Origin of the sequence: Saccharopolyspora sp. NPDC049357, from assembly GCF_040677225.1 — a bacterium.
GTDB lineage: Bacteria > Actinomycetota > Actinomycetes > Mycobacteriales > Pseudonocardiaceae > Saccharopolyspora.
This window is the reverse complement of the sequence record NZ_JBFAQJ010000042.1, coordinates 1-55844: the sequence shown is the minus strand read 5'-3', so window position 1 is coordinate 55844 and position 55844 is coordinate 1. Positions and strand designations below refer to the sequence as shown.

54 protein-coding genes and 2 pseudogenes (1 of these 56 running past the window's edge) are annotated in these 55844 nt (G+C 68.5%); 36 read left to right on the top strand and 20 right to left on the bottom strand.

Features of this window, described 5'->3' with window-relative positions:
* From AB0J91_RS27215 to AB0J91_RS27205, 3 genes are all read right to left on the bottom strand, one after another.
* Nucleotides 1-506, bottom strand: partial view of a GAF domain-containing protein gene (locus AB0J91_RS27215; protein ID WP_363874320.1) — the beginning only. It extends 1387 nt beyond the left edge of the window; only the first 506 of its 1893 coding nucleotides appear in the window; its start codon is at nt 504-506; its stop codon lies beyond the left edge, outside the window.
* A 79-nt stretch (nt 507-585) separates the two neighbouring features.
* A complete protein-coding gene (locus AB0J91_RS27210) occupies nt 586-1917 on the bottom strand; it encodes an MFS transporter (RefSeq protein WP_363874317.1) in 1332 nt (443 codons plus the stop codon).
* 46 nt (nt 1918-1963) lie between these two features.
* Nucleotides 1964-2740, bottom strand: coding sequence for a 3-hydroxybutyrate dehydrogenase (locus AB0J91_RS27205; protein WP_363874314.1), 777 nt, complete (start codon nt 2738-2740; stop codon nt 1964-1966).
* A gap of 231 nt (nt 2741-2971) precedes the next feature.
* On the opposite strand from AB0J91_RS27205, the gene AB0J91_RS27200 reads away from it, so the two are divergent.
* Entirely contained in the window at nt 2972-3427 is a 456-nt protein-coding gene (locus AB0J91_RS27200; RefSeq protein WP_363874311.1) for a VOC family protein, read from the top strand.
* On the opposite strand, the pseudogene AB0J91_RS27195 reads toward AB0J91_RS27200, so the two are convergent.
* Nucleotides 3424-3552 (bottom strand): annotated as a pseudogene (locus tag AB0J91_RS27195) (IS481 family transposase); the annotation flags it as partial. The gene AB0J91_RS27200 and the pseudogene AB0J91_RS27195 sit on opposite strands and share 4 nt — an antisense overlap.
* Before the next feature lie 142 nt (nt 3553-3694).
* Nucleotides 3695-4198 carry an SRPBCC family protein gene (locus AB0J91_RS27190; protein WP_363874308.1) on the bottom strand — a complete coding sequence of 168 codons (504 nt, stop codon included), beginning with the start codon at nt 4196-4198 and terminating at the stop codon, nt 3695-3697.
* Nucleotides 4199-4709: 511 nt separating this feature from the next.
* On the opposite strand from AB0J91_RS27190, the gene AB0J91_RS27185 reads away from it, so the two are divergent.
* From AB0J91_RS27185 to AB0J91_RS27175, 3 genes are all read left to right on the top strand, one after another.
* The gene (locus AB0J91_RS27185) at nt 4710-4952 is read left to right on the top strand and encodes a LapA family protein (RefSeq protein WP_363874305.1); all 243 of its coding nucleotides are present in this window, start codon (nt 4710-4712) and stop codon (nt 4950-4952) included.
* Between the two features lie 38 nt (nt 4953-4990).
* A complete protein-coding gene (locus AB0J91_RS27180) occupies nt 4991-5437 on the top strand; it encodes a hypothetical protein (RefSeq protein ID WP_363874302.1) in 447 nt (148 codons plus the stop codon).
* 432 nt (nt 5438-5869) lie between these two features.
* Nucleotides 5870-6406 carry a MarR family transcriptional regulator gene (locus AB0J91_RS27175; RefSeq protein WP_363787997.1) on the top strand — a complete coding sequence of 179 codons (537 nt, stop codon included), beginning with the start codon at nt 5870-5872 and terminating at the stop codon, nt 6404-6406.
* A gap of 13 nt (nt 6407-6419) precedes the next feature.
* On the opposite strand, the gene AB0J91_RS27170 is transcribed toward AB0J91_RS27175, so the two are convergent.
* Complete coding sequence (locus tag AB0J91_RS27170) at nt 6420-7898, bottom strand: aldehyde dehydrogenase (protein WP_363874299.1); 1479 nt, start codon at nt 7896-7898, stop codon at nt 6420-6422.
* A gap of 222 nt (nt 7899-8120) precedes the next feature.
* Between AB0J91_RS27170 and AB0J91_RS27165 the strand changes: the two genes are divergently transcribed.
* The 13 genes from AB0J91_RS27165 (at nt 8121) to AB0J91_RS27105 (ending at nt 18975) form a co-directional block, all read left to right on the top strand.
* Nucleotides 8121-8642, top strand: a complete 522-nt coding sequence (locus tag AB0J91_RS27165) for a cupin domain-containing protein (protein WP_363874296.1) — start codon at nt 8121-8123, stop codon at nt 8640-8642.
* Between the two features lie 30 nt (nt 8643-8672).
* On the top strand, nt 8673-9611 hold the full coding sequence (locus AB0J91_RS27160) for a PDR/VanB family oxidoreductase (RefSeq protein ID WP_363874293.1): 939 nt from the start codon (nt 8673-8675) through the stop codon (nt 9609-9611).
* A 13-nt stretch (nt 9612-9624) separates the two neighbouring features.
* A complete protein-coding gene (locus tag AB0J91_RS27155) occupies nt 9625-9867 on the top strand; it encodes a hypothetical protein (RefSeq protein WP_363874291.1) in 243 nt (80 codons plus the stop codon).
* Between the two features lie 42 nt (nt 9868-9909).
* The gene (locus tag AB0J91_RS27150; protein WP_363874288.1) at nt 9910-10134 is read left to right on the top strand and encodes a recombinase-like helix-turn-helix domain-containing protein; all 225 of its coding nucleotides are present in this window, start codon (nt 9910-9912) and stop codon (nt 10132-10134) included.
* Nucleotides 10134-11189 (top strand): Rieske 2Fe-2S domain-containing protein, encoded by a 1056-nt coding sequence (locus AB0J91_RS27145; protein WP_363874285.1) that lies wholly within the window; start codon nt 10134-10136, stop codon nt 11187-11189. Before AB0J91_RS27150 ends, AB0J91_RS27145 begins: the two co-directional genes overlap by 1 nt.
* A 15-nt stretch (nt 11190-11204) precedes the next feature.
* Nucleotides 11205-12140 carry a VOC family protein gene (locus AB0J91_RS27140; protein ID WP_363874282.1) on the top strand — a complete coding sequence of 312 codons (936 nt, stop codon included), beginning with the start codon at nt 11205-11207 and terminating at the stop codon, nt 12138-12140.
* Nucleotides 12137-12919, top strand: coding sequence for an aspartate dehydrogenase domain-containing protein (locus AB0J91_RS27135; RefSeq protein WP_363874279.1), 783 nt, complete (start codon nt 12137-12139; stop codon nt 12917-12919). The genes AB0J91_RS27140 and AB0J91_RS27135 overlap by 4 nt, the downstream gene beginning before the upstream one ends.
* Nucleotides 12916-13716, top strand: coding sequence for an alpha/beta fold hydrolase (locus tag AB0J91_RS27130; protein WP_363874276.1), 801 nt, complete (start codon nt 12916-12918; stop codon nt 13714-13716). Before AB0J91_RS27135 ends, AB0J91_RS27130 begins: the two co-directional genes overlap by 4 nt.
* Nucleotides 13710-14456 carry a 3-oxoacyl-ACP reductase family protein gene (locus AB0J91_RS27125; RefSeq protein WP_363874273.1) on the top strand — a complete coding sequence of 249 codons (747 nt, stop codon included), beginning with the start codon at nt 13710-13712 and terminating at the stop codon, nt 14454-14456. The genes AB0J91_RS27130 and AB0J91_RS27125 overlap by 7 nt, the downstream gene beginning before the upstream one ends.
* Before the next feature lie 10 nt (nt 14457-14466).
* Entirely contained in the window at nt 14467-15243 is a 777-nt protein-coding gene (locus AB0J91_RS27120; protein WP_363874270.1) for an SDR family oxidoreductase, read from the top strand.
* Between the two features lie 18 nt (nt 15244-15261).
* Complete coding sequence (locus AB0J91_RS27115; RefSeq protein WP_363874267.1) at nt 15262-16896, top strand: thiamine pyrophosphate-binding protein; 1635 nt, start codon at nt 15262-15264, stop codon at nt 16894-16896.
* A gap of 13 nt (nt 16897-16909) precedes the next feature.
* The gene (locus AB0J91_RS27110; RefSeq protein WP_363874264.1) at nt 16910-17446 is read left to right on the top strand and encodes a dienelactone hydrolase family protein; all 537 of its coding nucleotides are present in this window, start codon (nt 16910-16912) and stop codon (nt 17444-17446) included.
* Between the two features lie 146 nt (nt 17447-17592).
* Complete coding sequence (locus tag AB0J91_RS27105) at nt 17593-18975, top strand: MFS transporter (RefSeq protein ID WP_363874261.1); 1383 nt, start codon at nt 17593-17595, stop codon at nt 18973-18975.
* A gap of 74 nt (nt 18976-19049) precedes the next feature.
* Here AB0J91_RS27105 and AB0J91_RS27100 read toward each other — a convergent pair whose 3' ends face one another.
* On the bottom strand, nt 19050-20030 hold the full coding sequence (locus AB0J91_RS27100) for a hypothetical protein (protein ID WP_363874258.1): 981 nt from the start codon (nt 20028-20030) through the stop codon (nt 19050-19052).
* Nucleotides 20031-20258: 228 nt separating this feature from the next.
* Between AB0J91_RS27100 and AB0J91_RS27095 the strand changes: the two genes are divergently transcribed.
* Nucleotides 20259-20867: a hypothetical protein gene (locus AB0J91_RS27095; protein WP_363874255.1), complete on the top strand. Its 609-nt coding sequence runs from the start codon at nt 20259-20261 to the stop codon at nt 20865-20867.
* Nucleotides 20868-20879: 12 nt separating this feature from the next.
* Here the strand turns inward: AB0J91_RS27095 and AB0J91_RS27090 are convergent, their stop codons facing one another.
* The gene (locus AB0J91_RS27090; protein ID WP_363874252.1) at nt 20880-21722 is read right to left on the bottom strand and encodes a helix-turn-helix transcriptional regulator; all 843 of its coding nucleotides are present in this window, start codon (nt 21720-21722) and stop codon (nt 20880-20882) included.
* A gap of 134 nt (nt 21723-21856) precedes the next feature.
* On the opposite strand from AB0J91_RS27090, the gene AB0J91_RS27085 reads away from it, so the two are divergent.
* Nucleotides 21857-22612 (top strand): glucose 1-dehydrogenase, encoded by a 756-nt coding sequence (locus AB0J91_RS27085; protein ID WP_363874249.1) that lies wholly within the window; start codon nt 21857-21859, stop codon nt 22610-22612.
* Nucleotides 22613-22833: 221 nt separating this feature from the next.
* Here the strand turns inward: AB0J91_RS27085 and AB0J91_RS27080 are convergent, their stop codons facing one another.
* From AB0J91_RS27080 to AB0J91_RS27055, 6 genes are all read right to left on the bottom strand, one after another.
* Nucleotides 22834-24756 (bottom strand): acyl-CoA dehydrogenase family protein, encoded by a 1923-nt coding sequence (locus tag AB0J91_RS27080; protein WP_363874246.1) that lies wholly within the window; start codon nt 24754-24756, stop codon nt 22834-22836.
* A gap of 345 nt (nt 24757-25101) precedes the next feature.
* Entirely contained in the window at nt 25102-25971 is an 870-nt protein-coding gene (locus AB0J91_RS27075; RefSeq protein WP_363874243.1) for a sugar phosphate isomerase/epimerase, read from the bottom strand.
* A gap of 189 nt (nt 25972-26160) precedes the next feature.
* A complete protein-coding gene (locus tag AB0J91_RS27070; RefSeq protein WP_363874240.1) occupies nt 26161-26511 on the bottom strand; it encodes a universal stress protein in 351 nt (116 codons plus the stop codon).
* A gap of 42 nt (nt 26512-26553) precedes the next feature.
* Nucleotides 26554-28017, bottom strand: a complete 1464-nt coding sequence (locus tag AB0J91_RS27065) for a sugar porter family MFS transporter (protein ID WP_363874236.1) — start codon at nt 28015-28017, stop codon at nt 26554-26556.
* Between the two features lie 162 nt (nt 28018-28179).
* A complete protein-coding gene (locus AB0J91_RS27060; protein WP_363874233.1) occupies nt 28180-29202 on the bottom strand; it encodes a Gfo/Idh/MocA family oxidoreductase in 1023 nt (340 codons plus the stop codon).
* Nucleotides 29199-30026, bottom strand: a complete 828-nt coding sequence (locus AB0J91_RS27055) for a TIM barrel protein (RefSeq protein WP_363874231.1) — start codon at nt 30024-30026, stop codon at nt 29199-29201. The genes AB0J91_RS27060 and AB0J91_RS27055 overlap by 4 nt, the downstream gene beginning before the upstream one ends.
* 172 nt (nt 30027-30198) lie before the next feature.
* Between AB0J91_RS27055 and AB0J91_RS27050 the strand changes: the two genes are divergently transcribed.
* Nucleotides 30199-31308 carry a LacI family DNA-binding transcriptional regulator gene (locus AB0J91_RS27050; RefSeq protein WP_363874228.1) on the top strand — a complete coding sequence of 370 codons (1110 nt, stop codon included), beginning with the start codon at nt 30199-30201 and terminating at the stop codon, nt 31306-31308.
* 111 nt (nt 31309-31419) lie between these two features.
* On the opposite strand, the gene AB0J91_RS27045 is transcribed toward AB0J91_RS27050, so the two are convergent.
* Nucleotides 31420-32706, bottom strand: coding sequence for an MFS transporter (locus tag AB0J91_RS27045; protein ID WP_363874225.1), 1287 nt, complete (start codon nt 32704-32706; stop codon nt 31420-31422).
* A gap of 340 nt (nt 32707-33046) precedes the next feature.
* Here AB0J91_RS27045 and AB0J91_RS27040 point away from each other — a divergent pair, with 340 nt between their 5' ends.
* On the top strand, nt 33047-35623 hold the full coding sequence (locus AB0J91_RS27040; protein WP_363874222.1) for a glycoside hydrolase family 78 protein: 2577 nt from the start codon (nt 33047-33049) through the stop codon (nt 35621-35623).
* Between the two features lie 80 nt (nt 35624-35703).
* On the opposite strand, the gene AB0J91_RS27035 is transcribed toward AB0J91_RS27040, so the two are convergent.
* A complete protein-coding gene (locus AB0J91_RS27035; protein ID WP_363874219.1) occupies nt 35704-37023 on the bottom strand; it encodes a replication-associated recombination protein A in 1320 nt (439 codons plus the stop codon).
* A 145-nt stretch (nt 37024-37168) separates the two neighbouring features.
* Nucleotides 37169-37537: an MmcQ/YjbR family DNA-binding protein gene (locus AB0J91_RS27030; RefSeq protein ID WP_363874216.1), complete on the bottom strand. Its 369-nt coding sequence runs from the start codon at nt 37535-37537 to the stop codon at nt 37169-37171.
* Between the two features lie 581 nt (nt 37538-38118).
* On the opposite strand from AB0J91_RS27030, the gene AB0J91_RS27025 reads away from it, so the two are divergent.
* From AB0J91_RS27025 to AB0J91_RS26970, 12 genes are all read left to right on the top strand, one after another.
* A complete protein-coding gene (locus AB0J91_RS27025) occupies nt 38119-38646 on the top strand; it encodes a hypothetical protein (protein WP_363874213.1) in 528 nt (175 codons plus the stop codon).
* Between the two features lie 290 nt (nt 38647-38936).
* On the top strand, nt 38937-39362 hold the full coding sequence (locus tag AB0J91_RS27020) for a cupin domain-containing protein (RefSeq protein WP_363874210.1): 426 nt from the start codon (nt 38937-38939) through the stop codon (nt 39360-39362).
* Nucleotides 39363-39436: 74 nt separating this feature from the next.
* Nucleotides 39437-40651, top strand: coding sequence for an acyl-CoA dehydrogenase family protein (locus tag AB0J91_RS27015; protein ID WP_363874207.1), 1215 nt, complete (start codon nt 39437-39439; stop codon nt 40649-40651).
* Nucleotides 40652-40669: 18 nt separating this feature from the next.
* Nucleotides 40670-41530 carry a fumarylacetoacetate hydrolase family protein gene (locus AB0J91_RS27010; protein ID WP_363874205.1) on the top strand — a complete coding sequence of 287 codons (861 nt, stop codon included), beginning with the start codon at nt 40670-40672 and terminating at the stop codon, nt 41528-41530.
* Nucleotides 41531-41907: 377 nt separating this feature from the next.
* Entirely contained in the window at nt 41908-43215 is a 1308-nt protein-coding gene (locus tag AB0J91_RS27005) for an MFS transporter (protein WP_363874202.1), read from the top strand.
* A gap of 176 nt (nt 43216-43391) precedes the next feature.
* The gene (locus AB0J91_RS27000; protein ID WP_363874199.1) at nt 43392-45203 is read left to right on the top strand and encodes an acetyl-CoA carboxylase biotin carboxylase subunit; all 1812 of its coding nucleotides are present in this window, start codon (nt 43392-43394) and stop codon (nt 45201-45203) included.
* Complete coding sequence (locus AB0J91_RS26995) at nt 45200-45952, top strand: SDR family NAD(P)-dependent oxidoreductase (protein WP_363874196.1); 753 nt, start codon at nt 45200-45202, stop codon at nt 45950-45952. Before AB0J91_RS27000 ends, AB0J91_RS26995 begins: the two co-directional genes overlap by 4 nt.
* The gene (locus tag AB0J91_RS26990; RefSeq protein WP_363874193.1) at nt 45949-46830 is read left to right on the top strand and encodes a CoA ester lyase; all 882 of its coding nucleotides are present in this window, start codon (nt 45949-45951) and stop codon (nt 46828-46830) included. The genes AB0J91_RS26995 and AB0J91_RS26990 overlap by 4 nt, the downstream gene beginning before the upstream one ends.
* Nucleotides 46831-46832: 2 nt before the next feature.
* Nucleotides 46833-47297 (top strand): MaoC family dehydratase, encoded by a 465-nt coding sequence (locus AB0J91_RS26985; RefSeq protein WP_363874190.1) that lies wholly within the window; start codon nt 46833-46835, stop codon nt 47295-47297.
* The gene (locus AB0J91_RS26980) at nt 47294-47770 is read left to right on the top strand and encodes a MaoC/PaaZ C-terminal domain-containing protein (RefSeq protein WP_363874187.1); all 477 of its coding nucleotides are present in this window, start codon (nt 47294-47296) and stop codon (nt 47768-47770) included. Before AB0J91_RS26985 ends, AB0J91_RS26980 begins: the two co-directional genes overlap by 4 nt.
* Entirely contained in the window at nt 47767-48501 is a 735-nt protein-coding gene (locus AB0J91_RS26975) for an SDR family oxidoreductase (RefSeq protein ID WP_363874184.1), read from the top strand. The genes AB0J91_RS26980 and AB0J91_RS26975 overlap by 4 nt, the downstream gene beginning before the upstream one ends.
* Before the next feature lie 112 nt (nt 48502-48613).
* Nucleotides 48614-49243, top strand: a complete 630-nt coding sequence (locus AB0J91_RS26970) for a TetR/AcrR family transcriptional regulator (protein ID WP_363874181.1) — start codon at nt 48614-48616, stop codon at nt 49241-49243.
* A 70-nt stretch (nt 49244-49313) separates the two neighbouring features.
* Here AB0J91_RS26970 and AB0J91_RS26965 read toward each other — a convergent pair whose 3' ends face one another.
* Together AB0J91_RS26965 and AB0J91_RS26960 are read right to left on the bottom strand one after the other, a co-directional pair.
* The gene (locus AB0J91_RS26965; RefSeq protein WP_363874178.1) at nt 49314-50432 is read right to left on the bottom strand and encodes an alkene reductase; all 1119 of its coding nucleotides are present in this window, start codon (nt 50430-50432) and stop codon (nt 49314-49316) included.
* 30 nt (nt 50433-50462) lie between these two features.
* Nucleotides 50463-52025, bottom strand: a complete 1563-nt coding sequence (locus AB0J91_RS26960; protein WP_363874175.1) for an acyl-CoA carboxylase subunit beta — start codon at nt 52023-52025, stop codon at nt 50463-50465.
* A gap of 144 nt (nt 52026-52169) precedes the next feature.
* Between AB0J91_RS26960 and AB0J91_RS26955 the strand changes: the two genes are divergently transcribed.
* The 3 genes from AB0J91_RS26955 (at nt 52170) to AB0J91_RS26945 (ending at nt 54733) form a co-directional block, all read left to right on the top strand.
* The gene (locus AB0J91_RS26955) at nt 52170-53699 is read left to right on the top strand and encodes a class I adenylate-forming enzyme family protein (RefSeq protein WP_363874172.1); all 1530 of its coding nucleotides are present in this window, start codon (nt 52170-52172) and stop codon (nt 53697-53699) included.
* A gap of 16 nt (nt 53700-53715) precedes the next feature.
* A complete protein-coding gene (locus AB0J91_RS26950) occupies nt 53716-54045 on the top strand; it encodes an EthD family reductase (RefSeq protein WP_363874169.1) in 330 nt (109 codons plus the stop codon).
* A gap of 106 nt (nt 54046-54151) precedes the next feature.
* Nucleotides 54152-54733 carry a nuclear transport factor 2 family protein gene (locus AB0J91_RS26945; RefSeq protein WP_363874166.1) on the top strand — a complete coding sequence of 194 codons (582 nt, stop codon included), beginning with the start codon at nt 54152-54154 and terminating at the stop codon, nt 54731-54733.
* 175 nt (nt 54734-54908) lie between these two features.
* Here AB0J91_RS26945 and AB0J91_RS26940 read toward each other — a convergent pair.
* Nucleotides 54909-55728 (bottom strand): annotated as a pseudogene (locus AB0J91_RS26940) (acyl-CoA dehydrogenase family protein); the annotation flags it as partial.
* Nucleotides 55729-55844 lie beyond the last annotated feature (116 nt).

Sequence of the window (55844 nt, the reverse complement as noted above, 5' to 3'; positions counted from 1 at the left end):
TCAATGGGAGTGGTGTGGGCGAACCGGGAGTCCGCGGCGTAATCGGCCGTCGCGTACGGGCGGGCTGTTTGCGCGACGAGGCCGCCGAGGCCCTCGCCCATGCCGAGACGGACCTGCTGGAAGCGCGCCGAGATCGATCCGTCGGTCACCCGCATGTAGGTCTCGTCACGCGTTTCGTCGTTGAGCGACAGGTAGGCGATGTCAGCGGCCAGCAGCATGCGTGCGCGGTGAACGATCGAGCGGAGGACCGCGTTGAGGTCGCGCACCCCGGCCAGGTCGCTGGCGCTGTCGAAGAGCGCGGCCAACTCCGTTTGCCTGCGTTCGTGTTCGGCGACCTTGTGGTGCACCCGGAGCGCGAGCTCGCTGGCCTTCTCGATCTCCTCGAGATCGGCCTCGGACGCTCCGGACGTGCGGGCGGTGACGGCGACCTGCGCGACCTGCTCGCTCGGCGCGTTGTTCGCGAGCAAGGTCAGCAGGCGCCGCAGCGCCGCTGCTGCCTGATCCATGCGCCCATTCTCCTCGGTGGAACCGGGGGCACCAGCCGGGACGGGGGGAGCCGGCTGGTGCCCCCGAGGCAGGACGGAGCTAGACCGTCTGGCTCGGCTGCTCCGCAACCGAGCCCAGCCCGGTCGCTCGGGTCTCGCGGGACATCGCGGTGGCGATCACCGTGAGTGCGGCTCCCGCCGCGACGTAGAGGGCGACCGGCACCGCCGTGCCGTAGCCCTTGAGCAGCGCCGTGGCGATCAGCGGTGCGAGCCCACCGGCGACGACGGACGCGAGCTGGTACCCGATGGAGGCGCCGGAGTAGCGCACCTGGGTGCCGAAGAGCTCGGTGAAGAACGCGGCCTGCGGACCGTACATCGCGCCGTGCAGGACCAAGCCGACCGTCGTGGCCAGCGTGATCACCACGGGAGACGCGGTGTCGAGCAGCCCGAAGAACGCGAAGGCCCACGCGCCGCTGCCGAGCGCGCCCATGATGATCACCGGACGTCGGCCCCATCGGTCGGAGAGCGCCCCCCACAGCGGGATCGTCGCGAAGTGCACGATCGACCCGATGAGCACGGCGTTGAGCCCCACGGACTTCGGCAGGTCCACCGGACCGGTGAGGTAGACGAGGATGAAGGCGGTGATCACGTAGTAGGCGGTGTTCTCGCCCATGCGCGCACCCATCGAGATCAGAACCTCGCGCCAGTTGTCCCGCAGCACCCGTGCGATCGGGGCGCGCACCACCGCTGAGTTGCGCCGGGCCTGCTCCGCGGCCTCCAGGAACACCGGGGACTCCGTCACCGAGAGCCGGATCCACAGCCCGATCATGACCAGCACGCCGGACAGCAGGAACGGGATGCGCCAACCCCAGTCCAGGAACGCCTGGTCGGACTGGACTGCGGCCAGGATCGCCAAAACTCCCGTGGCCAGGAGGTTTCCGCCTGGAGCGCCGGCCTGCGGCCACGACGCCCAGAACCCGCGGCGTTGCGGGGAACCGTGTTCGGAGACGATGAGAACCGCACCGCCCCATTCACCACCGAGCGCGAAGCCCTGCACGAGACGCAAGGTGGTCAACAAGATCGGGGCCGCGATGCCGACGGAGGCGTAGGTGGGCAGCAAGCCCATGGCGCAGGTCGCACCGCCCATCAGGAGCAGGCTGAGCACCAGCAGCCGCTTGCGGCCGACCTTGTCGCCGAAGTGCCCGAAGACCAGGCCGCCCAGCGGCCGGGCGCCGAACCCCGCCGCGTAGGTGCCGAAGGCCAACAACGTCCCGGTCAGCGGATCGGAGTTCGGGAAGAAGAGCTTGTTGAACACCAACGCCGCGGCTGAGCCGTACAAGAAGAAGTCGTACCACTCGATCGTGGTGCCAACCAGGCTGGCGCCGATGATTCTGGAAATCGATGTGCGTTCGGGTTTGGGTTCCTGTGTCATGATGCACCGCTTCGTCGTTGGAGCAGGATGTCTGGCAGCAGCACGGTCAGTGCGCGGTCCACCCGCCGTCGAGGGACAACGAGCTTCCCGTCATCGAGGGGCACTGGTCGCCGCTCAGCCACAGAACGGATTTGGCGACCTCGCTGGGTTCGATCAGCTTCTTGATGCCGGTTCGGGAGAGGAGGACGCGTTCGGTCACCTCGTCCTCGCTGATCTGGTGCGCCTGTGCTTGGGTGGCGATTTGGTCCTCCACCAGAGGCGTGCGCACGTATCCGGGGTTGACGCAGTTGCTCGTCACCCCGAACTCGGCGCCTTCGAGCGCGGCGGTCTTGCTCAACCCCTCCAGCGCGTGCTTGGCCGCGACGTAGGCCGACTTGTACGGACTCGCGCGCAGGCCGTGCACGCTGGAGATGTGCACCAGGCGCCCCCACCGCTGGGCGTACATGTGCGGAAGGCACTGCTGCATGAGCAGGAACGGCGCCAGGACCATCACCTTGTGGATCAGGGAGAACCGCTCGACCGGGAACTCGTGGATCGGCGCCACGTGCTGCAACCCGGCGTTGTTGACGAGGATGTCCACCTCGCGAGGTAGTTCTGCGATCGCGTCGGCATCCGCCAGGTCGACGACGTGGGACTCGCCCCTGATCTCGGTCGCGAGGGACGCAGCGCTGTGCTGGTCGACGAGGTGCACGGCGGCGCCGGCCGCGGCCAGCGCCTCGGCGCAGGCCTTGCCGATTCCACCCGCGGCGCCGGTGACGAGGGCTACCTTGCCCTCCAGCGCCCCCGCGTTCGCCGCGGTGTTGTGCGGGTCACTTGTGGTCATGACGGACAAGGTAGGACGCTCGCCCGAGGGATGGCATGTGGCACCCGCACACAAACGTGACCAGGTCCATGTCGGTGTGCCACATGCATCGCCGGCCCGGGCGTGGGCGTCCGGGGATCTTGTTGTGGGTGCGTGCAGCAGGGGCCGGGCTCGTCTTCCCAGGACGCGACGGGGGCGGGCCGCACCTACAGTGGGCGGGGTCGTGCACCACCACGTGTTCCGGGGGGCGTCGTGGAACGAGACAGGTGGCCGGTTCCGGAGCAGGGGCTCGTCATGACGCACTTCCTGACGGTCCACGACGTCGTCCGCGCGCGGGAGTTCTACGCAGCGGTGCTGGGCGGCGACGTGGTGCTCGAGGAGAACCCGTGCATCGTCAAGGTGGCCAACAGCTGGATCATCATGAACCCCGGCGGTGGCCCCACCCCCGACAAGCCCGGCATCACGCTGCAGCCGCCGGAGCGCACCGGCACCGTCTCGGCGTTCATGAACGTACGCGTAGCCGACATCGCCGCCTTCTACGCGCAGGCGCGGGAGAAGGGTGCGGAGTTCCTCACCGAGCCGATCGACCGCAAGGCGGAGATCCGCTGCTACATGCGCGATCCCGACGGGTATCTCATCGAGGTCGGGCAGGCCACCGGCATGCTGGAAGGGATCTTCGCCGACCCGTCGGCAGGTTCAGGCGACTAGCTGTATGAGGGCACGACGTTGGTGACGCCGCCTCGTAAGCGTGAAGCCGGTGGCTGCCCGCCAGCGCCTGAGCGGGGTCGGTGATGGTTGTAGTGGATGTTCCAGACGGCGATGGCTGCTGATCGGGCTTGGAGACAGTTGGCTGAGAAACGTCCTCGAAGGAGTCAACAATTACGCCAGCGGGGAGATCCTCCTGGAGCAGTAGATCGAGAATCCTCCTGCGGCGTGGCTCGGCCAGCACGCCGAACAGTTCCTGTGGTGCGGCGCTCATGCGAAAGCCCGTTCGTACCGTTGCTGAAGCTCGCTCGCGGCGGTCTCGCTGACCTCGAGGTACACGCTCGACGGATCGTCGTCGTCAAGCACCGCTCGCAAGCGGTCGAGCCCGGTATGCCATCCAAGGGCGTTGAACGGCGCGAACGAGGGGTCGGCGAATGTGTTGGTGAAGGTGACACGACAACCGCTGGGGCCGTCGGGTTCGAGCTCCCAGCGAAGCGCCTCTTCTCCCCACGTGTACTCGAGCAGCGAAGGAGGTCGGCAACGTTCCACACGCCCCGTTTCCGCAGGGATCTGGCTTTCAGCAGGTTTCGGACGGAACTCCAGCTTAGAACCTTCCTCACCGAACTCCAAGCGTGACCGGTTGAAATCGAGGTACTGCGCGAACCACCCCGCGAGATGCTCAGGTTGGGTCAGGGCTCGCCATACCTTTTCGGGCGGATGCGGGAACATCCGAACGAAGGAGACTGTCGCGAGTCCGTTGGCTGTGCGGGTCAAGCTTCCCATCTCTCTATTCATTGAAGGCAATATAGCCAACGGGCGATATGCGAGCAACCACTGTCATCAACCTGCTGCCCCGCAACAACTGACTGGCTCTGGCGGAGTTCGCGCGCCGAAGCCGGGCGCCCAGCCGGGCGCGGCCACGGTGGTTTGCGCACTTCCCGTCGCTTCCACCTGCTGGTGTGAGCTCCACCGAATCACTCAGGCCTAGATCCGCAGCGGTACCGCGCGCACTGGCGGCGAGCTGATCGGTCCGGGGTGGCGGGAAGCTCCAGGCTCCGACGATGACCAGGGCCCGCTCGTCGGGCGCGGATTCGGGTCGTTGGACTCTGGTGGGCGCAGGCCGGGCCTCGCATCCTGGGATCGGGGTCGTCGTGACCTGCGAGGTGATCGTGTCGACAGGGCTGGGGCGGAGCCGTTGGCGCGCCTGGGGGTTCGGGATCCTGGCGGTCCTGCCGGACAGCCCGTCCCTGGTCCCGGGCCCTCCCGAGCGGGTAGGAGCTGAGCAATGAGCGATCGCACCAGTCGGAGATCGCCTGCCGAGTCGAGCCGCCGGCACTGGCTTTCACCGCACGTGGCAACGGGTTTGGTGCTCGCCGCGCTGGCGGTGGTGCTCATCGTCGAGAACCGGCACTCGGTGGACATCAGGCTGTTCATCCCGGTGGTGACGATGCCGGTGTGGACGGCGCTGGCGGTGATGCTGATCGTCGGCGTCGTCATCGGACTGCTGGTGAGCCGTTCCAGGAAATGATCAACCGGCCGTCTGGAAGCACGAAGGAGATGAGGGCCGTGGCACAGGCAGGACATGGCGCCGCCCGCTACCCGACCGCGAAGCAGCACTGGGCAGGCGGGCTGGAGCTGTTCGCCGCCATCATGCTGGTCATCATCGGTTTCTTCCACGTCATCGTCGGACTCGCGGCACTGCTGCAAAGCTCCTACTACTACGTGGTCACCGAGAACTACGCGTTCACCATCGACCCCACGGTCTGGGGCTGGGTGCACCTGGGGCTGGGAATCCTGCTCGCGCTCACCGGAGGCGCGCTGGGAGCCGGCCAGTCGTGGGCGCGCGTGGTCGGCATGATCATCGCTGGTCTCAGCGCCCTCGGGAGCTTCCTGTTCATCCCGTACGAACCGGTGTGGGCGCTGCTGATCATAGCGATCGACGTCGCCGTGATCTGGGCGCTGGCCGCGCACCTGCGGGAACCGACCTCCGGAAGGACGGCGTCCAGCGAGTAGCGGGCGAGAGAAGAGCGTGATCTCGTCAGCCGCGGTGCCACGCGGGTGGCCGTCATCGGCAACACGCCGGTGTCAGCGGGTGTCTCGTGCGCAGGTCGCTTAGTCAAGCACGGCCGAGAACCCTGATCCACCTGGCTCGGTCCGAAACGGGATGAGCGCACGCCGTTCACGGCGCTCTCGAGCGCGTCCAGGCGGAAACCGTTGCTGCCACGCGTGAAGCGGCTGGCGGCCGCCCCATTGCGATGTGAAGTGGACCGATCGGAGACCCCTCGAACTCCGTGCGATACCGAAACTCCACCCCAGTCGCTCCGGTGGTGGCGCAACGGGCTTCGAGGGTCACGGGCATCGCTGCTCCTGTGCCTCGCGCAGTGGTTATGTTAGCGCTGTTATTCTTAGGGGTGAAATAGTCTCTTGAGCGCGGAGGTGGCCGAGGTGGCGCGACGCAACCGGTCCCGGCCGGATGCAGTGGACTTCATGCTGGCGGAGTGGCAGCGGGAGTGCCCGGACGTCGATGCGTCGGGGATGGCGGTGTTCGGACGTCTGCACCGCGCCTTCCACCGGTACCAGGACCAGCTGAACCAGCTCTTCCAGTCGTTCGACCTGACGATGGCCGGTTTCAGCATCTTGGCGTCGCTGCGTCGAGCGGGCAGCCCGTACCGGCGCACGGCTGGTGAACTGGCCGATGTCGCGCTGGTGACCACCGGCGGGATCTCGCAGCGGGTGGACAAGCTTGCCGCGGCCGGGCTGGTGTCCCGCGAGCGCGACGAGCGGGATCGCCGCACGGTCCACGTGCAGCTGACCGATGAGGGGTTGGCGTTCGTCGACCGGGTCAGCGCCGCGCACTTCGCCAACGAAGCCCGGATGCTGTCCGGCCTGACGGCCTCGGAGCAAGAACGCCTGGCGGACCTGCTCAGCCGCCTGGAGGGCTCGCTCGATCACTCGGCGGCCCAGGCCGAGACCGCCGAGTGACCGGGCGCGAGGATCACCGCGCCCAGGGCAGCGGGTCTTCGTCGAGTCCCCAGTAGATGCTCTTCTGCCGCGTGTAGCGCAGGATCGCGTCGCGGCCCTTGTCGGTGCCCACGCCGCTGGCCTTCATCCCGCTGAACGGCGTGGCGATGCTGAACTGCTTGTAGGTGTTGATCCACACCGTGCCCGCATCGATGGACCGGGCCAAGCGCCAGGCCCGCCGGTAGTCGCGGGTCCAGATTCCGCAGGCCAACCCGAAGATCGTGGCATTGGCCTGGGCGATCAGGTCGTCCTCGTCGCGGTAGGGCAGCACGACACCGACCGGTCCGAAGATCTCCTCCTGGCAGGTCAGCGAGTCGTTGTCCAGTCCGCTCAGCAGCGTCGGCAGGTAGTAGGCGCCGTGCGCCAGGGCCGGGTCGTCGGGCGCTTCGCCGCCGCAGAGCACGGTGGCTCCTTCGGCGCGCGCCCGGTCGACCATCGCCGCGACGCGGTCGCGGTGCTCGAAGGTCACGAGCGGACCCACCTGGGTGGCCAGGTCGGTACCGGGGCCGACCCGCAGTCGTCGGGCACCGGCGACGAGCCGGTCGACGAACTCGTCGTGGAGGCCTTCGGGCACGAAGATCCGGGAACCGGCGATGCAGCTCTGCCCGCTGGAGGAGAAGATCCCGTAGAGGATCCCGGCCGCGGCCTGCTCCAGGTCGGCGTCGGCCAGCACGATCGTCGGCGACTTGCCGCCGAGTTCGCTGGTCAGCGGCATGAACTTGTCGGCGGCGAGGCGGCCGATGGCGCGACCGGTGTCGGTGCCGCCGGTGAAGGACACCTTGCCCACCAGCGGATGCCGGACGATCGCATCGCCGACCACCGATCCCTTGCCGGGCAGCACCGACAGCAGCGCCGGGGGCACTCCGGCTTCCACGACGAGGCGTGCCAGCGCGAGCGAGACGAGCGGCGTGGCTTCAGCGGGTTTGAGCAGCACGGCGTTGCCCGCGGCCAAGGCGGGGGCGATCTTCTGCGCGTCGCTGGCGATGGGGGAGTTCCACGGCGTGATCGCGCCGACCACGCCGATCGGCTCGGCGACGCTCATCGTCAGGTACGGCCCGCGCGCTGGTGTCAGCGGGGTCTCGGTGGTTTCCAGCGCGGCGGCGTAGAAGCGGAAGGTCCCGGCGGCGCTGCCCACCAGGGCCCGGGTCTCGGCCAGCGCCTTGCCGGTGTTGCGGGTTTGCAGGTGGGCGAGTTCGTCCGCGTGCGCCTCGATCAGGTCCCCGATGCGCGCCAGGTACCTGGCGCGCTCGTGCGGGAGCAGGTCGCGCCAGACGGGGTCGGCCGCTGCGGCGGCGCCGGCTTCGGCGGCTTCGGCGACGTCGCCCGGTGAGGCCGCGGTGAGCTTCGCGATGACCTCGCCCGTGGCCGGGTCGACGCATTCCAGCGGTCTGCCGCGGCCCGCGCGCCAGCGGCCCGCGACGTGGATCTCATCCGGCACCCCGGAACTCGTCATGCTGCACCTCCAGGTCTGAGTGGCGATGACCAGTTACCTTACTGATAAGGGAATGAGCGCAACAGGGCGCGCTTTTCCGGGAAGTGGTTCGGGGCTCTCACCAGCAGCGATGAGCTGATCTACAAGGAATCTTGCGGCAGGGGGTTGCGTGGGTCACGCCCGTCTGGCAATACTGCTCACCGCTAGCTCACTTACCGCTAAGGGATTATGGAGGTCGCCGCGATGACCGCTGCAGACGCCAAGGCGCACACCGACCTGGACGGGCTGATCGACTCCTGCATCGCCTCCCGGGCGAGCAGGCACGAGGACTGGGACACCCTGGCGTTCCAGACCAAGGCCGGCGACGAGTTCCGCCGCGCGCAGATCCGCTACATCGGCTCCGGCGCCACCGGCAACCACGACGGCGACAGCCGGTCGCTGCCGTCGGAGCACTTCACCTTCTCCAACATGCGGCTGCCGGTGGGCTCGGTCGGCCCGGAGCACACCCACCACGACGTCGAAGAGGTCTTCTTCGTCCTGGAGGGGCAGCTGGAGGTCAGCGTGCACGACGTCGAGGACGGCACCAAGACCGCCACCCGCGTGCTCGGCTACCGCGACCTGATCCGGGTGCCCGCCGGGGTGCCGCGCAGCCTCAAGGCCATCGGCGACACCGATGCGCTGTTCTGCGTGGTCATCGGCGCGCAGAAGCCGCAGCTGCCCACCTACCCGGCGACCTCGCCGGTGCACGGCGTCACGCGCGACTGAGAAGCCTCGAGGAAGGTCCGGGTGAGGAGCATGTCCCACGAAGTTCGCGTGCACAGCACGACGTGGCTGGCCTTGGGTGTGGTGCAGGTGGAGTTCCGCGACCCGGCGGGAGCCGACCTCCCGGCGTGGGAGCCGGGAGCGCACCTGGCGCTGCAGCTGGGCAACGGGATGACGCGGGAGTACTCGCTGTGCGGCGACCCGGCCGATCGGCGCAGCTGGACGGTCGCGGTGCTGCGGGAGCCGAACTCGCGCGGTGGCAGCAGCTGGGTGCACGAGCGGCTGACCGCCGGCACGCTGCTGCAGGTCGACGGGCCGCGGAACAACTTCCCGCTGGAACCCGCCGAGCGCCACCTCCTCATCGCGGGCGGCATCGGGGTGACGCCGATGCGGGCCATGGCCGCCGAGCTCGCTGACCGCGACGGTGACTGGCGGATGCTCTACTGCGGACGGTCGCGGGAGAGCATGGCATTCGTCCCGCAGCTGCGGGAGATCGGCGGCGACCGGGTCCGCGTCCACGCCGACGACGAGCACGGCGGTCCGCCGGACCTCCGCGCCGAGCTCTCCGACCTCGCGCCGGGCGCGCTGGTGTACTGCTGCGGCCCGGAGCCGCTGATCAACGCGGTGGAATCGGCGTTGCCCGACCCGTCGGTGCTGCGCGTCGAGCGGTTCCGGGCGCCCGAGCAACCCCAGTCCACATCGGACGACGGGTTCGAGGTCGTCTGCGAGGACTCCGGGGTGCGGGTGTTCGTCGGACCGGACGCCTCCGTGCTCGACGCGCTGGCCGACGCTGGCGTGGAAGTCCCGAACTCCTGCCAGGAAGGCGTGTGCGGGACCTGCGAGACCAAGGTGCTCGGCGGCGAGCCGGAGCACCGCGACCACGTGCTCAGCCCGGGGGAGCGGGAAGCCGGCGACACGATGATGATCTGCGTGTCGCGCTGCCGCTCCGCCGAGCTGGTGCTGAGCCTGTGAATTGAGAACGACCATGACCGCCGTCGCAGCGCTCAACCACCGGCAGAGGGCCATGTTGCGGGCCGTCGCCGGTGGCCGAGCCGAGATCACCTGCAGCTGCGAACCCGACCTCTACGTCGACGGACTGCCCTGCTGCGACCAGGGCAGCGCCCGATACCTGGTGCAGACCGGTTTGTTGCGCGCAACCCGGACCGGGCCGACCGGTCAGCGCGTCACCGCGGCCCTGACCGATCTCGGTCGAGCCGCACTGCGCTAGGAGGCACGGGAACCGGTGTCGAAGCACTGGAGGAGAACTGACATGTCGCTGAACCTGGAGCCGGTGCAGACCCGGCTCGGGCCCACCACCAGCTACGCCGACGCCTTCGGCGACGAACTCGAGGCGATCTACGGGCGAGGCGTGCACGACCTGCCCGGCGTGGTCGCCGCGCTCAACGAGACCGGGGTCCGTCCGGCCGACGGCTCGGACTGGACGGAGCAGACGTTGACCGGTGAGCTCGCTCGCCTCGGTGCGAAGGAGATCTGATGACGACCAAGCTGCGGACGGAGCAGGACCTCCTGCTGCTCGGATTGCGGGATCGCTGGTACCCGCTGTGCCCGTCGCACCACGTCCGCTCCGGCGAGCTGACCCGGCTGGAACGCGCGGGCGAAGAACTGCTGCTGTGGCGGGACAGTTCGGGTGCCGTGCACGTGCAGGAGGACCGCTGCCCGCACCGCGCGGCGCGGCTGTCGATGGGCGTGCACATGGGTGATCGGATCGCGTGCAACTACCACGGGGTGCAGCTCGACGGCGACGGAGTGGTCGCCTCGGTGCCCGGCAGCCCGGGGTGCGCGCTGGAAGGCCGCCGAGCGCTGCGCACCTTCCCCGCCGAGGAGCACGCCGGAGCGATCTTCGCCTGGTTCGGCTCCGACGAGGACGCCGAGCCCACCCCGCTGCAGGTCCCCGCACCGATCGGCGGAGGGGAGTGGGACGCCTTCCTGTGCTACGTCGAGTGGGACGCCTCCTACCTGCTGTCGCTGGACAACCTGCTCGACCCGATGCACGGCGCGTTCCTGCACCGCAACAGCCACACCATGTACACCGGCAAGCGCGAGGCCGCCTTCCAGATCCGCGACACCGACACTGGTTTCGTGTTCGAGAAGACCGACCAGCGCGGCGTCAACTTCGACTGGTCTGAGTGGATCGACACCGGCGGCCTGCAGTCGGTCACCCTCGACATCCCGTACCCGGAAACGGCCGGTCCGGGAGGGCCGTTCACCATCGTCGCCTGCGTCACCGCGATCAACGAGCAGCAGCACGCCGGCTTCTTCTGGCGCTGCCGCAAGGTCAGCGGCTGGCAGCGGGACAGCTGGCGGTTCCTGTACAAGAACCGGATCGAGGCTCGGCACTGGCAGGTGCTCGAGCAGGACCGGGTGATGGCCGAAGGCATGCCCGACGACGCCTGGGCCCGCGAAAACCTCTACCAGCACGACATCGCCCTCGTCCGGCTGCGCCGGGTGCTGCGCGCCGAAGCCAAGCGCCAGGCCACTGCGGCAGCCGCCCGCGACGAGCGCACACCCGCCCGCGCGGCCGCCCGCTGATTGGAGTGCCCGAACATGCGATTGCCCGATGACGGACCGGTGGTGAAGCTCCGGTCGCTGCGCTCGGTCAGCCTGCGCACCGAGCGGTTCGCCGAAGCCGCCGAGTTCTACCACGAGGTCTGGGGCCTCACCCCGGTCGAGACCGACCGGGACGTCGCGTGGTTGCGCGGCACCGGTTCCGAGCACCACATCGTCGAGCTGCAGCAAGCCGAGCAGAACGGGCTCGGCAAGATCGCCTTCGCCGTCGGCACGCCCGCCGAGATCGACGAGGCCGGAAAACGCCTGGCGGGCCTGGGGATTCCGATGCTCGCCGAGCCCGGCCCGCTGGAGCAGATCGGCGGCGGCTACGGGCTGCGCTTCGTCGACCTGGAAGGCCGGCTGGTCGAGCTTTCCTGCAACGTCGAAGCCGTCGTGGCTCAAGACCCCAACGGTCTTCCCGCGGTGCCGCGCAAGGTGGCGCACGTGGTGCTCAACACCGTCGACATCGACGCCGCCTGCGACTTCTACACGCGGGTGCTCGGCATGCGGATCTCGGACTGGTCGGAGCACCAGATGGCGTTCCTGCGCTGCAACTCCGACCACCACGTGATCGCCTTCAACCAGGCCGAGTGGACCTCGATCAACCACGTCGCCTACGAGATGCCGTCGATGGACCACTTCATGCGCGGCATCGGGCGGCTCAAGCACAACGGCATCACCCCGCTGTGGGGGCCGGGACGGCACGGGCCCGGTTCGAACACCTTCTCCTACTTCGCCGACCCGGCCGGACTGGTCTGCGAGTACACCTCCGACGTCGCCCAGGTCGAAGAGGACGCCTGGCTGTGCCGGGTGTGGCGCCGCACCGCGGAGCTGTCCGACCAGTGGGGCACCGCCGGCCCGCCGTCGAAGGACGCCCGCGCGCACATGGCGGGCAAGCCCGACACCGGCTACCGGGAGTGGGTGCGGGCATGAAGGTGGCGATCCTCGGCTGCGGCGCCATCGGCGGCGTCGTGGCGCGCGCGGTGCAGAGCGGGCAGGTCGCCGGCGCCGAGCTCATCGGAGTCGTGCACGCCGAACCGACTGACCCGCCCGGGCTTCCGGTGCTGGACGTCGAGTCCGCGATCGCGCAGGCGGACCTGATCGTCGAGTGCGCCGGTCAGCGCGCACTGGCCGAGCTCGGGCCCTCCATCGTGGCCGCCGGGACCGACCTGCTGGTGGTGTCGGTCGGCGCGCTGGCCGACGACGCGCTGCTGGCCAAGCTCCGCGACACCGGCCCCGGCCGGCTGCACCTGTGCAGCGGCGCGATCGGCGGGCTCGACGCGCTGGCCGCGACCGCGCGGATGGGCGGGCTGGACGCGGTGCGCATCGTGACCACCAAGAAGGCGCCCGCGCTGATCCAGAAGTGGATGGACGAGCCCGCCGCGCAGCGGCTGCGCACCACCGACGAACCGGTCCAGCTGATGCGGGCCCCGGCCCGCGAGGTCACGGCCGCGTTCCCGGCCTCGGCCAACGTCGCGGCCTCGGTGGCGCTGGCGGTGGGGGACTGGGACCTGGTGGAAGCGACCGTGGTCGCCGACCCGAACGCGCCGCTGACCAGCCACGTCATCACCGCCGCCGGGAGCGCGGGCAGCTACCGGTTCGAGATCCGCAACCACCCGTCACCGGACAACCCGGCCACCAGCGGTGTGGTGCCGCACGCGGTGCTGGCCTGCCTGGCCCGGCTGGCCCAACCCACCGGAGCGTTCGCATGACCCGGGCGAGTGCGTCCGAAGTGGACGTCGTGGAAGCGGGCAGCGGTACGCCCCTGGTGCTGCTGCACGGGATCGGCGGTGCGGCCGAGGCCTTCACCGCGCAGCTGTCGGGCCTGGCCGGTGACCACCGGGTGATCGCGTGGGACGCCCCGGGTTACGGGCGCTCCGCCGACCTGCCCGGCGAACCGGACCTCGACGCCTACGCCGACGCGGTCATCGCGCTCCTGCGCGATCGGGACGTCGCGCCTGCGCACCTGCTCGGGGTGTCCTGGGGCGGGGTGATCGCCACCCGGGTCGCGCTGCGCGCACCGGAGGTGCTGCGCTCGCTTGTCCTGGCCGACTCCTCCCGCGGGTCCGGCCGCACGGACGCGGGCCGCGAGGCGATGGCATCGCGGGTCGAGGAGCTGCGCACCCGCGGGGCGGGCGCCTTCGCCGCCGTGCGGGGACCGCGCCTGACCGCGCCGGGTGCCGCGCCGCCGGTCGTCGACCAGGTCGTCGCTCTGATGTCGCGGGTGCGCCTGCCCGGCTACCGCAACGCCGCGCGGGTGATGGCCGCGACCGACCACTCCGCCCAGCTGCCGCGGATCACAACCCCGACGCTGGTGATCGTCGGAGCCCAGGACCAGGTGACCGGGGTGGCCGAGAGCCGCGCGCTGGCCGAGCAGATCCCGGGCGCCCGGCTGGTCGAGATCCCCGACGCGGGACACGCGGCCAACCAGGAGAAACCCGAGGAGTTCAACGCCGTCGTGCGGCGCTTCCTCGCCGAGGTCGATGGCGGCGGAGGTGCGCCGTGCTGAACGGACGACTGGTGGTGGTCACCGGAGCGGGCCGCGGCCTGGGCCTGGCCATCGCGCACGACCTGGCCGACGCCGGGGCGCACCTGGTGATCGCCGAGCGCAACCCGGAGTTCGCGCAGGCAGCGGTGGCCGAGCTCGCCGAGCGCGGCGTCCCGGTGCACCGGGTGGACACCGACGTGTCCGACCCCGACTCGGTTCGCCGGCTGGCGGAGCGGGTCGCCGAGCTCGGCGGTGCGCACGGGGTGGTCAACAACGCCGCGCTGGCAGACGGCGTCGGCGGCAAGCACTTCCAGGACATCGAACCCGAGGAGTTCGACCGGATCATCTCGGTCAACCTGCGCGGGACCTGGCTGGTGTCGCGAGCGCTCTACCCGCAGCTGCGGGCCGCCGGTGGCGGCCGGATCCTCAACATCGCCTCCGACGTCGCCTTCTACGGGCCGCCCCGGCTGATGCACTACGTGGCGTCCAAGGGCGCGATCGTGGCGATGACGCGGGCGATGGCCCGCGACGCGGGTCCGGACGGCATCACCGTCAACGCCGTCGCGCCCGGCATCACCGAATGCGAAGCGACGCAAGCGGTTCCGGCCGAACGCCACGAGCTCTACCGGATCAACCGCGCGCTGTCGCGGCCGCAGCAGCCCGAGGACCTCGTCGGTGCGGTGCGCTTCCTGCTGTCCGACGCCGCCGCCTACATCACCGGCCAAACGCTGCTGGTGGACGGCGGGTTCGTATGCCGTTGAGGAGGATTTCATGGATCTGGGCCTGAGCGGTCGCACCGTGCTGGTGACCGGCGCGAGCTCCGGCGTCGGGTTGGCCACCACCAGGATGCTGCTGGCGGAGGGAGCCAACGTCGCGGCGTGCGCGCGCGACGCGGAGCGGTTGAAGACCGCCCTGGACGGGCTGCCGGGCAACCTGCACCTCGGGGCGTGCGACGTCCTCGACAGCGACGGCGTGCAGGAGTTCGTCGAGGGCGCCGCCGAGCGGTTCGGCGGGATCGACGGGGTGGTCAACAACGCCGGGCGCTCGTTGATGGCGCGGCTGGCCGAGACCGAGGACCGGCAGTGGTGCGACGAGCTGGAGCTGAAGATCTTCAGCGTCCTGCACGTGGTCCGGGCGGCGCAGCCGTGGTTGCGCGAGTCCACCGCCGCGTCGGTGGTCAACATCAACGCGATCCTGGCCCGCCAACCCGAGGCGCGGCTGGCCGCCACCTCGGCGGCGCGGGCCGCGCTGCTCAACCTCAGCAAGACGCTGGCCGGTGAGCTCGCCGCCGACGACATCCGGGTCAACTCGGTGTGCCTCGGACTGATCGACACCGGGCAGTGGCGGCGCCGCTACGAGCAATCCGGCTCCACCGCGGACTTCTCCGAGTGGAGCGCCGAGCTGGCCGCCGACCGCGGCATCCCGCTGGGTCGGCTCGGCACCGCCGACGAGGTCGCCTTCCCCGTCGTCGCGCTGCTCTCGCCGCGCGCCTCCTACCTCACCGGCACCGCCATCGACGTCGGTGGCGGCATCGCCCGATACCTGTAGCAACCGAAGAGGACTGTCATGCCCCAAAATCACGGCGGAGACCTGCTCGTCCAGGTCATGCGCGACAACGGCGTCGACACCGCGTTCGGCGTGGTCAGCGTCCACAACCTGCCGCTGGTGGAAGCGGTGAGCCGCGAACTGCGGTTCGTGGCGGTGCGGCACGAGGCCGCCGCCGTCAACGCCGCCGACGGCTACGCCCGCGCCACCGGCGGGCTCGGCGTCGCGATCACCAGCACCGGCACCGGGGCGGGCAACGCCGCCGGTGCGCTGGTGGAGGCGCTGACCGCGGGCAGCCGGGTGCTGCACGTGACGGGTCAGATCGACTCGCCCTACCTCGGGCAGGGGCGCGGCGTCATCCACGAGACCAAGGACCAGCTCGCGATGCTCGGCGCGGTGTCCAAGCACGCCGCCACGATCACCGAGCCGGAAGCGGCGGAGACCGCGCTGCGGGGAGCGGTGCGCACCGCGCTGTCGGTGCCCTGCGGACCCTCCAGCGTGGAGTGGCCGATCGACCTGCAGTATGCCGCGCAGGAGATCATCCCGGCACCCGCTGAGCGGGGCGCGGAGACACCGGGCGTGGACCCGGAGGCGCTGCGGCGCGCCGCCGAGCTGATCAGGGCGGCCGAGCGGCCGATCCTGTGGGTCGGCGGTGGCGGAACCGGCGCGGGTGAGCAGGTGCGCGAGCTCGCCGAACTCCTGGACGCGGGCGTGCTGACCAGCAACTCGGGCAGGGGTGTTGTGCCGGAGGACCACGAGCTGGTGGTCGGCAACTTCGCCGCCAACCCGGCGGCGGCGCCGCTGCTGGCCGAGGCCGACCTCTTGATCTCCATCGGGACGCACTTCCGCTCGAACGAGACCAAGCACTACGCGCTGGAGCTGCCCGCCGACCACGTGCAGATCGACGTTGACCCGGCCGCCGTCGGGCGCGTCCACCCGGCCACCGCGGGTCTGGTCGGCACCGCCGAGCAGGTGCTCCCGCAGCTGATCGCCGAGCTGGCCGGGAGCGCCGGCGCCGGGCAGGGCTGGCGGGAGGCGGTCGCCCGCACCCGCGCCGCCGTGCGCGCGCACCTGCGGGAGGGCATCGGCACCTACGCGCTGATCTGCGACGCGATCCGGGCGACGCTGCCCGCCGAGTCGGTGATCGCGCGGGACGTGACGATCCCGTCGAGCCAGTGGGGCAACCGGCTGCTGGACATCCACGATCCCCGCACCAACGTGTTCCCGGTCGGCGGCGGCATCGGCCAGGGACTCGCGCACGGCATCGGCGCGGCGCTCGGCTCGCCGGACGCACCGACGCTGGTGCTGGCCGGCGACGGCGGGCTGAGCGTGCACCTCGGGGAACTGGCCACCTTCGCCCAGGAACAGCCCTGGATGGTGCTCGTGGTGTTCAACGACGGCGGCTACGGGGTGCTGCGCAACATGCAGGACAAGCACGCCGGACGGCGTTCCGGGGTGGACCTGTTCACCCCGAACTTCGGCCGCCTCGCCGAGGCGCTGGACCTGCCGTACGCGCTGGTCCAGCGCGCGGAATCGTTCGCCGAGACGTTCACCAAGGCCGTCGAGGAACGCGGTCCGTACCTGATCGAGGTCGACGTCACGGCCTTGGAGCCGACCCCGTCCCCGTTCGTGCCGCCGGTGCACGTGCCCAGCTAGAGGAGGCGCAGCGATGCCGACCGAACCGGCCCACCACCACGCGCACGGACCCGCCAACCGGGGGCGCCGGGTGCTGCGCACCGCCGCACCGCTGTTCGTGCGCTTCCCGCGGACCCCGCCGCGCGCGGCGGTGGTGGTGCTGCACGACGCCTACGGACTGACCGAACCGATCGAGGACTGCTGCCGGGCCCTGGCCCGCTGCGGCTACGTCGCCGTCGCCCCCTACCTCTACTACGAGACCGGGGGCAAGGAGTTCCGCCCCGAGCACGAGGAGACCGCGAAAGCCGCGATGTCCCTGCTCGCCGACGACGACCTGGCCGCGGACGTCGCCGGTGCGCTCGACCACCTCGGCAGCAGGCTGGCCGTCCCGGCGCGCACCACCGCGGTGCTCGGCGTCGGCACCAGCGGTGAGCTCGCGACCCGGGCGGCGGCCGACCACGAGCTCCCGGTGGCCGCGGTGTGCGACCCGCTGGACAACACCGGGCACCCGGGAGTCGCACGCGACCGGCGAGACGAGGCGATCCGGCTCATCAACGGCCGGATCGGCTGACCACAACCATCACGAGGATCCCACGACCGTTCTCCAGACCCAGGAGACATCACGCGCGAGACCGACCGGACTCGCCCGAAGCCACGGCAGTTACCGTTTCATGCCACGAGCCCACCCGTGGCATGCGTGTCCCAAAGGAGGGGCGCATGAGCATCTCCGCTCCCGACCACACCGTCCAGCACGACATCGCCGCCAGACTCGAGCGGCTGCCGATGTCGCGATGGCACGTGAGCATCCGCCTGATCATCGGCGTGGTGACGTTCTTCGAGGCCTTCGACCAGCTGCTCATCGCGTTCTCGCTGCCCGAGATCACCCGCGAGTGGGGGCTTTCGGCGGCGGGCGCCACCGCCACCCTCACCGTCGGGTCGATCGGCATGCTGGTCGGTGCGCTGGCCTCGGGCTGGCTGGCCGACCGCATCGGCCGCGTCCGGGTCATCACGCTGTGCGTGGTGATCACCGCGCTGGGCAACCTCGGCATGGCGTTGAGCCCGGCGCTGCTGCCGCTGCTGATCATGCGGTTCGTGCAGGGCTTGGCGATCGGCGGTGAGGTCCCCACCGCCGCCTCCTACATCGCCGAGCTCAGCCGGGCCAAGAAGCGCGGCCGCTTCGTGCTGATGTACGAGGTGGTGTTCCCGGCCGGGCTGACCGTCGGTGCGCTGGCCTCGGCGTGGATCGTGCCGAACTGGGGGTGGCGCGCGCTGTTCCTGATCGCCGCGGTCCCGGGCATCGCGGCGTTCTTCCTGCAGCGCAAGGTGCCGGAGTCGCCGCGCTGGCTGGCCGCGCGCGGCCAGAACGACAAGGCGTGCGAGGTGATGTCCCAGATCGAGGCGAAGGTGCGCGCCTCCACCGGCCAGGACTTGCCGGCCCCGGCTCCGGTGGCGGGTGTCGTCGGCACCGGGTCGGCGCGCAACGGAGCGCTGCGCGACCTGTTCACCGGCCGCTACCGGCGGCGCACGCTCGTGGTCTGGACGATCTGGTTCGTCGGCTACCTGGCCAACTACGGGCTGACGTCGTGGCTGCCGACGCTCTACAAGCAGGTGTTCCACCTGCCGATCGGCACCGCGCTGTGGTACAGCACGTTCGCGTCGGTGGCCGGGCTGGCCGGTTGCGTGCTGGCGGCGCTGACCATCGACCGCCTCGGCCGCCGGGTGGTGCTGAGCATCGGGCTCGGCGGCACCACGGTCGCGCTGGGCGTGCTGGCGCTGCTGGGCGTGACCTCGGCCGGTCAGCTCGTGGTGTTCTCTGCGTTCGCGGCGATGTTCAGCTTCACGGCCAACATCAGCCTCTACCTCTACACGCCGGAGCTGTACCCGACCCGCAACCGCGCGCTGGGCTGCAGCATGGGCGGGGTGTTCAACCGGCTCGGCATCATCACCGGCCCGATCGTGGTGGCGATGGTGCTCTCCAGCGGAGCGGGCCTGTCCGCGGTGTTCGCCAGCATCGCGGCGATCTGCCTCGTCGGCACGATGATCACCGCGGCCTTCGCCGAGGAGACCAAGGGACGCACTCTCGAAGAACTGTCCCCGTGAACGTCGGCGAGGCGGGTCATGAGCAGGTGCTCCGACCCGCCTCGCCGTGGACGGCTGGCCAGATCCTGCCTGCTTCAGCGCTGATCAGATGCGGGTGCTCGCTTCCGCAGGCGCAGACCCAGTGCCGAGGCGGTGAGGAACACCGCCCCCACCAGCAGCACCGCGACCGGCCCACCGAGTGCACCGTCCGTCCAGTCCCAGATCGCTTCGGGCACCGCCACCGTCACGGCGAGCACACCCAGCGCCAGCAGTACCACGGCCCGCTCGACCAGGTAGCCGCCGAAGCACAGCAACCCGATCAACAGGGTCAACCCGTAGCCCACCCACGACGGGTCCACGCCCACCGCGTACTGCGCCCCGGCCAGAGCGATCAGCACGCCCGCCCCGAGCACGGGGCGGCGGTGGCCCATCACCCTGAGAGCGGAGAGTGCGGTCCACACGGCGCCCAGCGCCACCAAGCCCGTTGTGGTGGCCGGTGAGGAGCTGTCGAACCATTCGGCAACCGCGGCCATCACCACGCCGACGCTGAACCCGATTGTCGCCAGCAGAACGGGAAGTCCGCCCACGACCACGTATCCGAGCAATGCGACGAGCAAACCGGTCACCGAGGCCGCCACCGACTCGAGCACGTCAACCCCGCTGCCGACCGCCAGCGCCGCCGTGCAGGAAGCCAAGGCGAACAGGGCTGACACGATCCGGCTGCGCGCGGACGGATCCGCTTCGCCGAACGCTCGTAGCGCACGCGGCCCGCCGGCGATGACCAGTCCGGCGCCGACCAGGGCGAGGGTCGCGGCCACCAGCAGGGCAACGCGCGCGGGGACCGCCAGGTCTTCCCAGTACATCCCCACCAGCAGAACGGCGCCGGCGAGGACCAACGCACCGCCGATGTAACCGAGCACCTCCCACACGGCGGTGCGCGAGCCCCAGGGCGCACCGCGCTCGATGTCGAGCTCGTCGAGGACTGCTGCGACCTGCTCACGGGAAAGCACTCCCCGTTCGCCCAACCGCTCCAGGCGTGCGCGTTGTTCCGGGGAAAGGCGCTGCGAATTGCTCATCGACGGCATTACAGCATCACCGCAGCGATATGTCGTTAGGTACTTCTACGCAAGACGTCCGGACTCGTGCGGCGATGAACTGCCTCGACTGGTCGTGTTCGACGCGGACATTTAGTCCGAAGTGGTGGCGTACTCGGAGCGAGGCATGGGCGCGTCATCGTCTGGGAATCCTCTGGCCGTGACGAGTTCTGCACTGGTGCGTGCACGACGAGGACCAGAGGAGGCGCGATGGGTCTGGTTCAGGAGACTCAGCGGTCGCTGTATGCCACGGTTGGGGCGACAGCGTGGGTGGTGGATGCGCTACGTGGTGCGCCCGGCTGGGTCGGTCATGCGTGGCGGGAACGCGATCAGGTGATGCATTGGCTCAGCAGTGCTTACGAGGAGCTCTCGGAACGTGGCCAGACCATTGTGGGCGGGGCCCAGCAGGGGCTCGAAGTCGGTGTCGGCGAGGTGAACCAGGCTGCGCGCCGCATCCCAGGGGCTGCCGAGGCCGAAGGGGCGGTCGTGGGGGCGTTCACCGGCGAGGAAGATCTGCCGATTTCACACTACGACCAGCTCAGGGCGGACGAGGTCGTGCACAAGTTGCCGGGGTTGTCCCAATTCGAGCTGCGAAAGGTCCGTGGCTATGAAACGCGCAATCAGGCGCGTGCGACGGTCATCGGGCGCATCGACAAGTTGTGCGAGGAGCAGCCCTGGCCGGGCTACGACGAGATGAAGTTGGACGAGATCCTTCCGAAGGCGCGGGAGTTGCCGGCTGAGGAGCAGACGAAGCTGGTCAGCTACGAGCACCGTCACAAGAACCGGCGAACGATCGTTGACGGATTCAGCCACGCCTGAATCGTTCTGAGGTCACACCGACGAGCTCTGGTGAGGACTGGCGTGCAGGGCGCTCAGCAGTGCGAGGGCTAGGGCGTGGGCGCTGGGGGTGGCCGGTTCCGCGTGGTAGATGATCAGCTGCTGCCCGGGGGCACTGCGCACGTCGAAGGCTTGGTAGGTCAGCGTCAAGGCCCCTACGTCGGGATGGACCAGGTGCTTGGGTTCGCGAGTTTTTCCGCGCACCTGGTGGGAGCTCCACAGGGCGCGGAAATCCTCGCTGCCGTCGCGGAGTTCGGCCACCAGGTGCAGCAGAGCGGGGTCGTTCGGGTCGTAGCCCGCGGCGCTGCGAAGGTTGGCCACTGTGGCTTGGGCGGTCCAGTTCCACCGCGCGTGGAAATGGCGTCCAGCGGGGTCGAGGAAGGTCATGCGGGCGAGGTTGTCCGCCGGCTGAAACGGTGAGAACAGCGCGTCGGCCAGGGCGTTGCAGGCGAGGACGTCCAAGATCCGGTTGAGCACGAAGGCCGGGGTGTTGGGGCATCCGTCCATCAGCTGCCGCAGTTCCGGGCTCACGGTCTGCGGTACCGGGGCCGGGGCGGTCTCCGGTGCGGTGCGTGCCAGCCGGTACAGGTGCTCCCTCATGTCGGGGTCGAGATCCAGCGCGCGGCACAGAGCGTCCAGAACCTGCGGAGACGGGTTGGACTCACGTCCTTGTTCGAGGCGGGTGTAGTAGTCGGCGTTCACGCCGGCGAGCACGGCTACTTCCTCGCGGCGCAGCCCGGTCACCTTGCGCCGACCCGAATACACCACGCCCGCGTCCTCAGGTGGCCGTTGCGCGCGCCGTGCCCGCAGGAACTCTCCCAACTCCCCACCGCTCATACCGCCACCGTAGACCGGGACCCCCTGTGGCTGGGTGGGTGTGGCGCACCCAGCCACGGCGCGTCCTGCCGCTGAGCGCACCTGCGTCAGAGGCTCGGTCCTGACCGATCCCGTCACCAGAAGAGGAACGAAACATGACTGCAAGGCTGACTGGCAAGGTCGCGCTGATCACCGGCGCGACCGGCGGCATCGGACAGGCCGCGGCGGAGCTGTTCGCCCGCGAGGGAGCCCAGCTGGTCCTCACCGACATCGGCGACGACCGACTGCGGGGACTGGCGGCGCGGCTCGAAGCCGACGGCGCCGACGTGCTGGCGCAGCGGCTGGACGTCTCCTCACTCGAGCACTGGGACGAGGTCATCGAACTGATCGACCGGCGCTTCGGCCGACTGGACGTCCTGATCAACCTCGCAGGTGTCGTGGACTGGCCCGGCATCGAGGACACCGAGCAATCCGCCTGGGACCGCGTGATCGCCGTCAACCAAACCGGCACCTGGCTCGGGATGAAAACCGCCATGCCGCTGTTGCGCGCGTCCGGCAAAGCTTCGGTGATCAACACGTCGTCCGTCCTCGGTCTCATCGGCAGTGGGGCGGCGGCTGCCTACCAAGCGTCCAAAGGAGCCGTGCGGATACTGACCAAAACGGCTGCTGTCGAGTACGCCACGCAGGGTGTTCGGGTCAACTCGGTGCATCCGGGCGTGATTCGGACACCGATGATCCATGACCTGCTCGACGAGCAAGGCGACCGGCAACCCGACATCGTGCGCACTCCGATGCGCCGCGCGGGCCGCGCCGACGAGGTCGCTCCGGCGATGCTGTTCCTGGCCAGCGACGAATCCTCGTTCATCACCGGAGCTGAGTTCGTCGTCGACGGCGGGCTCGTCGCACACTGACACCGACCCGGCACCCACCCCGGCCATCACACCGGTGGCCGGGGCGGTCCGATGACGAGTGGAACCCGCCGCGGAGTCGGTGTGACCTCGCGTGTCCCTTCAACGGCGGTCACCGTGGTTTTGCCGGTCCTGTCAACGATCACCGGCGTGCGTTGGAGCGTGCTGAAAGACGTGCGACACCCTCACGCGCCTGGGAACGGTGACTTCGTGCGGACGAGAGATCAGCCGCTGACGATGCGCCGGTGGTTCTGGCGCTGTGATGGGCCATTTCGTGCCTCGGCGATCCAAGGGCCGTCGATGGACGCGTCGAGAATGCCTTCCTCCAGCCATGGGTACCGATTTTCGAGCACCTGGCGGGAGATCACTCGGTCGTTGGCGTCGGTGTTGCGCCAGAGTTGCCTGAACAGGTGCTCGACGCGACACCGGGACTGGTTGCAGAAGGCGTCGGCCAGCTCCACTGCCGATTCATCCTGCCCGGGCGAACGGGCGTAGACGCAGCTGGCGCTCATCGCGTACAGCTCGGCGCCGATGTCGACGATGCGGCCGAGGAAGAGCTGATGGTGCTCCAGGCGAGCTTGCCAGCGCGACATCCCGTAGAAGATCTGACGGGCGAGGCGCCGGCTCGCGCGTTCGACGAAGCGCAGGTGCTCGGAGAGCGGTCCGTACGCACCGAAGGCGCTCGGCACCTGGCCCCTGCCTGCGACCAGGGTGGGCAGCCAACGTGCGTAGAAGGCACCGGCGCGGGCCGCGGCGCGGGCCTTGTGCTGCATGTCGGCCTTGGGGTCGATGATGTCTCCGGCCACCGAGAGGTGCGCATCGACCGCTTCCCTGGCGATCAGCAACCGCATGATCTCGCTGGATCCCTCGAAGATCCGATTGATCCGCATGTCCCGGAGCATCTGCTCGGCGGGGACCCCGCGCTCGCCGCGCGCGGCCAGCGACTCCGCTGTTTCGTAGCCGCGACCACCGCGGATCTGCACGAGCTCATCAGCGACCTGCCAGGACAGTTCCGTGCTGAAGAGCTTGGCCAGTGCCGCTTCGATGCGGATGTCGTGCCGGTCGGCGTCGGCCAGCCGACCGGACACCTCCAGCACGGCCTCCAAGGCGAACGATGTGGCAGCGATGAACGAGATCTTGCCCGCGATGGCCTCGTGCTCACCGATCGGCCGACCCCACTGGACGCGCTGGGACGACCACTGACGAGCGATGCGCAGGGACCACTTCGATGCCGCCGTGCACAGCGCGGGCAACGAAAGCCGCCCGGTGTTGAGCGTCTTGAGGGCGATCTTGAGTCCATCGCCCTCACGGCCGATCCGGTTGGCGGCGGGTACGACAACGTTGTGCAACCGGGTCACGCCGTTCTCGATGCCGCGCAGGCCGAGGAAGGAATTCCGGTTCTCGACGGTGATGCCCTCGGCGTCCGCCTCGACGACGAATGCCGTGATACCACCGCGGTGTCCCTCCGACGCGGGTACCCGTGCCATCACCACGAGCAGGTCGGCGAGCACGCCATTGGTCGTCCAGAGCTTGACGCCGTCGAGCGTGTAACTGCTGCCGTCCTCGTTCGGGACCGCGCTGGTGGCCAGCCGCGCCGGGTCGCTGCCGACGTCGGGTTCGGTCAGCAGGAATGCGGTGATCTCGCGAACGCAGCGCGGCAGGAATTCTTGTTTCTGCTGCTCGGTCCCGAACATCTTGACCGGCTGCGGCACGCCGATCGACTGATGCGCCGACAGCAGGGCACCGATCGACGGATTGGCCGTGCCGACCAGCATCAGCGCGCGGTGGTAGTACACCGCGGGCAGGCCGAGCCCGCCGTAGGCCCGGGGGATCTTGATGCCGAAGGCTCCGAGGTCCTTCAGTCCGTTGATCACCTCGTCCGGGATCCACGCATCGCGCTCGATCTGCGGTCCGTCGACCTTCGTCTCGCAGAACACGCGCAACCGTTCGAGGAACGCCTCTCCTTCGACCGAGGTCTCACCCCGGGGAAGCGGGTCGATCAGGTCGAGCCGCAGCCGTCCGAGGAACAGCTCCTTGCCGAAACTAGGTCGGTCCCAGCGAGTTTCGCGGGCTTGTTCGGCTACCTGCCGGGCGTGGTCCGCGTCGACTCGCGTCCTGTCTTCGTGTATGTCATCGACCTTGGTCATCTTCGACTCCCAACGCACTAGGGCTGGGGCTGGCACCGGTCACGACAGTACTGCCGGTGGGAGGCACGCGATAGTTCGCGAATGCGGTACAAGCGGGAGGATGGCACGAGCACCTGATCATTGACGCTGCGAAGACGACCGTTCCGGTGCCAATTCTTGGGCCTCGATTGCTACCGAGCGTGAATGTGGCCCACTCTGTCGGGTAAGCAATCCGGTATCGGTGTAGGTATGGCCTCACTCATCAGGGATGCAGGATCGGCGAGAAGGTAGTCGCGGTGGAGACGATGGTGCGCTCGCCGGTGAAGGTGTGGATGACCCGGACGTGTAGGCGAGCACGAGTGCTGCTCATAGGTCGAGGTCGCGTAGGAAGGTGAGGCTGGTTCGGACGTCGGCGGTGGGGCCGTCATCCGTGGGTTCGTCGGGGAGGATGGTGTCCTGCTCCATTGTGTACCAGCCGTGGTATCCGTTGGATTCGAGCACGGTGATGATGCTGGCGATGTCGATGTCGCCTGCACCCAGTGGCCGGTACATGCCGTCGCGGACGGCGCTGGTGTAGGTCATCTCGCCCGCGCGCACTTGGTCGGCGAGGGCGACGTCGACGTCTTTGAGATGGGTGTGGGTGATGCGCTCGGGAACGGCTTTGGCCAGCTCGACGGGGTCTGTGCCGCCGATGAGGAGGTGGCCGGTGTCCAGGCACAGCGGCACGGTCGAACCGTCGAGGATGCGTTCGACTTCTTCGCGGTTCTCGACCACGGTGCCGACGTGCGGGTGCAGGGCGGGGCTGATGCCCCGTTCGGCGGCGCGTTCGGTGATTCGGCTGAGGTTGGCGAACAGGGTTCGCCACGCCGTGGTGTCGAGTTCGGGACGTGTGTCGTAGCCGTTCAGGCCGGTCGCCGCGGCCAGAACGAGGGTTCTCGCGCCGGCGGTGACGAATCCATCGAGTTCGCGGTCGATCTCGGGCAGTGGATCGTGCTTGGTGTCGTGCAGGACGACGGGGACGAACCCGCCCACCGCGGACAGCTCGTGCTCGCGCAGCGTGGCGGCTTTGGCCTCGGGTGCGGCGGGGAGGAACCCTTCGGGGCCGAACTCCGTGGCCACGAGACCGAGCTGGCGCATCTCCGGGAGAACTTCTTCGGGCGTGAGCTGGTGACCCCATCCCGGCACCTCGCAGACGCCCCAGGAGATCGGTGCCCCTGCGATTCGGTTCATGATCATGTCGTGGCTCCGTTCGTTGCGCTTCTGAGGAAAATCGTTGAACGCGTGGTGAAATGACGTTCCAGCCCAAGGGGCGCAGCCGCGCCACCCGAAACAACCGTCCATCCGGTCGCCTCGTGGGCGTTCTGATCGTGCGGATGACGCGGGTGAGTTGATCGTGGGGCTCGTGCGTGCAGGCGTTGCCGGCTGTCAGGCTGGGGTTTTGACTGCGAGAACGGGAACGGGACTTTCCAGGAGCAGTCGTTGGCTGATGCTGCCCAGCAGGGCTTTGCCCACTGGCGATCGTCGGCGCATGCCGATGATGAGCCGGTTGATGTTGGATCGGGCGTCGATTTCGTCCAGCACTGCGTCGACCGGGTCGCGGTCGCCGGGCCCGTTGCGCTCGACGATCGTGATCTCGAGGTCGTCGGGCAAGCTCGAGTCGTCGAGCGGCTGCAGGCGCAGGTTGACCAGGACGAGGTCGGTGCCCAGCAGTCGGGTCTCGGTGATTCCCGCGGTCAACGCGTGGTCTCCTTCGCTGCCCTCGGCGATGGCGGTCATGACGGTCATGGTGTGCAGGCCCTTTCTCCCGGGGCAGGTCCCTTAGGCGTAGCGGGTGCGGAAGTCGTCCTCGAGCTCTTCGAGTGAGCGGTCCTTGGTCTCCGGGACGCAGGTCGCGATGAACGCGATGGCCAGCACGCCGAAGGCGGCGAAGGCGAGGAAGGTGTTCGAGATGCCCAGGGCCTTGACGACGGGCGGGAAGCCCAGAGCGACCAGAGCGTTGGCGATCCAGAGCACGAAGATGCTGATGCCGATGGCCAGACTGCGGATCTTCAGCGGGAACATCTCGGAGAGGATGAGCCAGACCAGCGGGCCGATGGTGGCCTGCATGGAGAACACGAAGAGCACGACGAACACGAGGATGAACCAGGCCTTCGTGCTGCCTTCGGGTATCAGCATCGCCGAGAGGCCGACGAGCAGGTGGAACGTCGTGGTCAGGGTGAAGCCGCCGAGCAGCATGGTGCGCCGCTTGATCTTGTTGATCATCGACAGGCCCACGGACACACCGATGACGCTGAAGGCTCCGTTGAGGGTGTTGGCGATGATGGCGGAGTTGTTCGAGAATCCGGCGTCGCCGAGCAGCTGCGTGCCGTAGTACATGACGGAGTTGATGCCGGTGAACTGCTGGCAGATGCCCAGGCCGGCCCCGATGAGGATGAGCAGGCGGACCCAGCGCACTCCGAGGTCGACCGCACCGGCGGTCTTGGCGGCGCGTTCTTCTTCGGCGAGGCGGTGGACCTCGGCCATCTCAGCGCGGGCGCGCTCGGTGGTGCGGATCTGGGACAGGACCGCGAGTGCCTCCTCGTCACGGCCTCGGGTGACCAGCCAGCGCGGGCTCTCGGGCAACCGCAACATGCCGACGAACAGCGCGATCGCCGGCAGGAGGGCGACCAGGAGCATGATCCGCCAGATCCAGGCGGTTTCGCCCCAGATGCTGAAGATGATCGCGTTGATGACGAACGCGGAGAACTGGCCCACCACGATCATCAGCTCGTTGCGGGTGACGATGCCGCCGCGACGTTCGGCGGGAGCGATTTCGGCCAGGTAGACGGGCACGGTCGCCGAGGCCCCGCCGACGGCGAGGCCGAGCACGAAGCGGAACAGCGCGAGGACCTGCCAGCTCGGTGCGAGCACGCAGCCCACCGTTCCGAGCATGAACACCAGGGACAGCAGCAGGATGTTGTGGCGGCGGCCGTACCGGTCGGACAGGACCCCGCCGGTCATGGCACCGAAGGCGGCGCCGAAGACGAGGTTGCTGACGACGATTCCCTCGGTGAGCGGGGTCAGGCCGAGGTCGGCGGTGAGAGGGTCGAGGGCACCGTTGACGACGCCGGTGTCGTAGCCGAACAGCAGGCCGCCGAAGGTCACGACGACGGCGATCAAGCCGAGACGTCGCGAATGGGGCCCTCGCGTGTCAGGGGGTAATGCGTGGGGTGCGGGAGAGGTGGTGTTGGTCATGACTGCTGCTCCTCGTTGAGCGCTCGGGCGTCGCCGGTTCGCTGGCATCGAATGGTGCGCTGTCAGAGTTGGGCTGGCGATTTCTCGAACCAGGATTTCTTCGCGAAGTGCTCGGGGCTCGAATCGCGAGGCGATCTGGGGCGACCGCCTCTTCCGCCAGGGGATTGTGTCGTTGGACGAATGTCCAGGAGAAGTCGCGGTGTGCGTCTGCTACTGCTGCTCAAGGCTGTCGAGCCGAACGGTCTGTCCTGTTCGGACGGATTGAATCGCGGCCAGCGCGATGGCGAGGGCGAAGCGGGCGTCTTCGCCGGTCGTCTGCAGTGGCGTTCCGCTGCGCACGCATCGGGCGAACTCGGTCAACTGTGCGGTGTAGGCGTCGTGGAAGAGGTCGACGTTGCGCCGCACGCTGTCGCTTCGCACGCCGTGCGCGCCGTATGCGGTCATGGTGCTGGGCCGGATGTCGCCCATGGTCGCCATGCCTTCGGAACCGAATACCTCGCCTCGGACGTCGTAGCCGTAGACAGCCTGGAAGCTGGCCTCGGCCGTGGCCATGGCTCCGTTGTCATATCGGACGTGCACCAGGGCGGTGTCCAGCAGGCCGCGGTCCCTCCAGTCCGGACGCACGAGCGCATCAGCCGTGGCGTACACCTCGGTCGCGCGGGCGCCGGGGTTGAGCCAGTTGAGGGTGTCGAAGTCGTGGATCAGGGTCTCCAAGAAGATCCCCCACGCAGGCACCCTGGCCGGGTCGCTCAGCTCCGGGTCGCGGGTCAGCGACCGCAGCAGTTGCGGCCGGCCGATTCCGCCCGAGGTGACCAGGTCGTGGCCCGCGCGAAATCCCCCGTCGTACCGGCGGTTGAAGCCGACCTGCAAAGCCACTCCGGCTTTGGCGGTTGCGGTGATGGCCCGGTCTGCGTCGGCGAGGGTCAGCGCCATCGGCTTCTCGCAGAACACGGCCTTGCCCGTTTCGGCGGCGGCCTCGATGAGGTCGGTGTGGAACTGAGGCGGCGTGGTGATCACCACTGCGTCGATGTCCGGATCGGCGAACACCTCGAAGGGATCGCTGGTGGCTCGCGGAACGTCCAAGCTGGTGGCCAACAACTTCGCGGCTTCCAGGCGTGGGTCGGCGACGGCGGCCAACCGGGCCTCGGGAATGCGGCGGGCGAGGCTTTCGGCGTGAAAGGCGCCAATGGCTCCGGCGCCGATGAGCCCGAAGGTGACAGGGGTGGTCGTCATGAGGTTCGTCCTTCCAGGAGCAGGTGAGCGGCGGCCGGGGCGTCCGGGGCTGGACGGGAGAAGGCGTCCCGGAAGCGTTGAAGAGCGAGTTCGCTGTCGCCGGAAGCAAAGGCCTCCAGCCCTACAGTTCCCCGGTAGCCCATGTCGTCCAGAGCGTCGGCGATCGCCGGGTAGTTGATCTCGCCCGTGCTGGGTTCGCACCGTCCCGGCACGTCGGCGACCTGGACTTCGCCGATGAGCGAGCCCGCTCGCCGCAGCAGCTCGATGAGGTTTCCCTCGCCGATCTGGGCGTGGTAGAGGTCCAGCATCATGCGCAACCCGGGGCTGTCCACGGCCTCGACCAGCGCCAGGGTGTCCGCCGCTCTCGCGAACGGGACTCCCGGGTGGTCTACGGCGGTGTTGAGGTTTTCCAGGCAGAACGTCACGCCGGCGCGTTCTCCCAGCTCGGCGATTCGTGACAGCGTGCGGCGGGCGGTCAGCCACATCGCGCCGGTGACCTCGTTTTCCGGGCGCACCGGCAGGCCGCCTTCGCCGAGTTCGGTGCCATGCAGGTTCAGCCGGGGGCAGTCGAGCTTCTCCGCGACGGGTAGCAGTGCTTCCGCGGTGCGAAGCAGCTCGGTGGCGCCGTCCTCGTCGGACAGCCGCCCGTGGACGTATCCGGTCATCGACGAGAATCGGGCTCCCGTCCGGGCCAGGACGTCGACGTCGTGGACCGTGGAGTTCCAGATCTCCACCCCGAAACCTAGATCATCAATCCGGCGCACGCGCTCCTCGAACGGTCGATCGAGGAACACCATTTCGGCGCACACGGCAAGGTCGAACACGGTAGATCTCCCCTGTTGAGCAAGTCAGCCGGTGGCACAGGTGGCCACCGAAGGCGGATGTAGCATGCGACCCACATCACTGAGACCGGTCTCAGTCCGTGACCTGGCGAACAGTTTCACGCCACCGACCGGGCATAGTCAATACGTAAGGACAAATTGAGGAGCAACTCTGATGGGCCGTTCATCTCGCCGCGCTGCGGTGACCATCGGGGACGTCGCCCGTGCCGCCGGCGTCTCGCGTGCCACGGCCGCCCGTGCGCTCGGCGGCTACGGGCAGGTCAGCCAGCGGGTCCACGAACAGGTCACCGCTGCCGCTCGTGAGCTCGGCTACCAGCCCAACGCCCTGGCCCGCAACATGAGCACCGGGCGCACCCAGTCGCTGGGCGTGGCCATCGCCAACATCGACGACCCCTTCTACGCCCGGCTCACCCGCGGCATCACCGACGTCGCCCGCGCCGAAGGGCTCGAAGTCCTGGTGGCCAACACCGACGAAGACCCCGAACTGGAGCGGCGAGCCGTTCAGGTGTTCCAGGCGAATCAGCTCGAAGGCATCCTGCTCACCCCCGCACCGACCTCCCACGCCGAGCACCTGATCGCCGCCAACGAGCAGGGGACACCCGTGGTGCTCATGGATCGCCACCCGCGAGGGCTCGAGCTCGACGCCGTGGTCGTCGACAACCGCGAAGCGACTCGCCGGGCCATCCACCACCTGCTCGACGCCGGGCACACGCGAATCGCGTTCGTCGCCGGAGGCGGGCGTCCCGACGCGAGGGAAGAATCCCCGCGACCGAGCCCCGACTCCTCGGACGTGGCACTCGCGGCGACCACCCTCGAACGCATCGACGGTTATCGCGCTGCCCTCGCCGAGCGCAACATCCCTGCCGACTCACGGTATCTGCGCTGCGGGGACTTTCACCGCGAAGCCGCCAAAGCCGAGGCGCACCAACTGCTCGCGCTGGACGAACCGCCGACTGCGATCTTCGCGGCCGGCAGCATCCCCGCGCTGGGAACCGTGGAAGCCATCTACGACTCAGGGCTGCGCATCCCCGACGACCTCTCCGTGATCGCTTTCGACGACGCCGACTGGTCCAACGTCGTTCAACCACCGTTGACCGCGATCTCCCAGCCGGCCTACGACGTCGGAGCACTCGCCACCCGGACCCTCCTCCAGCGCATCCGAGGCGACGACAGCCCACCGGTCGTCCACGTGCTCGACACGGAGTTGCGCAACAGGAAATCCGTCGCTGAGCCCCGCACTGCGTCACGGCGGCCGACGGAGTGACCGAGGCGTTCTCCACGCGCTGCTCGCGGCGGGACCCGTCCCGGACGGGGCTTGTAGCAAGCGCTGCACGCGGGTTGCTGCGGGGAGGTGTGCGGCCGGCAGGCGGTGGACCTAGGTGCGTTCTTCGATGTGGCGTTCCGCCTCGACCTGCGCGTTGGTGTCGTCGTCGCGGAGGTGGTTGTGCCGCTGCACATTGCGACCGACGAACAGGCCCGCGATGAGTCCAGCGGACACCACGCCCAGCAGCACGGCGAACGTGGCGCGGGGCGCGTTGGTCATCAGCGTGGGTGTCGCGACCGCCGCGATGGCCGCCACGACGCGTGCCGCGCCGACGATGGTGCCCTGCGCGGTGGCGCGCAGCAGGGTGGGGAAGGCCTCTTGGGACCAGATCTTGAGCATCGCCTCGAACGCCAGGGCGCCGCCGATGGCGCTGAAGATCGCCGAGATGGCCAGGCTCCAGACCGTGACGCCGACGACTGCGACGATGGCCATCGCCAGCACGTAGCAGGTGGCACCGAACAGGTACCAGCGCAGCCGGTTTCGCCCGTCGACGATCCGCATGAACCACACCGCGAGAAGCACGCCGAGGCACTGCGTGATGACGCTGATGGTCGAGGCGACCGCCACGGTCGAGCCCGCGACGTTGACGTAGAGGAAGGTCCCGAACTGCCCCTTGGTGTTGGCCACGATGTTGACCAGCGCGTAGAAGGTGATGAGTCCGAGCAACGGGAGCAGGTAGGGTCCGGCAACGAGCTCGCGCAGGCTGAGAGCGCTGTGGTGTGAACCGGTTTGGGTGAGCTTCTCGCGCGAGGCCACCCACTTCGAGGATTCGGGGACCCGCAAGCGCAGCAGCAGCACCACGACCGCGACCACCGCGACGTGGGCGTAGAGGACGCGCCCGCCGATGCTGCCGAGGTCACCGACGACGATGCTCAGCAGCTGCGTGGCGATGATGCCGCCGAACCACAGGACCTGCGAGAGCCCGACCAACTTGCCCGCTTGACCTGGCGGTGCCTCTTCGGCGATCAGCGCGAGCGAGACCGGCAGATCCGCTCCGGAGGCGTAGCCGATCAGCACGACGCCGATGTAGAGCATGATCGGGCCGGCTGCGGCGGCGAGGAGGCCTGCGCCGAGCGCGAGCAGCACCATCGTCAGCGAGAACACGATGCGCCGCCCGAACCGGTCGCCGAGGCGACCCCCGGTCAGCGCGCCGGCGGCGATGGACAGGGTCAGCAGGGACGACAGGACGCCGATCTGCAGCGTGTCGAGACCGAGGTCGTCCTGGAACAGCACCAGCGCGGTGCCGGTGGAAACGATTGCCGCGGCGTCGAGGTAGGAGGCCATGCCCGCGACGGTGGACCGGGTCCAGTCGCGAGCGGTGAGAGCCGGGGTGGTCATGGGCGAATCTCCTTTGATGGGCCAGACCAGAGCGGCGCTTCGCTGTTCGTGGTGCGGGTCCACGGCCGCCGAAGCACGAAAGGAATGAATCGTTTCATCGCATGGTGATGTGATCCGGACTACGTGTCAACGAATCCGGACAAAGCTTCTCGTTCAGTGAAAGCGCACTGGAAAACAAGCATGCCGGGAATCCGCTTGTGTGGCGGCGAAAGCTCGATCAGATGCGCGCTTGTCCGCTGGTGTTCGAGTCTCTACGGTTCCAATTGAAAGCTTTCAAGTCAGTCCTTCGGGAACGCTCTGCCGCACGTCGACGACGACGCGAGACAAGGACCTCGATGCCATGACCGACAGCGTCATCCCCCATGCTCCGACCTTCGAGAACCACCGGGAACCGATCGGGATCGGCGTCGACGCGCCCCGGTTGTCCTGGACCACGTCCGCTCCGGCCGACTGGGCCCAGCGCGCCTACGAACTGGAGATCACCCGGGGCGCTCGGGTCGCGAACCACGGCCCGGTCAGCGATGACGAATCCCGCTACCGCCCCTGGCCGGAATCCCCGCTCGCGCCGCGCGAGTCGGCGAGCGTGCGGGTGCGCGTGCACGACGACAACGGGATCTCCGAGTGGAGCGAACCCGCGGTCGTCGAACGCGGCCTGACCGAAGCGGACTGGGTCGCAGTCCCGGTCGGCGGCGCCCCCGGGGAGCCCGGCACCGAGCGTCGCCCGTGGCTGGTGCGGCGCGGATTCTCGCTGCGCGGCCAGATCGCCTCGGCTCGGCTGTACGTGACCGCGCACGGCCTGGCCGAGGCCGAGATCAACGGGCACCGGGTCGGCGACGACGTCCTGTCACCAGGCTGGAGCGTGTACTCGCAGCGGTTGCGCTACCACACCCACGACGTGACCGACCTGCTCGTCGAAGGCGACAACGCGATCGGCGCGTGGCTGGCCGACGGCTGGTACCGCGGCCGGATCGGGTTCCGCGGCGGTGCTCGCGACCGCTACGGCACCGACCAGTCGCTCATCGCGCAGCTGGAGGTCACCTACTCCGACGGAAGCCGTCAGACCATCGCCACCGGCCCCGGATGGGTCGCCGCACCCAGCCCGATCCTCGCCTCGTCGATCTACGACGGCGAGACCTTCGACGCCCGGCAGGTCCCGCGCGGCTGGTCCGAAGCGGGATTCGACGACTCGGACTGGGTCGCTGCCCACGTGTTCGACCGCGACCCGGCGACGCTCGTCGCCCCCGACGGGCCGCCGGTGCGCCGCACGCGCGTGGTGCGCCCGGCGCGCGGTGAGCGGCGGGCCCCGAACCGGCTGCTGGTGGACTTCGGCCAGAACCTCGTGGGACGGCTCGCGATCAGGGTCCGAGGCGAGTCAGGGCAGGAGGTCGTGCTCCGGCACGCCGAGGTCCTGCAGGACGGCGAGATCTACACCCGCCCGCTGCGGCAGGCGGCGCAGACCGACCGCTACGTCCTCGCCGGGCGCGGGACCGAGGAGTGGGAACCTCGGTTCACCTTCCACGGTTTCCGCTACGCCGAGGTGACCGCCCCGTCTGCTGTGCTCGACGTTCTGGAGCTGGAAGCGCGCGTGCTGCACAGCGATCTGCGCCGCACGGGCTGGTTCGCGTGCTCGGACCCGGACCTCAACGCCCTGCACGACAACGTGCTGTGGTCGATGCGCGGCAACTTCGTGGACCTGCCCACCGACTGCCCGCAGCGCGACGAACGGCTCGGCTGGACCGGCGACATCCAGGTCTTCGCGCGCACGGCGGGTTTCCTGCACGACGTGACGGGAATGCTGTCCTCGTGGTTGCGCGACCTGGCGATCGAGCAGAACGACGACGGTGCGGTCCCGGTGTTCGTGCCCACGCTGGACGACGCCGGATCGTGGGACATGGACGAACCGATCGCGGCCTGGGGCGATGCCGGTGTGCTCACGCCCTGGGACCTCTACGTGGCCTCCGGCGACCGGCTGGTGCTGGAACGCCAGTGGGACAGCGCGAAAGCCTGGGTCGACCTGCTCGACCGGCGTTCCGGCGAAGACCGGCTGTGGACCGGCGGCCACCAGCTGGGGGACTGGCTCGACCCGGCGGCACCACCCGATGACCCCGCAGCGGCCACGACCGACCGGGAACTGGTGGCGAGCGCCTACTTCGCCCACTCCGCACGCAGGCTCTCCGACATCGCCGAGGTTCTGGGCCGCACGGCCGAGGCCGAGCACTACGGCACGCTGGCTTCCGAAGTTCGCACGGCCATCCGAGAGCGCTGGACCGACGGCGTGGGCGCGTTGACCGAAGAATCCCAGTGCGGATACGCGTTGCTGCTGGCCTTCGACATCCTGGAAGAGCCCGCAGAGCGGGCCCGGGCAGGCGAGCGGTTGCGGGACCTGGTGGTCAAGGCCGATCACCGGATCTCCACCGGATTCGTGGGAACTCCGCTGGTCTCGGAGGCGCTGTCGTCTACCGGTGGCCTCGATGTCGCCTACCGTCAGCTCCAGGAGCGCGGCTGCCCGTCGTGGCTGTACCCGGTGACGATGGGCGCGACGACCATCTGGGAGCGCTGGGATTCCATGCTGCCCGACGGCACGGTCAACCCGGGCGAGATGACCTCGTTCAACCACTACGCCCTCGGCGCCGTCGCGCACTGGATGCACAGCACCATCGCGGGTCTCGCCCCGGCCACCCCCGGGTGGCGGCGAATCCGCTTCGCACCACGACCCGGGGGTGGTCTCACGTGGGCTCGAGGCGCCTACGACGGCCCCTACGGACGCGTCGCCATCGACTGGTCGATCGAGGACGACACCCTGACGGTCCGCACCGCGGTCCCCGCCAACTGCACCGCAACCCTGGAACTCCCCGACGGCACGTCCCGCGAACTCCGCTCCGGAGAAGCGATCCACACGTACCCGATGACGCGCTGAACGCTGGCGCTTCGGCCGTACGCCTTCTGAAATGGCGGTGTTGCTAGACCCCGGGTTGCGCCTCGCAGCTCACGGCGTGGTCAGGTCTCGGTGTTTCGGTCCTGGTGGCGTAGGGCGGCCCACCGGTCCAGGCGTCGGCGGATGTTGTCCTCGTGGCCGCTCTCGGTGGGGTGGTAGTAGGTCTCGCGTTCCATGTCGTCGGGGAAGTAGTTGGCGCCGGAGAACCCGTCCGGTGTGTCGGGGTCGTACTGGTAGTCCTCGCCGTAACCGAGGTCTTTCATGAGTCGCGTGGGTGCGTTGAGGATGTGCTTCGGTGGCATCAGCGAACCGGTCTGGTGTGCGCGTTGGCGTGCGGCGCCGAAAGCGCGGTGGACGGCGATGGATTTGGGCGCTGTCGCCAGGTGGACGACGGCTTGTGCGATCGCCAGCTCGCCCTCGGGTGAGCCGAGGCGTTCGTAGACGTCCCAGGCGGCGAGGGCCTGGTGCACCGCCTGCGGCTCGGCCGTTCCGATGTCTTCGTTGGCGAAGCGCACGAGTCGGCGGGCGATGTAGAGCGGGTCTTCGCCGCCGTCGAGCATGCGGGCGAGCCAGTACAGGGCGGCGTCGGGGTCGGAGCCGCGCATGGACTTGTGCAGCGCCGAGATGAGGTTGTAGTGGCTCTCCTGGGTTTTGTCGTACAGCGGTGCACGCCGCTGGATCTGCTCGGTGAGCGCGGCCGTGTCCAGCGGCGGTGTTTCAGCGGGCAGCGCCTGGAGTTGCTCGACCATGTTGAGCAGGAAGCGGCCGTCACCATCGGCCATGGCCACCAGGGACTGTCGGGCGTCGTCGTCCAGCGGCAGTGCTTGACCCGTCAGCCGCTGCGCGCGCTCGATCAAGGAGTTGAGGGCGGTGGTGTCGAGGCGTGTGAGGACGAAGACCCGGCAGCGGGAGAGCAGAGCCCCGTTGAGCTCGAAGCTGGGATTCTCGGTGGTGGCGCCGACGAGGACGACCGTGCCGTCCTCGACGTACGGCAAGAAGCCGTCCTGCTGGGCACGGTTGAACCGGTGGATTTCGTCGACGAACAGCAGCGTGCCCTGACCGAGCTCGCGCCTGCGGCGGGCTGCTTCGAAGACCTTCCTCAGATCTGCGACGCCTGAGAAGGTCGCCGACAGGGTCTCGAAGGCCACGTTGGTCCGTTCCGCGAGGAGTCGCGCGATGGTCGTCTTCCCGGACCCCGGTGGACCCCACAAGATCGCCGACACCAGCCGCCCCTGCTCCACCATGCGTCCGACGGGAGCATCGGTCGCGAGCAGGTGCTCCTGCCCGACCACCTCCTTCAGGCTGCGCGGCCGGAGTCGTTCGGCCAGCGGGCGGTGCGTGTCGTCGTCGAACAGGGACGGCGGTTGTTCTTCGTGCTTCATGGGGCGAGTCCGTGGGTACGTGCGAGTGGGTTGTCGTCATTGCCGTGCGCGACGTTCGTGGGTGCGGTTGAGACCCCCGGCAGCGCACCGGCCGCTTCACGCGCGGTGTCCTGGAGCTGCTCGCCGATCGTGGTCATGGCGCAGGTCAGGATTCGCGGCCGTAGGTGTGCGGGTCGACGGGCCGCCGGTACTTCGGGAGTCCGGCGACCACGAGGCGGTAGGACTCGGTCACCAGCTCCCTGACCAGCTGTTCGTCGAGGGTGCTTGCGCTCTCCAGGTTGATCCAGTGCTTCTTGTTCATGTGGTAGCCGGGGGTGATGTTCTCGTACTGCTCGCGAAGGGCGAGTGCTTCTTCGGGGTCCGATTTGAGGATCACGACGGGGCGCCTGGGAACCTCGGTCATGAGCATGAAGATCTTGCCGCGCACCTTGTAGACGTCCCAGTCCTCACCGAATGGATGCTCCAGGCCGGCCCCGGGCAGCTCCTCGACGCAGTCGGCCGCGGTCTTCAACAAGGTCTCTCCGTCCAACGTCCCCAACTCCCTTGGTCTGGCCGGTGAGTGCATCGTCCGACGGGTTGGCCGGTCTGCCCTCCCATTGTTTCCCGACGTCAAGCGTCCCGACCAGTGAACTGCGGACTTGTGATGGTCACCAGGTGACAGGCCTTGACGTCGGAGCGGCGTTCTCCCAGGCCTCAAGTCATCCCGCATGACCCGAACTGTGCGCCCACGACCTCGGTCTGCGCACCGCTCCAAGGTGGACACGAAGTCTCTGATCGCCGAGCCCCGTTCAACGGCAGGTGGGCTTCCAGCGCTGGATCGCCGTAGTTGACACGTCGTTGCGCTTGTGTCGAAACTAGTGAAAACAAACGCTCGTTCGCAAATTGTTGCTGCTCGCCTGCAAGGGTCCGCTCTGCCCGTCGGTTGCCGAGCCGCTCGATGAATCTCACGAAGGAGACATGCATGCTCAAGCGAGTCACCTACCTGTGGCGCAGGGGCGACCTGTCGGTCGATGAGTTTCGTGCCCACTGGCGTGCGCCCCACGGTCCGATCGCTTCCCAGTTCCGGGGCTCGTGGCCTATAACCAGAATGACGTCGTGGCGCAGCATTGGGCGGCCGAAGGTGTCTCTTCGGCGCCCGACGGCGTCGTAGAACTCTGGTTCGCTGACGATGTGCCGGAGCCCGGCGTCGACCACGTCGTCGGGTCGCAGCTCATGCAAGACGAGCCGAACTTCATGAGTGGATTCACCGGGTACGAGCTGCAGGACGACCGCATCTCGGCTCCGACGACTTGGAAGGTTTGGGTGCGCGGCCAGTGGCGTAACGGAGTGCGCGACGACGCAGCACTTGAGCGCTCGGCCAGCAGGCTCGGCGGGGCGGTAGGGCCATCGGCAACTGTGCAGGTCAACGTCGTTGATCGTGAGACCGAGTTGTTCACGAGGGACTACCTCGACGTGCAGGCTGACCCGCCGTGCGTGCTCGTGATCATCGGAGTGGGCGACGAGGAGCCGAGCCGGCTTGTGCTCGACGACATCGAACGCATCGTCCGAGAGCCCGACGCGCCGATCGTGGGCACCGACGGCCTGGTGACTCGCGAGACCCGGATCGTCAACCCTCGTCCTTGAGGTGCGTCGAGCGCAGGCGAGACGGCTGAGCGACGTCGATAGGCGCCTGCGGGTGTGACTGGCTGCGTTTGGATCCGATCGCGCTCGAGAGCACGTGCTCCGCGTAGCACCGTGTCCGCTCGACCGGGGGCCGATGCGGGCTTGGCCCTATGGGAGGCCAGCTACTGAGAGACGAACGTGCGCTCGCATGCTTTAGCTCTGAACAGGTAATCAGCGCGAAAAAGATAGTAGACGAGCGATCGCACGTTCGTTACGCTTCTTGCCATCCAAGCGGATTAGGAGGATCGACCATGGCTAAGGACGATGTCCCGGTTGTGACCCGCAAGGGTGAGGAGGACGGTGGTACCGGGCAGTCCGGTGGCGCTGTGCGTGTCTCCGGTGTTGGACCGCAGCACACGCCCGCCACGAAGATCTGGTACGGCAAGGTCAGCAACGAGCCGGGGTACCGGTCGCTGCCGCACCACCACGGCGAGGCTGAGACCGGTGGCTACGTCCTCAAGGGCAAGGGGCGGATCTGGTTCGGTCCGAACTACTCCAAGTACGAGGACTTGGACGAGGGCGACTTCGTGTTCGTCCCGCCGTTCATGCCGCACGTCGAGGGCAACATGAGCACCACCGAGGAGCTGGTCTGGCTGACCTGCCGGACGCCGGACAACATCGTGGTCAATCTCGACGATGTCGACGACAGCACCCTGGAGGGGTATCGGCGGGCTTGACCAGCTGTTTTTCAGGACGTGATCGGAACTGAACTCACGTCGCACAGCGGCGGGTGGCAGAGAGAGGCTCGAGCATGCAGAGCGGCACGGGACGTGGGCACGAACGGCCCGCCGGTTGGAAGATCGACGCGGTTGCGACGGACTCACCGGATCAGGCTGAGATCCGGGAGCTGATCCGGTCGATCCTCGCCGACCACGCCCCCGACGATCGCGTTGCCCGGCTCGACGAGTCGGAGACGTTCGACGAGGAGTTCTACGGTCATCTCGGTGACTCCGGACTCATCGGCCTGGGTGCTGATCCGGCGACCGGCGACGACGCCGACCCGCGGCACGAGATCGTCGTGCTGGAGGAGCTCGGTGCCGGCCACACCTCGATGGCCGTCTGCTTGGTCGTGCAGTACATGGCCCTGCGCCTGCTCAGCCACTACGGCGATGACGAGCAGCGCAAGCGGGTGCTCGCACCGCTCGCGGAGGGACGCGAGCGGTGCGCGTTCGCGCTCTCGGAGGAGGACGGCGGGACCGACATCGCCCGTGCCATGCGCACGAAGGCCGTCCAGGAGGGTCCGGGGTGGGTTCTGTCCGGTCGGAAGACGTGGATCTCGGGCGCGGCGACGTCCGGGCACGCGATAGTGCTGGCCCGCACGGCGGAGGAGGCGCGCTCCGCGATCGACGGCATCACGATGTTCCTGGTGCCGCTGGATGCCGACGGGATCTCCGTGCGCGTGCTGGACACCGCCGGCATCCACGGCCTCGACACGTGCGAGGTCACCTTCGACGACGTCCGACTTGACGGCTCGACCGTCCTGGGCGAGGTCGGAGCGGGATTCCGGCAGGTCATCGGAACCCTCAACGGCGAGCGGCTCAACGCCGCCGCCGTGGCGCTGGGCATCGCGCGCGGAGCACTGCGCAGCGCGGTCGAGTACGCGTCACAGCGGCGGGCGTTCGGCCGGAGCATCGGGGGCTTCCAGGCGCTGCAGCACAGCCTGGTTGACGGGGCGGTGCGGGTGGAGTCGGCCCGCGGTCTGCTGACCAGGGCGGCCGATGCCGCCAGTGCGGGCGACGGGGAGTCGGACACCTTCTCCGCGCTGGCCAAGATCGCTGCCGCTGATGCGGCCACCGACGTCACCGATGCGGGGATGCGGGTCATGGGCGGTGCGGGGTACAGCCGCGAGTACCCGATGCAGCGCTACTTCCGCGACGCCCGTCTCTACACCTTCGCGCCGCTGACCAACGAGATGCTGCGCAACTTCGTCGGCGAGCGCTGGCTCGGCCTGCCGCGCTCCTACTGAACCGGAGTCGTTGACACCATGAAGCTGCTGTCCTACCGAAGTGCTGACCGGCGGTCGTGGGGTGCGCTCGTCGATGGCGAGATCCTCGACCTGGCCGCGGCGAATCCGGGCTGGCCGACCTTGGCCTTCGCGCTCGGTGATGCTGGAACCGACGGCATCAGGCGCGCGGTCACCGCGGCCGCGGCGGAAACCGCGCACCGGGTCTCGCTCGACTCCGCGGAGCTGCTGCCGGTGGTCCCGGACCCGTTGAAGATCCTGTGCGTCGGGTTGAACTTCGAGAAGCACCGCATCGAAACCGGGCGCGAGCGAACCGAGCACCCGGTGATCTTCACCAGGTTCCCGGACACCTTCGTCGGGCACGGCGCACCGCTCGTCCGCCCGGCCGAGAGCGACCGCTTCGACTTCGAGGGAGAGGTCGCCCTGGTCATCGGACGCGGAGGCCGTCGCATCGCGCAGGAGAACGCTCTGGACCACATCGCAGGGGTCACCTGTCTCAACGACGGGTCGATCCGGGACTTCCAGTCGCACACCCACCAGTTCACCCCGGGCAAGAACTTCCCGGCGACCGGCTCGATGGGGCCGTGGCTGGTCACGCTGGACGAGCTCGCCGACCTGACGGAGCTGGAACTGACCACCCGTCTCAACGGTGCCGAGGTTCAGCGCGCGCCGCTGTCGGACCTGACCTATTCGATTCCGGAGATCATCGCCTACTGCTCGTCCTGGACCGAGCTGCGTCCAGGCGACGTCATCGCCACGGGCACACCCGGCGGGATCGGTGCGCGCCGAGAGCCTCCACTGTGGATGAAATCCGGTGACCTCTGCGAGGTGGAGGTGTCCGCAATCGGCGTACTCCGGAACGAGGTCGTCGACGAGAACTGACGACGCCGACCTCGCAGGGCCGACGTGCCCCAATAAAAAAACGTACGCACGTTTGGAGGAGGTGCAGATGAACAGCCCGCTCGTCAGCGTTGCCGAGCCGGGAGCAGCCCGATCGCTCCTGGAGATCGATTTCTTGCTCGGATGGCGCCACCCGTCGTCATCCTGACCGTGCGCGCGGTTGGAACCTCCCGCTTCCTCGCACATTCCCGCGCCGAGCGAACCGTTGCGAATCGATGAGACATCCCTTCGCAAGCAGCGAACGATTGATTGTTCGTTTCCACGTGAACCTGGCCCGCCGCGGTTGGCCACTCGAGTCCGAGCAGAAAAGACCTCCCATGTCTGAATTCACCGAACCGACAAGACAGGCGACCCATCCAGTGAGCACAGCACCCGCGGACGAGCGGGCCGCGCGAAGAGCCGTGGCCAGCGGAACCTTCGGCACCGCCATGGAGTGGTTCGACTTCGCCGTCTACGGCACCCTGTCGGCCACCCTGTTCCCGAGCCTGTTCTTCCCGAGCTTCGACGACAACAGCGCCGTTCTCGCCTCCTTCGCCACCTTCGGCGCAGGCATGCTGGCCCGGCCGCTGGGCGGCATCGTCTTCGGCGTTCTCGGAGACAGGATCGGCCGACGCAACGTCCTCATGTTCACGCTCATGCTCATGGGTCTGGCGTCGGTCCTCATCGGACTGCTGCCCACCTACGCCGTCGCCGGGATCCTGGCGCCGACCCTGCTCGTGGTGTTGCGATTCCTGCAGGGATTCGCCCTCGGAGGCGAGGCCAGCGGTGCGCAGGTCCTCGTGGTCGAGCACGCGCCCGACGGTCGCCGGGGCATGATGGGCGGGATCCTCGCCATCGGTTCACCCCTCGCGCAGACGATGGCCTCGGTCGTGCTGGCGGGGCTTGCCGCCGGGCTGTCCGAGGAGGCTTTCGCCTCGTGGGGTTGGCGAGTGCCCTTCCTGATGGGCGTTTTGCTCCTCGGTGTGGGCATGTTCATCCGGCGGCGCATCGAAGAGACGACCGCGTTCAAGGAGAGTCAGCAGCGGGCCGAAGTGTCGGAGGTTCCGCAGGAGCGCGCGCTCGCCGTGCTGCGGCGACGTCCGGGAACGGTCGTCAAACTGGTCATGTCCTGGGCCGCATCGACGGGCCTGTTCTGGATCTGCGTGACCTATGCCGTGAACTACATGACCAAGGAGCTGGGCTATGCCAACTCCGTGACGTTCGCGTTGCTGGTCATGGCGAACCTCATCTCGGTGCCCGCCGCGATCTACGGTGGCAGGCTCAGCGACCGCGTGGGCCGCAAGAAGACCTTCCTCCTCGGGCTGACGATGCAGGGAATCGCTGCTGCGACCATGTTCCCGATCTTGCACAGCATGAACTTCCCGGCGAGCGTCGCCGTTGTCGCTCTGGCGCTGTGCGGTATCCAGGCCACGGCGGGCACCCAGGCGGCGTTCTTCTCCGAGGCGCTGCCGACGAGCATGCGCTACACCGGCTCGGCGCTGGGCATGACCTTCGCCGGGCTGATCTTCGGAGCGCCGGTTCCGTTCGTCGCCGCGTGGATCTTCCAGAACACGGCCAACGGGGTCGCCGCGCTGACCGGTATCGGTCTCGGGCTCGTGCTGGTGTCGGTCGTCGCGACGCTCCTGCTTCCGGAGCGCTACAAGAGGGCGCTGCACGACGACCTCTGATCACCGGTGCGACCGGGAGCGGCGGCCGGCTCGAACGGTCGCCGCTCCCGGTCTTCCGCAGAATTGCGAACGATCGTTCGCCTCGGAAGGCGCTGTGACCTGCATTTCTTGACCAGGGTTTGTGAGCAAGTCTAGATTAGCAAACGAGCGCACGTTCGTTAAAGAGGGAGAGATCGATGGCCCAGGTGCCGCGAGAGCAGGCAGGACGAGGAGCCGCTGGGGCTCTGTCGAAGGTGCTCGTCGCCAACCGCGGAGAGATCGCGGTCCGGATCATCCGCACGTTGGCCGAGCGCGGCATCGCCAGCGTCGCCGTGCACTCCGACGCCGACGAGAAGGCGCTGCACGTGCGCCTGGCCGACGAATCGGTCGCGCTTCCCGGAACGGCCGCGAACGAGAACTACCTCGACATCGCCAGGATCGTCCAGGTGGCGCAGGAGACCGGAGCCGACGCGGTCCACCCGGGATACGGCTTCCTCGCCGAGAACGCCGAGTTCGCCCGCGCGGTCACCGACGCGGGGCTGGTGTTCATCGGCCCGAGCGGCGACGCCATCGAGGTGATGGGGGAGAAGGTCGCCGCGCGCCGGATCGCCGCGCAGGCGGGCGTCCCGCAAGTTCCCGGTACGACCGAACCCGTCACCAGCGCGGACGAGGTCCGGGCCTTCGGCGCCGAGCACGGTTACCCGGTGGCGGTCAAGGCCTCCTTCGGCGGAGGCGGACGGGGCATGCGCACGGTCGCCGGGCCGGAGGAGGCCGACGACGCCCTGGCCGCGGCCCGCCGCGAGGCCGGAGCCGCCTTCGGCAACTCCGAGGTCTACCTGGAGCGCTACCTGTCGGCCGCCCGCCACGTCGAAGTCCAGATCTTCGCCGACGCTCACGGCAACGCCGTGTGGTTGGGCGACCGCGACTGCTCCGTGCAGCGACGCCACCAGAAGCTGGTCGAGGAGTCGCCGGCGCCAGGGCTGCCGGACGAGCTGCGGGCGGAGATGGGTGAGGCCGCCGTCCGGCTGGCGAAAGCGGTCGGCTACACCGGTGCCGGCACGGTCGAATACCTCGTGGAAGACGGTCGGTTCTACTTCCTGGAGATGAACACCCGCATCCAGGTCGAACACCCGGTCACCGAGGCCGTGCTCGGAATGGACCTGATCGCCGAGCAGCTGCGAGTCGCGGCCGGCGAACCGCTGAGCGAGCCCACGTCGGGACCAGCCCCTCGCGGACATGCCATCGAATGCCGCATCAACGCCGAAGACCCGGCTGGTGGCCTGTTCGTGCCCAGCCCCGGCCCGATCCACGCCCTGCAGGTCCCGATGCGCCCCGGAGTGCGGTTGGACTCCGGGTACGAGAGCGGTGACGAGGTCCCGCCGCACTACGACAGCATGATCGGCAAGCTCGTCGTGTGGGGCCCCGACCGCGACACCGCGATCCGTCGCACGCTGGCAGCGCTGGACGAATTGGTCGTTGACGGCGTGCCGACCACGATCCCTGCCGCCAAGGCCGTGCTGGCCCACGCCGACTTCGCCGGCGTCACCTTCACCACCCGCTGGCTGGAGCACGCGGTCGAGTTCCCCGCCGCAGTCGGCGTTGTGGCCGAGGAAGTGGCCGACGCCGACGGTGACGAAGGTGGCCGGGACGAGGTCTGGGTGGGCGGTCGCCGCTACGTCATCCCCTTCTTCACGGGCGAGGGTGCTGCGACCCCGGCGGAACCGCCCGCACGCCGGTCGCGGGGGAGCGGAACCAAGCGCAAGGCGGCAGGAGGGGCCGGTGTCGGTGGCTCGGGAGCGGTGAGCAGCCCGATGCAAGGCACGGTCATCGCGGTCAAGGTCGCCGACGGCGACGCGGTGACGACCGGGCAGGTCCTGTTCGTGGTGGAGGCGATGAAGATGGAGAACCCGGTTCGTTCCACTGTGGATGGAACGGTCGGCGAGGTCGGCGTGGCGGTGGGAGACGTCGTCACCGCCGGTGCGCCGCTGGCCGTGGTGGTGCCCGCATGAGCGCCGGAACAGCCCTGATCACCGGGGCCGCAGGCGGTTTGGGGTCGGCCATCGCGCGTCGCCTCGCGTCCCAGGGGTGCTCCGCGGTCTGCCTCGATCTCGACCAGGACGCCGCGCAGCGGACAGCGCAGGCCATCGTCCAGAGCGGTGGGAGTGCTGTGGGATTCGGCGTCGACATCACCGACGAGGACTCCGTGCACGAGCTGCGCGAGACCCTGGCTGGCCGAGACATGCTGCCGCAGTACCTGATCAACGCGGCCGGCATCATGTTCCGCGGTCAGCTCGACACCACCGACACCGCGACCTTCCGCAAGGTGCTCGAGGTCAACGTGACCGGTGCCTACACCGTGACCCGCGAGTTCGCCGGTGACCTGGCCGCCACCGGTGCGGGCCGGGTGGTCAACATCGGGTCGATCGCCGGGATGAACGGCTACGAGTTCACCGCCTACGCCACCTCCAAGGGCGCGCTGGTCAACCTCACCCGAGCGTTGGTGCTCGACTTCTGGGGCAAGGGCGTGACCGTGAACGCGGTCTGCCCCGGCCCGATGCGCACACCGATGCTCAACACGGCTGCCATGGAGGCCTTCCTCCGCAAGACACCCACCCGCCACATCTCGAGCGCCGACGAGGTCGCCGGTGTGTGCGCGTTCCTGCTGTCCGAGGATGCCGCGAACATCAACGGTCAGACGCTCGTCGTCGACGGCGGTGCCACCGCGGTCTTCCGCTTCACCGAGGAGGAAGCGCGATGAAGCCCTACCGCTCCTTGCTGTTCGTGCCCGGGCACAAGCCCGACTGGGCCGACAAGGGCGTCCGCGCCGGTGCGCACGCGCTGATCCTGGACCTCGAAGACGCCGTTCCTGCCGGGGCGAAGGACGAGGCACGCACCGCGACCGCCTCGACCCTCGACCGCCTGGCCGGGGGTTCGACGGGTCTGGTGGTCCGGGTCAACCCGCTCGAGACGGACCTGTTCGGCAAGGACGTCGCGGCCGTCGTCCGTCCCGGGCTCACGGCGCTGCTGCTGCCCAAGGTCTACGGGCGCGACGACGTCCTGGCTTACGACGCGCTGGTCACCGCGGCCGAGATCGAACGCGGACTGCCACGCGGCACGGTCGGCCTGATCCCCTCGCTGGAGACGGCGCGGTCGCTGACCAACGTGGACGAGATCGCCTCGGCCCCCCGCGTGGTCAGCTTGATGGCCGCCGCTGCGAAGGACGCCGACATCTCCCGCGAAGTCGGGTTCACCTGGAGCCCAGGTGGTCTGGAGTCGCTGTACCTGCGCAGCAAGGTGGTGCTGGCGGCCCGCTCGGCCGGGCTGGAGCACATCGTGCTCGGGCTGTGGCAGGAGCTGCGCGACCTCGACGGTCTGCGCGTGTTCGCCCGGGCCAATCGCGACCTCGGCTTCGGCGGTCAGGTCGTCATCCACCCGTCGCACGTCGGGCCGGTCAACGAGACCTACACCCCTGATGCGGCCGAACTGGACCGGTTGCGGCGGCTCGTCGCGGCTTACGAGGACGGAGCCCGCGACGGTCGGGGAGCGGTGATGTTCGAGGGCGAGCACATCGACCTCGCCCACGCCCAACGGGCCCGATCCGTCCTGGCCGTGGCCGGGAACAACGAGGAGGAATGAGCATGGCAGGGCTGTACTTCGAGGAGTTCGTGGTCGGTGAGGTCCACCGGCACGCCGTGACGCGCACGGTCACCGAGACCGACAACCTGCTGTTCACGACGCTGACGATGAACCCGCAACCGCTGCACCTCGACGAGGAGTTCGCGAAGGGTTCGATGTTCGGCACCCGGATCGTGAACTCGGTGTTCACCCTCGGCTTGGTCGCGGGTATCCACGTCAATGACCTGACGCTGGGCACCACTGTGGGCAACCTGGGGTTCGAGGACGTGCAGTTTCCGAAGCCGGTGCTCATCGGCGACACGCTCCGGGTCGAGAGCGAAGTGCTGGAGGTGCGCGAGTCCAAGAGCCGTCCGGACACCGGCATCGTGAAGCTGGAGCACCGCGCGCTCAACCAGCGCGACGAGCTGGTCTGCCGCCTGCGCCGCGCCGCGCTGATGAAGCGCCGCCCGACGGAGGTGAGCGCATGAGCGCGGTCACCGGGCAGGGCAAGGTGTTCTGGGAGGACCTTGCCGTCGGTGATGTGTTGCGCGGCCCGGGCGTGACGATCACCGACTCGCACCTCGTCCAGTGGGCGGGCCTGACCGGGGACTGGGTTTCCCTGCACCTGGACGAGTCCTACGCCCAGGAAGCGGGTTTCGCCGGCAGGATCGCCCACGGTCCGCTGTCGCTGTCGTTGTCGCTCGGGCTGCTCACGCAAACGGGCATCTTCGGCAACGTGCAGGCCTGGCTCGGCCTCGACGAGGTCCGGGCGGCGGCACCGGTGTTCATCGGCGACACGGTCCACCCGCAGTCCGAAGTCACCTCGGCCCGCTCGACGAGCAAACCGGACCGGGGGATCTGGACGCTCGCCTACCGGACGGTCAACCAGCGCGGCGAGACGGTGATGACCTTCTCGAGCAGCTTCATGGTCCGCCGCCGTCCCGAAGGCGGTGAGCGATGAGGTCTGAGCTGGTCGCAGTCGTCACCGGGGCGAAGTCGGGCCTGGGACGCGCCACCACCGAACTGCTCTTGGAACGAGGGGCTCGCGTGGCCGGGTGGGACGTCAGCAGCGAAGGCTTGCGGTGGCTGTCCGAACGGGAGAACACCCTCACCGCAGCCGTTGACGTTGCAGACCCGACTCAAGTCGCCGCCGCGGCGGCGGAGGTGCGCAGCGCATGGGGCAGGGTCGACTTCCTCGTGAACTCAGCCGGTGTGCTCCTCGTCGGCGCGCTGGCCGACGTCGAGGCCGCCGAAGTGCGACGGTTGTTCGACATCAACGTCACCGGGACGACGCTGGTGACGCAGGCGTTGCTGCCCGATCTGATCGCAGCCCGCGGCGCGGTGGTCAACCTCTCCAGCACGGTGGCGCTCAAACCCTCGCTCTCCAACGCCCATTACGCGGCCTCGAAGGCGGCGGTCGCCCAGCTCACCCGCTGCTGGGCCCTCGAACTGGCACCGCACGGGGTGCGGGTGAACGCCGTCGCTCCTGGTCCGACCAACACGCCCCTGTTCGCCGCTGCGGGGATGGACGTTGCCGTCAAGGAGACGTTCCTGGCAGAGCGGGCGTCAACGAACCCGCTGGGCCGTACCGGAGAACCAGTCGAGGTGGCCAGGTGGATCACCCGCTTCATCGACGACGAGTGGGTCACCGGACACGTCATCCCGGTCGATGGAGGCATGTCGATCTCCTGAGAGTGACACTTCCAGGATGCGAACGGCTGCTTGTTTGCAATCCGGTAGACTGAGCAGGTCAGGCATCCTCAATTGAGGCCATCACGCCTCCTGTCCCGTATCGGAGCACTGCATGCCGCGCCCCACAAACGGCGTTCGCACGCCTGACGCCATCCGTGAGGCCGCGATCGAGCTCTTCTACGAACACGGCTACGAGGCCACCTCGTTGCGCGAGGTGGCGGCCAAGGTCGGGATCCGCGTCGGCAGCTTGTACAACCACATCAGCGGCAAGGACGAGCTGCTCAGCTCGATCATGATCGGCATCATGGACGACCTGCTCGCCGCTCTGCGCAGCGTGCTGCGCGAGCACGAGGATGATCCGGTCGCGGCCCTGCGCGCCTGCGTGGACACCCACATCCGGTTCCACGCCCAGCGCGCCCGCGAGGTGTTCATCGGCAACTCCGAGCTGCGCGCGTTGCCGGCCAAGGAGCACCGGCGGGTGGTCGGCAAGCGCGACCAGTACGAGAAGCTCATCCGCGGTGTCATCGAGGAACTCTCCGCCGAGGGCAAGGCCGAGGTCGTCGACGCGCGGCTGCAGACCTACGCGATCGTCGCGATGGGAACCCACGTGGCGTCCTGGTACAAGCCGCGCGGCGGGATGTCGCTCGAAGGGATTGTGCAGACCTACACGGAGATGATTCTGCGGCAAGTCGGAGTCAGTTCTGCGGCGAACGCGGATCCGGTGGCGGCAACAGGCACCTGAATTGTCCAGCAGAGCAGGGGTGGCCGGAAATTCCCGGCCACCCCTGCTGCACTTTGCTTGATCGCCCTCGCTATGCGTTCGCAAGGTCCTCGAGCGTGGGATAGTCGATGTAGCCCGTGTCGTCTCCGCCGTAGTACGTGGCCCGGTCGGATTCAGCTAGGGGAGCGTTGGCCGCAATCCGGGTCGGGAGGTCGGGGTTCGAGATGTACGGGCGGCCGAACGCCACCGCATCGGCGTGACCGTTGACGAGGACGGATTCGGCCGAGTCGGACAGGTAGCCGCCGGCAGCGATGATCTTGCCGCTGTAGTTCTCACGCGCCCAGGACGAGCCAAGTGCCTGTCGGGCCCTGTCGTGGTCGCTTGCGACGTCCTGGGAACCGCCGATACCTGGCTCGACGATGTGCAGGTACGCCACCTCGGCCTCGTCGAGCACGTTGAGAACGTGGCTGAACAGGGCCGCCGGGTCGGAGTCGGCCATGTCCTGGAAGGTGCTGGCCGGGGAGATGCGGACTCCGACGCGGTCGGGGCCGATGGCCGCGCTGACCTCCGCCACCACCTCCGAGAGGAAGCGGACGCGGTTCTCGATGCTCCCGCCGTAGGCGTCGGTGCGGGTGTTGGTGTTGTCCTGGAGGAACTGGTCGATGAGGTAGCCGTTGGCCGCGTGGATCTCCACGCCGTCCAACCCGGCGGCGATCGCGTTGTGCGCGGCGCGCCCGTACTGCGCGACGATCACCGGAATTTCCAGGGTCTCCAACGCCCGCGGTGTTTCGTGCGGTGTGCGCCCATCCCGGGCGAAGGTGGAGCCCTCGATCTTGATAGCGGAGGGCGCCACTTGGGGAAGGCCGCCGGGCTGCAGCGATGGGTGCGAGGCGCGGCCGGTGTGCCAGAGCTGGGCGACGATGGTTCCGTCGGCCTTGTGCACGGCGTCGGCGACATTCGCCCAGGACGCGATCTGGTCGTCAGTCCAGATGCCGGGCACCTTGGGATTGCCGACCGCGACGGGGGAGATGCAGACCCCTTCGGACACGATCAATCCGGCGGTAGCGCGCTGAGCGTAGTAGGTCGGCGCGGACTCCGGCAGGATTCCGTCCCGGTGGGCGCGGCTGCGGGTCATCGGGGCCATCACGAACCGGTTGCGCAGCTTCAGGGTTCCGAGATCGACGGGCTCAAAAAGCGTGTTGACGGCCATGTGCGTGTTCTTCCTCCTCGGATTCGGGGTTCAGACGGGGGTGACGGCCTGGCGGCGTGCGGCGGGCGGGGTGGAGCGGCGCCGGTAGACCGACAGGCGGCGGTGCAGCTCACCGCGCAGCTCGTTCGCCGGGACGACGGCCTCGACGGCGTTCTCGTTGGCGATCCTGAACACGTCGATGCCCTCGGCGTACTCGGCCTGCTTCTCGGCCACGAAGCGCTTGCGCTCCTCGGGGTCCTCGATGGCCTGGATGCGGTTGTAGTGAATGCCGTTGACGGCGGCGTCGGGACCCATCAGCGCGGGCTTGGCGGTGGGCAGGGCGATCACGGCGTCGGGTTTCATCGGCGCACCGGACATGGCGAGGTACCCGCCGCCGTAGGCCTTGCGCACGAGCACGGCGATGCGCGGTACCCGGCTCTCGGCGACGGCGAAGAGCATCTTCGCTCCGTGGCGGATGATGCCCTGCTTCTCCACCTCCGAGCCGATCATGTAGCCGGCGATGTCGACCAGGAAGATGATCGGGATGTTGTAGGCGTTGCAGGTCCAGATGAACCGAGCGGCCTTGTCGGAGGAGTCCGGGAACAGCACGCCGCCGCGCTGGATGGGCTGGTTGGCGATCAGGCCGACGCTGTGGCCCTCGATCCGGGCGTAGCCGGTGACCAGCTCGGGTGCGAAGAGGTCCTTGTAGGGCAGGAACGAGTCCTCGTCGACCAGGGCATCGATGAGCTCGTGCACGTCGTAGACCTCGGACTCGCGCTCCGGCACCACTTCCTGGACCGTGCGTGCCGACGCCGGCTCCGCGGCCGGGGCCACCGGAGGCTTCTCCTCCCAGTTCGACGGCAGGAACGACAACCAGACGCGGATCGCCGCGATCGCCTCCGCGTCGTCCTCCACCAGGCAGTCGCCGAGGCCGGAGGTGCGGCAGTGCATGTCGGCGCCGCCCATCTCCTCCAGCGTCACCTTCTCCCCGGTGACCATCTCCGCTAGGCGGGGCGAGCCGAGGTAGGCCGTGGCATGGCCACGCACCATGATCGTGAAATCGCACAGAGCCGGGACGTAGGCCGATCCGGCGGGCGAGGGGCCGAACAGCGCGCACACCTGCGGGACGCGCCCGGAGATCTGCACCTGGTTGTAGAAGATGTTGCCCCAAGCGCGGCGACCGGCGTAGCTCTCGAACTGCTCGTCGATCCGGGCGCCGGCGGAGTCGAACAGGTACACCAGCGGGATGCCGGTCTCGTCGGCGATCTCCTGCGTGCGGGTGATCTTCTCGAACGTTCGCTTGCCCCAGGTTCCGGCCTTGACGGTGAAGTCGTTGGCGATCACGGCCACCTCGCGCCCGTCGACCTTGCCGATGCAGGTCACCACGGCGTCGCCGGGCAGGCCCTCGTCGAAGCGGGCGAGCAGGCCGTCCTCGAACGACCACCCGTCGTCGAACAGCAGCTCGAGCCGTTGCCGGACGAGCATCTTGCCGGAGTCGAGGACCTTCGCGCGGTTCTTCTCCGAACCTCCGAGCCGGGCCTGCTCCAGTCGGCGCCCGAGTTCGCCGTGGACGTCCTCGGCGCTGGTCGCTGGGCTGTCCTGGATGTCGGTCATCAGCACTCCTGGGTACGCAACTAAAAACGAACGAGCGACCGTATGTTACCCCGACTCGCTGCCAAGACAAGAAGTTGAGCTAGACAAACGTGCATTCGTTTCTTAGGCTCATGGGCAAGTTCGGAGTGTGCGGAGGAGACAACGATGTGGACCCTTGCCGACTGTGTGCGGCTCAACGCCCGCAGGCACCCCGACCGGGACGCGGTGGTCGACGACACCGGCCGGCTGACCCATCGCGAGCTCAGCGCCCGGGCCGAGGGCATCGCCCGCGGCTTGCGGGCGTCCGGGGTCAAGCGCGGTGATCACGTCGGGATCCTGGCGGGCAACTCGATCTTCTGCGTCGAGGCGTTCCTCGGTGTCATCGCCGCGGGTGCCGTGGCCGTGATGTACAACTGGCGCTGGGCCACCGCCGAGCTGGTCCAGGGCATCACCTCCACCGACGCCCGCACCGTATTGGTCGAGTCGCAGTTCGACGACGCGCTGGATGCCGCCCGGGCGACCGGAGACCTCGATCCCTCGCTCACCGTCGTCCGGCAGGGCGCCGAGTTCGACGCTCTCGCGGCCACGCCGGGGCAGGCCGTCGAACCCGGGGTCGGTCCCGAGGACCCGATGTGCGTGCTGTTCACCGGAGGAACCACCGGGTTCTCCAAGGGCGTCGTGCTGGCTCACCGCTCCGGCATCGTGAACTCGATCAACGAGCGGCTCGACGTGGGGATCGCCAGCGCAGCGGAGAACGTCGCTCTCAACGTGACGCCGATGTTCCACTCGGCCGCGCTGCTGTGCGTGTTCGCCCCGCACTACATGAGCGGTGGCACCAACGTCATGCTGCACCGCTTCGACGAGCAGCAGATCGGCGAGCTCGTCGATCGCGAGCGGATCACCACGTCCTTCATGATCCCCAACATGGTGCGACGGCTCCTGCAGGCCGACATCTTCGAAACTCCGGGATTCCAGAAGCACCTCCGCCAACTCCACAGTGGAGGCGGTCTGCTGCGGATGCCCGACAAGCGAGCCGTGCGGGAGCTGACCCCGCAGGTGCGCATGTACTTCCGGTACGGGCTCACCGAGGCCGGGCCGATGGTGACCCGGCTGCTCGACCGCGACATCATGCGGCCCGAGCTCGACGGTTCCATCGGCCAGGAGTACTCCATGGTCGAGGCTCGCGTGGTCGACGTGGTGACGGGCGAGCCGCTCGGAGCCGGGGAACTCGGCGAGATCGCCGTGCGCGGCCCGGCGGTCATGCTCGGCTACTACAACAACCCCGAGGCCACAGCCGCGGCCCTGCGCGAGGATTGGCTGCACACCGGCGATTTGGTCACCCAGGACGAGCAGGGCTACTTCTACTTCCGCGATCGCGCGAAGGACCTGATCAAGTCGGGAGGGGAGAACGTCTACGCCTCGGAGATCGAGCAGGTCCTCTACGCCCACCCCGCTGTCATGGAATGCGGCGTGCTGGGCGTCTCCAGCACCGAATGGGACGAGGAGGTCCGGGCGGTGGTCGCACTTCGCCCCGGGCAGAGCACGACCGAGGGCGAGCTTCGCGAACACCTGCGTCGTTCCCTGGCCGGCTACAAGATCCCGAAGCGCTTCGTGTTCCTCGAACCTGGGTCGATGCCCGTCAACCCCAGCGGAAAGATCGTCAAGAGCAACCTGCGCCAGCTCGTCGGCTGGTAGCGGAAAGGACCCAGCGATGTCGGTCAAGATCGTCGCCATGCTGAAAGCCTTGCCGGACTTGTCGCGAGAGGACTTCCTCGCCTACTGGCAGGAGGAGCACCCCCCGCTCGTCTGGCAGCTGCCGGGGCTGCGCGCCTACCGGCAGAACCCGGCCATCGAGCACCGCAAGTCCTGGCCTTACGACGGAATGGCCGAGCTGTACTTCGACACCGTCGACGACGTGCGCACCGCATTCGCCTCCCCGCAGGCCGAACCGCTGCACGAGCACGAGAAGCACTTCCTCGGCACCATCGACTGGTTCATCGCCACCGAAACCAACGTCGAACCCGTCGGTGGCGCACAGTAGTGATGTCCGAGGCCGGGTGACGTAATCGGAGCTGCGCGCCGAGTAAGCCCCGGGAGTCCGTCGACGCTCTACTTCAAGTCTTTCCCAACCAAGAGAGGTCGTCACGATGGCGCCCGCGCCGAGCCAGATCGAAAATGCGCTGGTCGACTTCGCTGAATATCAGACCGTCTGCAAACTCAAGTCCCGATACTTCTTCTACCTTGACGCAAAGCAGTGGCCGCGGCTCCGGGCGTTGTTCTCCGACGCCGCGACCTTCGAAGGCTTTCCCTTTGCCACTTCGGGTCCGGATGCCTTCGTGGCCGGTGTTTCGGAGTGGCTTTCCCCAATGCGTACCGTCCATCAGGGCTTCATGCCGGACATGCAGAAGCGAGACGACGGCTTGATTCGGGCCAGGTGGGCCATGTACGACTACTTGACCTGGCCCCAGGACAGCTTCGTGTACAAGGGTTTCCAGATCGACGGGATGTACGGAATCCGTGGCTACGGCTACTACGATGAGGAGTACGTGCGAACAGACTCTGGATGGCGTATTTCTTTCATGCGCTTGACCAGGACACGTATCGATCCGCTGGCGGGAGATCACTTGGAACCTCCCGCGTACGACGTTCCTCCACCAGATCTGTGCTGGCTCGACGGTGAGCAGATTGACTCGACGTCCGCGAAATCGAGGAGCATTGCCGAAAGCTGAGGAATGAGTTTAGGCCAATCGGCCACGACAGCGCAGTCGCCGGGACCGGACGGATGACGGTGGCGCGTTCGACGTGACGAGGAGCTGCCAGTTCCGGACAACGCTTAGTACGACCGCATTGAGATGTGTCAAATCCGTGCTGGCAACTCCTTGCCAGCGCGGACGTCCCTGCTGTTCAGTCGATGCCGCCTCGTTGGACCAGTTGACGGACGATGACGTTGCGCTGGATCTCGTTGGTGCCTTCGCCGACGATCATCAGTGGGGCGTCGCGGAAGTAGCGCTCGACGTCGAATTCGGTGGAGTAGCGTAGCCGCCGTGGACGCGGACGGCGTTGAGCGCGATCTCCATCGCCGTTTCCGAGACGAAGAGCTTTGCCATCCCGGCTTCATGTCCACCCGGCGACCGGCGTCGTATTTCTGGGCGGCGTGCAGTGTCAGCTGGCGCGCTGCGGAGAACGAGGTGGCCATGTCGGCGAGGTGGTTGCCGACGGACTGGTGCTTCCAGATGGGCTTGCCGAACGACTCGCGCTCCTGGGCGTAGTTCAGCGAGTCTTCCAGGGCCGCCCGCGCGACGCCGAGCGCGCGGCCGGCGACCTTCAGCCGTCCCGTTTCCAGGCCTTTCATCATTTGTGCCAAGCCGTGGCCTTCGGTGCCGCCGAGGACGGCATCGGCGCCGACCCGGTGGTCGTCGAAGGACAGCTCGCAGCTCTCGACCTCCCTTGTAGCCGAGCTTGGGCAGGTCGCGCGAGACCGTCAGGCCGGGGCCGTGTTCGACCAGCAGAATCGAGATTCCCTTGTGCGCTGGGGCGGCGTCCGGGTCGGTCTTGCACATCAGCGCGATCAGCTGCGACCTGCGGGCGCTGGTGATCCACGTCTTGGAGCCGTTGATCAGATAGCCCTCGTCATCGCGATGGGCGATGGTGCGCATGGCCTGCAGATCGGAGCCGCCTCCCGGTTCGGTCAGGCCATGGTGGCCCGGATTTCCCCGGTCGCCATCGCGGCGACAACGCATCTGCAAAGTCGGTCGGTACGAGTTGTCCACGTGCGGCCCGTGGCGCGAGTCGCCCCTCGCGTCCGGGGCCGGGGTCGGCTCTGGATGTCACACCATCCAG

Bases quoted from the DNA above. Each gene is read 5' to 3' on its own strand.
- AB0J91_RS27035 (WP_363874219.1), bottom strand. From the start codon at position 37,023: ATGAAGCACGAAGAACAACCGCCGTCCCTGTTCGACGACGACACGCAC.
- AB0J91_RS27080 (WP_363874246.1), bottom strand. From the start codon at position 24,756: ATGACCAAGGTCGATGACATACACGAAGACAGGACGCGAGTCGACGCG.
- AB0J91_RS27155 (WP_363874291.1), top strand. From the start codon at position 9,625: ATGACCGCCGTCGCAGCGCTCAACCACCGGCAGAGGGCCATGTTGCGG.
- AB0J91_RS27010 (WP_363874205.1), top strand. From the start codon at position 40,670: ATGAAGCTGCTGTCCTACCGAAGTGCTGACCGGCGGTCGTGGGGTGCG.
- AB0J91_RS27045 (WP_363874225.1), bottom strand. From the start codon at position 32,706: ATGACCACCCCGGCTCTCACCGCTCGCGACTGGACCCGGTCCACCGTC.
- AB0J91_RS27205 (WP_363874314.1), bottom strand. From the start codon at position 2,740: ATGACCACAAGTGACCCGCACAACACCGCGGCGAACGCGGGGGCGCTG.
- AB0J91_RS27185 (WP_363874305.1), top strand. From the start codon at position 4,710: ATGAGCGATCGCACCAGTCGGAGATCGCCTGCCGAGTCGAGCCGCCGG.
- AB0J91_RS26975 (WP_363874184.1), top strand. From the start codon at position 47,767: ATGAGGTCTGAGCTGGTCGCAGTCGTCACCGGGGCGAAGTCGGGCCTG.
- AB0J91_RS26985 (WP_363874190.1), top strand. From the start codon at position 46,833: ATGGCAGGGCTGTACTTCGAGGAGTTCGTGGTCGGTGAGGTCCACCGG.
- AB0J91_RS27100 (WP_363874258.1), bottom strand. From the start codon at position 20,030: ATGAGCAATTCGCAGCGCCTTTCCCCGGAACAACGCGCACGCCTGGAG.
- AB0J91_RS27150 (WP_363874288.1), top strand. From the start codon at position 9,910: ATGTCGCTGAACCTGGAGCCGGTGCAGACCCGGCTCGGGCCCACCACC.
- AB0J91_RS27000 (WP_363874199.1), top strand. From the start codon at position 43,392: ATGGCCCAGGTGCCGCGAGAGCAGGCAGGACGAGGAGCCGCTGGGGCT.
- AB0J91_RS27075 (WP_363874243.1), bottom strand. From the start codon at position 25,971: ATGATCATGAACCGAATCGCAGGGGCACCGATCTCCTGGGGCGTCTGC.
- AB0J91_RS27110 (WP_363874264.1), top strand. From the start codon at position 16,910: ATGCCGACCGAACCGGCCCACCACCACGCGCACGGACCCGCCAACCGG.
- AB0J91_RS27130 (WP_363874276.1), top strand. From the start codon at position 12,916: ATGACCCGGGCGAGTGCGTCCGAAGTGGACGTCGTGGAAGCGGGCAGC.
- AB0J91_RS26995 (WP_363874196.1), top strand. From the start codon at position 45,200: ATGAGCGCCGGAACAGCCCTGATCACCGGGGCCGCAGGCGGTTTGGGG.
- AB0J91_RS27105 (WP_363874261.1), top strand. From the start codon at position 17,593: ATGAGCATCTCCGCTCCCGACCACACCGTCCAGCACGACATCGCCGCC.
- AB0J91_RS26970 (WP_363874181.1), top strand. From the start codon at position 48,614: ATGCCGCGCCCCACAAACGGCGTTCGCACGCCTGACGCCATCCGTGAG.
- AB0J91_RS27140 (WP_363874282.1), top strand. From the start codon at position 11,205: ATGCGATTGCCCGATGACGGACCGGTGGTGAAGCTCCGGTCGCTGCGC.
- AB0J91_RS26960 (WP_363874175.1), bottom strand. From the start codon at position 52,025: ATGACCGACATCCAGGACAGCCCAGCGACCAGCGCCGAGGACGTCCAC.
- AB0J91_RS27210 (WP_363874317.1), bottom strand. From the start codon at position 1,917: ATGACACAGGAACCCAAACCCGAACGCACATCGATTTCCAGAATCATC.
- AB0J91_RS26980 (WP_363874187.1), top strand. From the start codon at position 47,294: ATGAGCGCGGTCACCGGGCAGGGCAAGGTGTTCTGGGAGGACCTTGCC.
- AB0J91_RS27060 (WP_363874233.1), bottom strand. From the start codon at position 29,202: ATGACGACCACCCCTGTCACCTTCGGGCTCATCGGCGCCGGAGCCATT.
- AB0J91_RS27090 (WP_363874252.1), bottom strand. From the start codon at position 21,722: ATGAGCGGTGGGGAGTTGGGAGAGTTCCTGCGGGCACGGCGCGCGCAA.
- AB0J91_RS27015 (WP_363874207.1), top strand. From the start codon at position 39,437: ATGCAGAGCGGCACGGGACGTGGGCACGAACGGCCCGCCGGTTGGAAG.
- AB0J91_RS27095 (WP_363874255.1), top strand. From the start codon at position 20,259: ATGGGTCTGGTTCAGGAGACTCAGCGGTCGCTGTATGCCACGGTTGGG.
- AB0J91_RS27120 (WP_363874270.1), top strand. From the start codon at position 14,467: ATGGATCTGGGCCTGAGCGGTCGCACCGTGCTGGTGACCGGCGCGAGC.
- AB0J91_RS27170 (WP_363874299.1), bottom strand. From the start codon at position 7,898: ATGACGAGTTCCGGGGTGCCGGATGAGATCCACGTCGCGGGCCGCTGG.
- AB0J91_RS27135 (WP_363874279.1), top strand. From the start codon at position 12,137: ATGAAGGTGGCGATCCTCGGCTGCGGCGCCATCGGCGGCGTCGTGGCG.
- AB0J91_RS26950 (WP_363874169.1), top strand. From the start codon at position 53,716: ATGTCGGTCAAGATCGTCGCCATGCTGAAAGCCTTGCCGGACTTGTCG.
- AB0J91_RS26965 (WP_363874178.1), bottom strand. From the start codon at position 50,432: ATGGCCGTCAACACGCTTTTTGAGCCCGTCGATCTCGGAACCCTGAAG.
- AB0J91_RS27160 (WP_363874293.1), top strand. From the start codon at position 8,673: ATGTCCCACGAAGTTCGCGTGCACAGCACGACGTGGCTGGCCTTGGGT.
- AB0J91_RS27040 (WP_363874222.1), top strand. From the start codon at position 33,047: ATGACCGACAGCGTCATCCCCCATGCTCCGACCTTCGAGAACCACCGG.
- AB0J91_RS27050 (WP_363874228.1), top strand. From the start codon at position 30,199: ATGGGCCGTTCATCTCGCCGCGCTGCGGTGACCATCGGGGACGTCGCC.
- AB0J91_RS26945 (WP_363874166.1), top strand. From the start codon at position 54,152: ATGGCGCCCGCGCCGAGCCAGATCGAAAATGCGCTGGTCGACTTCGCT.
- AB0J91_RS27145 (WP_363874285.1), top strand. From the start codon at position 10,134: ATGACGACCAAGCTGCGGACGGAGCAGGACCTCCTGCTGCTCGGATTG.
- AB0J91_RS27165 (WP_363874296.1), top strand. From the start codon at position 8,121: ATGACCGCTGCAGACGCCAAGGCGCACACCGACCTGGACGGGCTGATC.
- AB0J91_RS26955 (WP_363874172.1), top strand. From the start codon at position 52,170: ATGTGGACCCTTGCCGACTGTGTGCGGCTCAACGCCCGCAGGCACCCC.
- AB0J91_RS27070 (WP_363874240.1), bottom strand. From the start codon at position 26,511: ATGACCGCCATCGCCGAGGGCAGCGAAGGAGACCACGCGTTGACCGCG.
- AB0J91_RS27020 (WP_363874210.1), top strand. From the start codon at position 38,937: ATGGCTAAGGACGATGTCCCGGTTGTGACCCGCAAGGGTGAGGAGGAC.
- AB0J91_RS26990 (WP_363874193.1), top strand. From the start codon at position 45,949: ATGAAGCCCTACCGCTCCTTGCTGTTCGTGCCCGGGCACAAGCCCGAC.
- AB0J91_RS27085 (WP_363874249.1), top strand. From the start codon at position 21,857: ATGACTGCAAGGCTGACTGGCAAGGTCGCGCTGATCACCGGCGCGACC.
- AB0J91_RS27065 (WP_363874236.1), bottom strand. From the start codon at position 28,017: ATGCCAGCGAACCGGCGACGCCCGAGCGCTCAACGAGGAGCAGCAGTC.
- AB0J91_RS27115 (WP_363874267.1), top strand. From the start codon at position 15,262: ATGCCCCAAAATCACGGCGGAGACCTGCTCGTCCAGGTCATGCGCGAC.